The organism is Chryseobacterium pennae (assembly GCF_003385515.1).
GTDB classification, from domain to species: Bacteria; Bacteroidota; Bacteroidia; order Flavobacteriales; family Weeksellaceae; genus Chryseobacterium; species Chryseobacterium pennae.
In genome coordinates, this window is the sequence record NZ_QNVT01000030.1 from 1 (window position 1) to 57671 (window position 57671).

32 protein-coding genes (1 of these 32 running past the window's edge) are annotated in these 57671 nt (G+C 37.6%); 21 read left to right on the forward strand and 11 right to left on the reverse strand.

Annotation, left to right across the window (positions count from 1 at the left end; translation table 11 throughout):
- From DRF65_RS23135 to DRF65_RS23145, 3 genes are all read right to left on the reverse strand, one after another.
- The coding region (locus tag DRF65_RS23135; RefSeq protein ID WP_123947424.1) for a non-ribosomal peptide synthase/polyketide synthase at window positions 1-25719 on the reverse strand (25719 nt) is incomplete at its 3' end.
- A 289-nt stretch (window positions 25720-26008) separates the two neighbouring features.
- Window positions 26009-26575, reverse strand: a complete 567-nt coding sequence (locus tag DRF65_RS23140) for a hypothetical protein (RefSeq protein WP_115973094.1) — start codon at window positions 26573-26575, stop codon at window positions 26009-26011.
- Window positions 26576-26762: 187 nt separating this feature from the next.
- On the reverse strand, window positions 26763-27401 hold the full coding sequence (locus DRF65_RS23145) for a 4'-phosphopantetheinyl transferase family protein (RefSeq protein WP_115973095.1): 639 nt from the start codon (window positions 27399-27401) through the stop codon (window positions 26763-26765).
- A 256-nt stretch (window positions 27402-27657) separates the two neighbouring features.
- Here DRF65_RS23145 and DRF65_RS23150 point away from each other — a divergent pair, with 256 nt between their 5' ends.
- Window positions 27658-28161, forward strand: coding sequence for a superoxide dismutase family protein (locus DRF65_RS23150; protein ID WP_115973096.1), 504 nt, complete (start codon window positions 27658-27660; stop codon window positions 28159-28161).
- A 56-nt stretch (window positions 28162-28217) separates the two neighbouring features.
- On the opposite strand, the gene DRF65_RS23155 is transcribed toward DRF65_RS23150, so the two are convergent.
- A complete protein-coding gene (locus DRF65_RS23155) occupies window positions 28218-30347 on the reverse strand; it encodes a carboxy terminal-processing peptidase (protein WP_115973097.1) in 2130 nt (709 codons plus the stop codon).
- A 644-nt stretch (window positions 30348-30991) separates the two neighbouring features.
- Between DRF65_RS23155 and DRF65_RS23160 the strand changes: the two genes are divergently transcribed.
- The 19 genes from DRF65_RS23160 to surE all read left to right on the forward strand — a co-directional run bounded on the left by DRF65_RS23160 (window position 30992) and on the right by surE (window position 49600).
- Entirely contained in the window at window positions 30992-32560 is a 1569-nt protein-coding gene (locus DRF65_RS23160) for an AMP-binding protein (protein ID WP_115973098.1), read from the forward strand.
- Between the two features lie 22 nt (window positions 32561-32582).
- Complete coding sequence (locus DRF65_RS23165; protein WP_115973099.1) at window positions 32583-33452, forward strand: beta-ketoacyl-[acyl-carrier-protein] synthase family protein; 870 nt, start codon at window positions 32583-32585, stop codon at window positions 33450-33452.
- Window positions 33442-34473, forward strand: coding sequence for a 3-oxoacyl-ACP synthase III family protein (locus DRF65_RS23170; RefSeq protein ID WP_115973100.1), 1032 nt, complete (start codon window positions 33442-33444; stop codon window positions 34471-34473). The genes DRF65_RS23165 and DRF65_RS23170 overlap by 11 nt, the downstream gene beginning before the upstream one ends.
- A gap of 13 nt (window positions 34474-34486) precedes the next feature.
- A complete protein-coding gene (locus DRF65_RS23175; RefSeq protein ID WP_123320262.1) occupies window positions 34487-34732 on the forward strand; it encodes an acyl carrier protein in 246 nt (81 codons plus the stop codon).
- Between the two features lie 192 nt (window positions 34733-34924).
- A complete protein-coding gene (locus tag DRF65_RS23180; RefSeq protein ID WP_115973102.1) occupies window positions 34925-36418 on the forward strand; it encodes a phytoene desaturase family protein in 1494 nt (497 codons plus the stop codon).
- Window positions 36415-37440 carry a diiron oxygenase gene (locus DRF65_RS23185; RefSeq protein ID WP_115973103.1) on the forward strand — a complete coding sequence of 342 codons (1026 nt, stop codon included), beginning with the start codon at window positions 36415-36417 and terminating at the stop codon, window positions 37438-37440. Before DRF65_RS23180 ends, DRF65_RS23185 begins: the two co-directional genes overlap by 4 nt.
- The gene (locus tag DRF65_RS23190; RefSeq protein WP_115973104.1) at window positions 37440-38432 is read left to right on the forward strand and encodes a 3-oxoacyl-ACP synthase III family protein; all 993 of its coding nucleotides are present in this window, start codon (window positions 37440-37442) and stop codon (window positions 38430-38432) included. The genes DRF65_RS23185 and DRF65_RS23190 overlap by 1 nt, the downstream gene beginning before the upstream one ends.
- An 11-nt stretch (window positions 38433-38443) precedes the next feature.
- The gene (locus tag DRF65_RS23195) at window positions 38444-39322 is read left to right on the forward strand and encodes an MBL fold metallo-hydrolase (protein ID WP_115973105.1); all 879 of its coding nucleotides are present in this window, start codon (window positions 38444-38446) and stop codon (window positions 39320-39322) included.
- Window positions 39319-40473, forward strand: a complete 1155-nt coding sequence (locus DRF65_RS23200; protein ID WP_115973106.1) for an FAD-dependent monooxygenase — start codon at window positions 39319-39321, stop codon at window positions 40471-40473. Before DRF65_RS23195 ends, DRF65_RS23200 begins: the two co-directional genes overlap by 4 nt.
- Window positions 40474-40481: 8 nt before the next feature.
- Window positions 40482-41237, forward strand: a complete 756-nt coding sequence (gene fabG / locus DRF65_RS23205; RefSeq protein WP_115973107.1) for a 3-oxoacyl-ACP reductase FabG — start codon at window positions 40482-40484, stop codon at window positions 41235-41237.
- Window positions 41238-41251: 14 nt separating this feature from the next.
- Window positions 41252-42493: a beta-ketoacyl-[acyl-carrier-protein] synthase family protein gene (locus tag DRF65_RS23210; RefSeq protein ID WP_115973108.1), complete on the forward strand. Its 1242-nt coding sequence runs from the start codon at window positions 41252-41254 to the stop codon at window positions 42491-42493.
- A complete protein-coding gene (locus DRF65_RS23215) occupies window positions 42480-43514 on the forward strand; it encodes a beta-ketoacyl synthase N-terminal-like domain-containing protein (RefSeq protein ID WP_115973109.1) in 1035 nt (344 codons plus the stop codon). The genes DRF65_RS23210 and DRF65_RS23215 overlap by 14 nt, the downstream gene beginning before the upstream one ends.
- Window positions 43515-43997, forward strand: a complete 483-nt coding sequence (locus DRF65_RS23220; protein ID WP_115973110.1) for a 3-hydroxyacyl-ACP dehydratase FabZ family protein — start codon at window positions 43515-43517, stop codon at window positions 43995-43997.
- The gene (locus DRF65_RS23225) at window positions 43998-44726 is read left to right on the forward strand and encodes a thioesterase II family protein (RefSeq protein WP_115973111.1); all 729 of its coding nucleotides are present in this window, start codon (window positions 43998-44000) and stop codon (window positions 44724-44726) included.
- Window positions 44727-44730: 4 nt separating this feature from the next.
- Window positions 44731-46146 carry an anthranilate synthase component I family protein gene (locus tag DRF65_RS23230; RefSeq protein ID WP_115973112.1) on the forward strand — a complete coding sequence of 472 codons (1416 nt, stop codon included), beginning with the start codon at window positions 44731-44733 and terminating at the stop codon, window positions 46144-46146.
- Window positions 46143-46712, forward strand: coding sequence for an anthranilate synthase component II (locus DRF65_RS23235; protein ID WP_115973113.1), 570 nt, complete (start codon window positions 46143-46145; stop codon window positions 46710-46712). Before DRF65_RS23230 ends, DRF65_RS23235 begins: the two co-directional genes overlap by 4 nt.
- A 133-nt stretch (window positions 46713-46845) precedes the next feature.
- On the forward strand, window positions 46846-48072 hold the full coding sequence (locus tag DRF65_RS23240) for a cytochrome-c peroxidase (RefSeq protein WP_228438900.1): 1227 nt from the start codon (window positions 46846-46848) through the stop codon (window positions 48070-48072).
- Window positions 48073-48342: 270 nt separating this feature from the next.
- Window positions 48343-48513, forward strand: coding sequence for a lmo0937 family membrane protein (locus DRF65_RS23245; RefSeq protein WP_115973147.1), 171 nt, complete (start codon window positions 48343-48345; stop codon window positions 48511-48513).
- 298 nt (window positions 48514-48811) lie between these two features.
- On the forward strand, window positions 48812-49600 hold the full coding sequence (gene surE / locus DRF65_RS23250; protein ID WP_115973114.1) for a 5'/3'-nucleotidase SurE: 789 nt from the start codon (window positions 48812-48814) through the stop codon (window positions 49598-49600).
- 186 nt (window positions 49601-49786) lie between these two features.
- On the opposite strand, the gene DRF65_RS23255 is transcribed toward surE, so the two are convergent.
- The 3 genes from DRF65_RS23255 to DRF65_RS23265 are packed head-to-tail and all read right to left on the reverse strand — an operon-like array spanning window position 49787 to window position 52188.
- Window positions 49787-51190 (reverse strand): radical SAM protein, encoded by a 1404-nt coding sequence (locus DRF65_RS23255; protein WP_115973115.1) that lies wholly within the window; start codon window positions 51188-51190, stop codon window positions 49787-49789.
- 18 nt (window positions 51191-51208) lie between these two features.
- The gene (locus DRF65_RS23260; RefSeq protein WP_115973116.1) at window positions 51209-51436 is read right to left on the reverse strand and encodes a hypothetical protein; all 228 of its coding nucleotides are present in this window, start codon (window positions 51434-51436) and stop codon (window positions 51209-51211) included.
- Entirely contained in the window at window positions 51433-52188 is a 756-nt protein-coding gene (locus tag DRF65_RS23265) for a prolipoprotein diacylglyceryl transferase (RefSeq protein ID WP_115973117.1), read from the reverse strand. The genes DRF65_RS23260 and DRF65_RS23265 overlap by 4 nt, the downstream gene beginning before the upstream one ends.
- 61 nt (window positions 52189-52249) lie before the next feature.
- On the opposite strand from DRF65_RS23265, the gene DRF65_RS23270 reads away from it, so the two are divergent.
- Entirely contained in the window at window positions 52250-53287 is a 1038-nt protein-coding gene (locus tag DRF65_RS23270) for a GMP reductase (protein WP_115973148.1), read from the forward strand.
- Between the two features lie 91 nt (window positions 53288-53378).
- On the opposite strand, the gene fabG (DRF65_RS23275) is transcribed toward DRF65_RS23270, so the two are convergent.
- The 4 genes from fabG (DRF65_RS23275) to DRF65_RS23290 all read right to left on the reverse strand — a co-directional run.
- Window positions 53379-54122 carry a 3-oxoacyl-[acyl-carrier-protein] reductase gene (gene fabG / locus DRF65_RS23275; RefSeq protein WP_115973118.1) on the reverse strand — a complete coding sequence of 248 codons (744 nt, stop codon included), beginning with the start codon at window positions 54120-54122 and terminating at the stop codon, window positions 53379-53381.
- A 170-nt stretch (window positions 54123-54292) separates the two neighbouring features.
- Window positions 54293-55765 (reverse strand): WG repeat-containing protein, encoded by a 1473-nt coding sequence (locus DRF65_RS23280; RefSeq protein ID WP_115973119.1) that lies wholly within the window; start codon window positions 55763-55765, stop codon window positions 54293-54295.
- Window positions 55766-55811: 46 nt separating this feature from the next.
- Window positions 55812-56486 (reverse strand): 16S rRNA (cytidine(1402)-2'-O)-methyltransferase, encoded by a 675-nt coding sequence (gene rsmI, locus DRF65_RS23285; RefSeq protein ID WP_115973120.1) that lies wholly within the window; start codon window positions 56484-56486, stop codon window positions 55812-55814.
- Window positions 56487-56488: 2 nt separating this feature from the next.
- Window positions 56489-57671: the 3' portion of a ring-infected erythrocyte surface antigen domain-containing protein gene (locus DRF65_RS23290; protein WP_115973121.1), read on the reverse strand. The gene runs 302 nt beyond the window's last position; the window shows 1183 of its 1485 coding nt (coding positions 303-1485); its start codon lies beyond the right edge, outside the window; it ends in the stop codon at window positions 56489-56491.

Sequence of the window (57671 nt, forward strand, 5' to 3'; positions counted from 1 at the left end):
CAGCATATTCTCGGAACGATCTAAACATAATGGAACAAGTTCGTCTGGCTGAAGGTTATAAGCAGCTATTAAATGGTTGGCTAAACGGTTGGATCTTTCATTTAGCTCTTTATAAGAAAGCTTGACATCTTTATAGACTAAAGCTGTATGATCAGGCGTTATTTCAACCTGATTTTCAAACAGCTCATGAATTGTTTTGTCTGACGGATATGCATTCTCCGTGGCATTCCATTCTTTTATAATCTTTTTATTTTCTTCCGGAGATACAAGGTCAAGATTACCCAGCCTGATATTTTCCAGATTAATGACTTTATCAGCACCAAACACCTGATCGAGAAGGTATACATAAGAATTGATCATGCTAGTGATCGTTTCTTTGGAGAAGATTGTTTTTGCATAATTGAAGAAGCCTTTTATGGTTTCCTCTCCATCATCAATCATCGCTGTCAGGTCAAATTTAGCTACCTGATAGTCTGTCTGTCCCTCAAAAGGATGGAATAATTCTTCTCTGTTATCAGAATTTCCTCCAGAGCTCTGCAGTCCGAACATCACCTGGAAAACAGGATGACGGGACATATCTTTTTCCACTCCCAGCTCTTCTACAAGCTTTTCAAACGGAAGATCCTGATGAGACTGTGCTTCTATAACGGAGGTCGATACCTGAATAATAAAATCTTTAAGACTCTGTTCCGGATCTATTTTTTCTCTTAAAGCAAAGGTATTCACAAAGAATCCGATAATATCTTCAAGTCCTTCATGATGACGGTTCGCAATAGGGCTACCTACCAGGATATCATCCTGACCGGAATACGCTGACAGCATCAGGTAATATCCGCTCAGCATTACACTGTAGAGACTTATTCCCAGTTCTTTAGAGGTATTTCTAAGGTTTGCCGCTACTTTAGGGTCGATAATAAAATCAATGGTATCTCCTTCGTAAGAAACCTGAGCAGGTCTTTTATAATCTGTTGGAAGGTTCAGAGTCTGGAAATCATCCAGCTTTCTTTTCCAATATCCAACCTGGTTATCAAGGCGTTCTCCTGAAAGATAGCTTCTCTGCCATAAGGCAAAGTCTTTGTACTGAATTTTTAATTCCGGAAGTTCATAATCCTGACTATTAACCAAAGCATCATAAACTGTTTGCAGCTCTCTCAGGAATATATCGGTAGACCATCCGTCAAATGCAATATGATGAATGACAACGGTGAGATAATGATCACTTTCTAATCTGAAAAGATTGATGGCTATAGGATATTCTTCATCCAGACGGAAAATCTTAGCTGAAGCAATGTTTATTGCCTCATTCAGTTCTTCTCTTGCATAAACGTGGCGGGTATGAATCTCAGGAGCTTTATCCATTACAATCTGATACCCTTTTCCTTCGTCTGTAGAACGGATAATACTTCGTAGCACTTCATGACGCATTACAATCGTCTCAAGCGCTTTGCATAGCTTCGGAATATTGACTTTTGCATCAAGACGGACAGCCATAGGAATATTGTACGCATTGCTTCCGCCTTCGTAGTTTTCAATAAACCACAGCCTTTCCTGAGCAAATGAAAGTCGCTGTTCTTCTGGAGAGGAGACTTTTACAGGAGCTATAACATCCTGTTCGTTAATATTTTCACCTGCCAAAGCTTCAGAAAGAGAAGCAACTGTTTTGTGAGCAAATACAACGGTTACACTTACTCTTATATCCAGCACTCTTTTGATATTGCTGATCAGCTTGATGGCCATGATACTGTTTCCTCCAAGGCGGAAGAAATCATCATAGATACCAATAGCTGAAGTATTTAATCCCAGAACATCTCCATAGATCTGACATAGTTTTTCCTGCAGTTCATTTTCCGGAGCTGTATAGGTTTTTTCGCCTGTGAAATCCGGCTCCGGAAGTGCTCTTCTGTCTAATTTACCGTTGATGGTTACCGGAAGTGATGTTAAATGTACAAAAGCGGCAGGAATCATATATTCAGGCAGAGCCTCAGATAGGAATGCAGTAAACTGATCCGGGTCTATAGCCGTTTCTGAAACATAATAGCCTACCAGGTATTTCATTCCTGTATTATTTTCTCTGGCCAATACTACGGATTGTTTTACACCGGAATATTGCAATAAAGTATTTTCTATTTCGCCAAGCTCTATTCTATAACCGCGGATCTTCACCTGGAAGTCATTTCTTCCAATATATTCCAGCTCTCCGTTGACATGGTAGCGTACCAAATCTCCTGTTTTGTAAAGGATACCATTTTTACCTTTTCCTTTTTGTTCTAAGGTCTGGAAAGGATTGCTGATGAAACGTTCTGCTGTAAGCTCCGGTCTGTTCAGGTATCCTCTGGTCATTCCTTCTCCGCCGATATAAAGCTCTCCGATAGCTCCTGCAGGTACTGGACGAAGATGATTATTCAATACATATACTGTAGTATTGTTCAGTGGTCGGCCAATGTTGGTATTCTTTCCTTCCGGGTTGACAATGGAGGTGATGGTCACTTCTGTAGGCCCATAGGAATTTACCAGCCTAAAGTCTCTTCCGCTTAATTTTTTAAACAAATCTGCCGGCATTGCTTCTCCTCCGGAAATCAGTGTATGCAGGTTCTTAACCTGAGTAAAATCTATGCTCTGTAATACCGTTGGCGTAAGGTGTACATAAGAAACATTATGATTATTAAGGGTTTCTATAAACGTTTCTTCGTTGAGTATCTTTTGGTTTTTAATAAATAATAAGCTGCTTCCTTTCAATATTGCAAGCAACATCTGCTGGATGGATGCATCAAATATGTAATTGGCAAACTGAAGGATCACTTCTGTATTTCCTAACTGATAACGGGAAAACAGATCTTCAATCAGGTTGATCACTCCTTTGTGCTCTACCATTACCCCTTTTGGAAGCCCTGTGGTACCACTGGTATAGATGACATAGGCAAGGTCATTTGATGTGACCTGAGTGACAGGATTTTCAGCCTTTGAATTTTCAAGTATTTCAAGTATTTCTTTACTATCAAGCAGAATTGTTTCTGCCATTTGGGACATTCCCTGTTTTTCTTCTACCTCTTCCTGAGTAAGAATAATTTTTGCTCCGGTATCCTGCAGAATATGTTCAATTCTGTCTATCGGATAAGTTGGATCCATCGGAACATAAGCTGCTCCGGCTTTTAAAACAGCGAGAATAGCGATCAGCATATGCTCTGAACGTTCAATACATAGCGGAACCAGATCATCAGGCTGAAGACCGTAATTTTCAATAAGATAATGAGCCAGACGGTTTGCTCTTTGATTCAGCTCCTGATAGGAAAGCTGTATATCCTCAAATATCAAAGCAATATTATCCGGAGTTTTTTCCACCTGTTCTTCAAACAGCTTATGAATGGTATATTGCTCAGGATAAGCTATTTCTGTAGCATTCCAGTCTATTGTTATCTTCTGATATTGCTCTGAAGTAAGATAGAACAGGTCTTCCGATTTAATATCTGAAGTTTTTAAGAGCTGCTCAAGGACTGTTTCCATTCCCTGAAGCAATTGCTGCATCGTTTCATTTTCAAATAAGAAACTGTCATATTTGATCTTTAACAGTACCTCATCTTCATTTTCATAAGCAACGATTCCTAGTGGATAATCCAGACGTTCTACGGATTCTTTCAATACAAACCCTAATGTTCCCAGCTCGTTATCTTCCTCTCCGTTAGGTACCGGATAGTTTTCATACACAAATAAACTGCTGAAAATTCTTCGTCCATCGTGTTGAAGACTTGCCAGGTTAACACTGCTATGTGTATTCAACTCACTAATTCTGCGCTGAATTTCTGCTATAATATCTACTGCTTTACCATCTTCATGGTTCACAATCAATGGTAATGTATTGATATAAAGTCCCACTGAAGATTCTATTCCATCTACCGGAATGCTTCGCCCGGATACGGTTGTTCCTACAACGGTTGTTGCACTATTGCTATATAAGCTAAGCTGCCTATGCCATAAGAACTGAAGTACAGCATTGACTGTCAGTCCATTATCAGATGTGAATCTTTTCAGTTTCTGATACTGCTCCCCTACAATCAGCATTTTTACTGCCTGATGATCTACAATATGTTTATATTCAGCGAGATCAATATGTTCCTGGGATTCTTTAACCAGGCAATTCAGATTTTCCTGATCTTCAAGAAGCCCCATATAGTTTTTCCAGAAGCTGCCGTTCTTGTTTTTATTTTCCTGAAGGAACTTCTGAGCTTCAGCATACGCTTTATCCGGAGCGGGAGAAAGGGCTTTTCCTTTTATTAGTGCTAGGTATGCTTCATGAATCATGGTCAGGAATACAGGCATACTCCAGCCATCAAGTATAGCGTGGTGGTTGCTGAAAAGGCAAGTATAACGTTGGTCTGCACGTTTGAACAGATAGACTCTGAACAGGCTTCCTTTAGACAGATCATATACTTCAAAACGGTCTTTTTGAGTCGTTTCTGTAATTAAAGATTCCTGATCCTCTTCGGTCATATCCTGAATATCCTGATAACGCCAGTCCAGTATTCCTTTTTTATCAATAACCTGTACAATCTCTTCACTCCATTCAAATCTAAGTCTCAGTGTTGGAAGCTGTTCTTGGGTATATGACCATGCTTTTTTAAGCATTTCAGGGTTGATTTCAGCAAGATAATCCCATATGATCTGTACTCTGTAGGCATCATCTTTATCTCCCTGGCTTAAGGCATGGTAAACAAATCCTTCATGTAAACTGTTGGCCAAATAAACACCTTCAACTTCTCCTGGTTCCTGGATCTGCATCAGTTGCTCTCTTCCAACAATATTTCCTGTATCTGAAGGGGTAAGCCAGTTTCTTTTTTCAGTTATTAACTCATCAACTGTTCGTTGAATATATTCTTTGAATTTTTCTGTCAGAAGATCAACCTTATCCTGTGAAAGATATCCTGAGATTCCGAAGCGAAGCTGCCCGTCTGCAATAGCTCCGTTTACCGTAATAATATCGTTATCACGGTTCTTATCTCCCATAGATTTCCCGCTGTCTTCTCCGGCAATATACCAGGTTTTCTCTCCTGTACTTTCTTCCTGATCAAGCTGTCCGAGATAGTTGAAGCTGATCTTTGGAAGCTCTCTTTCTGTGTAACCAACAAGACTTCCGTAGCCAATTCCGTTATTTGGAATGCTTCTCAGGGATTCTTTGGTCAGAACCACGGTATCTTTTATATCGTTTCCAGCTTTCAGAAGAAGTGGATACATAGAGGTAAACCAACCAACGGTCTCTGTAATATCCATATTTCCAAATACATCTTCACGACCGTGTCCTTCAAGCAGAACAGCATGAGCAGACGCACCCGTAAGGTCTGAAAGTGCAGAAGCCAATGCAGATAACAACAAATCGTTGATCTGAGTATGGTATACATGATGTACTTCTCTTATCAGCTTTTCTGTATATCCTGCTTCCAGCATGAGGTTGGAAGAATGATATTCCGGAGAGGATACTCCTTTCAGTATATCATTGCTCTCTGCTACTGTATCCGTTATTGTATTCCAATAAGCATGCTCTGTTTCTCTTGATTCAGAATCATCGCTCTTATAGGATTTTATAGCATCAATCCATTGACGGTAGCTGCTTCCTTTTACCGGAACCTCAACGGTATTTCCTTTTTCAAGGGTCTGGTATATATTTTTTAAGTCTTCGGTAATAATTCTCCAGCTTACAGCATCGATGCTCAGGTGATGAAGTCCAAAGAAAACCCTTGCGCTTCTATCTTCATAACCTTCCATATATCCAATCTGGAATAGCGGCCCCAATTCAATATCAAACTGCGACTGCCATTCTGTAAGGATACCTGAAAGTGCTTCCGGCTGTGTTTCTGAAACATTCAGATATTTTATTTCCGGTATGGTGTTGATTCCGTATTGCTGGGTATATTTTCCGTTTTCTTTCGGATAATGAATTCTGAAGGCATCATGTTTTTCAATAAGCAGTTTAACACTTTGCTCCAGCAAATCTCTGTTCAGCTCAGGAACTTTAATCAAAAAGGATTGATTCCAGTGATTCAGATCGCCTATATATTCCTCTTCTACCAATTGGAAGAACCATTCCTGGATCGGAAGGAATGATAAAGGTCCTGCAAGCGGCCCCTGCTCTGTCAGAATACGGGTTTGTTCTTCTTTTGCTTTATTTTCGATCAGTTCGGAAATATTTTTTACTGATTTTGAAGCAAATACATCTTTAACGCTTATTCTTGTTTCTAAACGCTGTCTTATTCTGCTGACCAGCTGAATACTGATGATACTGTCACCACCGAGCCTGAAGAAATCATCCTGAATACCTATTCCTGAAGCATCCAGCCCAAGAACTTCACCGTAAATCTGACATAATTTTTTCTGTAGCTCAGTTTGTGGAGCGGTGTATTCTTTTCCGCCTGTAAATTCTGGTTCAGGAAGCTGCCTTCTGTCCAGCTTTCCATTGATCGTTAATGGTAATGAAGTTAAATGAACAAAAGCTGCAAGTACCATATATTCCGGTAGAACTTCGGATAAAAATTCTGTGATCTTCTCAACTTCCAAAGCAGCATCGGAAACGTAATAGCCTACCAGGTATTTCATTCCTGCTTTATTTTCTTTGGCAAGAACTACAGCCTGTCTTATTTCCGGATATTCCAGGAGTCTGTTTTCTATTTCTCCCAATTCGATTCTGTAACCACGGATCTTCACCTGGAAGTCATTTCTTCCGATGTATTCAAGTTCTCCGTCAGGCAGATAGCGAACTAAATCTCCTGTTTTATACAGAATTCCGTTTTTCCCGGATTCTTTTTGTTCTAAAGTCTGGTAAGGGTTCTGTATAAAACGTTCAGCTGTAAGTTCCGGTCTGTTCAGATAACCTCTTGCAATTCCCGCTCCGCCCACATATAATTCTCCTACAGCTCCTACAGGAACGGTACGAAGATGGGCATCAAGGATATACATCGCCTGGTCAGGGATATTTTCTCCAATCAGAGAGGCCTTGTTCAGGTCTTCTACACTTAATTTTTTATAGGTAACATGGACAGTTGTTTCAGTAATTCCGTACATGTTAATCAATTCAGGTTTTGAACGGTAACGTTCATACCATGGTTTTAAAGAGGCAAGGTTTAATGCTTCTCCTCCGAATATCACATAGCGCAGCTCTGTCAGCAGTTCTTCACGCTGAAGGGCTGTATCAATAAACTGATAGAAAGCGGTTGGCGTCTGATTTAATACAGTAAGCCCTTCTTTCAGACACAGGCTGAAGAATAAATTAGTATCCTTTGTCTGTTCTGAAGATGGTACTAAAAGTTTTCCTCCATACAGTAACGCTCCCCAGATCTCCCATACACTGAAATCAAATACATAGGAATGGAATAAACTCCACACATCCTGATCGTTAAACTGATACCAATGATCGGTTGCACTGAAAAGACGTGCTACATTCCGATGTTCCTGCATTACTCCTTTAGGCATTCCTGTTGTTCCACTGGTATAGATCACGTAAGCCATGTGATGTGGTTCTGCCTGAGTTACAGGGTTGGAAATACTGCTGTTTTCAAGAGTTTTCGTTAGTTCATAGCTGTCCAGAATAAGCATAGCGGCCGTTTCACCGCAAGCTTCTTTAACGGTTAGCGCTGAACTGTTGTGGGCCAATACTATTTTTGCACCTGTATCCTCAAGAATATGCTTAATTCTTTCTACCGGATATGAGGTATCCATCGGAACATAGGCTGCTCCGGCTTTTAAAACAGCCAGAATAGCGACAAGCATATCTTCAGAACGTTCAAGGCATAACGGAACCAGATTATCCGGCTGAAGATCATAAGTTGCGATCAGATAGTTTGCCAAACGATTGGAACGTTCATTAAGCTCTTTATAGGATAATCTTATATCCTGATAGACAATAGCTGTGTGATCCGGAGTTTTTTCAACCTGTGCTTCAAATAAACCATGAATGGTATTCTGATCTGAATAATGAGTTTCTGAGGCCCATAATTTTGATACGGATTGTTGTTGTTCCTGAGAAATAAGAGTTAATTGAGATAACTTAAGATCTTTTTGTTCTTTAGTATCCGCTATCTGCTCAAGCATAAACAGATAGGAGTTCATCATGTTATTCACTGTTTCTCTGGAGAATACCAATTGAGCATAGTTGAACATTCCATGAATGCTTTCATCACTATCATCAATCATAGTGGTAATATCAAATTTAGCGACTTCATAATCTACCTTTCCTGCAAACGGATAAAGGATTGACTGATTATCGGAAAGGTTTTCGCCAAAGCTTTGAAGACCAAACATCACCTGGAATACCGGATGACGGGATGTATCTTTCTCCACACCCAATTCTTCCACTAATTTTTCAAACGGAAGGTCCTGATAAGACTGTGCTTCTGTTACTGAATGGGCTACCTGCAGGATAAAATCTTTAGTATTTTGCTCCTGATTAATGGTTTCTCTTAACGCTAAGGTATTGACAAAGAAACCTATGAGGTCTTCCAAACCTGGATGATGACGGTTGGCAATAGGACTTCCTACCACAATATCATCCTGTCCAGAATAAGCAGAAAGCATCAGATAATATCCTCCTAAAAGGATGCTGAATAAGCTTACACCAAGATCTTTTGACAATTCCCGTAATTTTTGGCTCTGCTCTTCATTGATACGGAAATAAATACTGTCTCCGTCATAAGACATCTGAGCCGGTCTCTTGAAGTCTGATGGCAGATCTAGATTCTGGAAACCACCAAGTTTATTTTTCCAGTAATTAACCTGAGTATCCAAGCGTTCACCTGTCAGATAATTTCTCTGCCATAAAGCAAAGTCTTTGTACTGAATTTTTAAATCCGGAAGATCATGAGTTTTTTCTTCTTTAATGGCTTCATAAATATGGATGACTTCTTTCAGGAATACTCCTGCAGACCATCCGTCAAATGCAATATGGTGAATAACCACAGACAGATAATACTCATTTTCAAGTTTGAAAATATGGATATTGACAGGCAGTTCCTGTTCAAGATTGAAGACTTTATTGGCAATAAGGCTTACTTTTTCTTCCAGTTCAGCCATCGTTTTTACTTCCTCCTGATGGATTACCGGAAGATCGTTTATCACAGCCTGCCAGCCTAAACCATCATCTGTCATACGGATCACGGAACGAAGTACTTCATGACGCATTATAACGGCATCCAAAGCTTTACATAATGCCTGCAGATCAGTTTTTTCATCTAAACGGAAAACCATTGGGATGTTATAAGCACTGCTTCCGCCTTCATAATTTTCGATAAACCAAAGCCTTTCCTGAGCAAAGGATAATCTTTGTTCTTCCGGAGAATTTACCGTGACAGGAGTAATAACGATCTGTTCTGCTGCATTATTTTCATCTGCCAACACAAGAGAAAGTGAAGCTATCGTTTTATGACTGAAAACAGTTGCTACAGCAATTTGTGTTCCTAAGACCTGCTTAATCTTACTGATAAGTTTAATAGCCATGATACTGTTTCCCCCCAGTCTGAAGAAGTCATCATGAATGCTGATTGCCTCAGATGGAATTCCCAATACTTCACCATAAACTGTGGATAATTTTCTCTGTAGATCAGTTTCAGGAGCTGTATATTCTTTTCCGCCTGTAAATTCCGGTTCCGGCAACTCTCTCCTATCCAGTTTTCCATTGATTGTTAATGGTAAAGAGGTTAAATGAACAAACACTGCCGGAATCATATACTCTGGTAATGATGCTGATAAATGGTCTGAAATCACATCAGAGTCTATCACATTATCAGACACATAATATCCTGCAAGGTATTTCAGTCCTGCCTGATTTTCTTTAGCTAAAACTACGGTTTGTTTGATTTCAGGATATTGCTGCAGGGTATTTTCAATTTCCCCCAACTCAATTCTGTGCCCTCTTATTTTAACCTGGAAGTCATTTCTTCCGATATATTCCAATTCACCATTTCCTAGCCAACGTACCAAGTCTCCTGTTTTATACAGACGTTCATTTTCTCCTCTTTCTTTCTGTTCCTTGGTCTGGAAAGGATTGGCAATGAAAAGTTCTTCAGTAAGCTCTGGTCTGTTCAGATATCCTCTGGCAATTCCGGCTCCACTGATATACAATTCTCCTATAGCTCCTTCCGGAACAACACGATGGTGCTGATCCAGTACATAAGCGCTCATATTATCGATTGGTCCTCCAATGTTTAATGGATTGTAATCGTCTTTATAATGGTGTAAAGTAGAACAAACAGTTCCTTCTGTCGGGCCATACTCATTAATAAGGATAATATCATCAATATTCTGATCTAAAGACGGGAAGCTTTCTCCTCCTGCAAAAATCAGTTTCAGACTTGTTCCATTTTCAACGATTTCTCTCAACAGAACCGGAGGTATAAATGAAACTTCTATTTTATTTTCATTGATATAGTCATTAAGCTCTCCTACTGAAGTTCTGAGATCATTGCTGTACAACCATAAGGTATTTCCGTTACAAAGCACCGGGAACACTTCATAAACAAAGGCATCAAATACATAATTGGAATAGCATCCTACTTCCTGAAATCCTTCAAGCTGATGGGCTTTTATCATTGATCCAATGAGGTTTATCACTCCACGATGTTCAATCATTACTCCTTTTGGCAATCCTGTTGTTCCACTGGTGTAAATAACATACGCCAGATCTGTAGATTTTGTACTGGTTGCAGGATTATTAGAATCAGCTGTTTCAAGTATTGCTTTAAAACTAACCTCATCCAATGCGATTACATTTGAATGTTCTGTTTTATCAGCCGTTTTTTCTTCTGCCAATATTATTTTTGCCCCTGTATCTTTCAGAATATGATGAATTCTGTCTGATGGATATGAAGGATCCATTGGCACATAAGCCGCACCAGTCTTTAATACGGCAAGAATAGCAATCAGCATATTTTCTGAACGCTCAAGACATAAAGGAATGAGATCACCCGGTTGAAGATGATAAGCTTCAATAAGATGGTTGGCAAGACGGTTAGCTCTTTCGTTTAATTCTTTGTAAGACAGTTTGACATTCTGATATACTATTGCCGTCTGATCCGGAGTTTTTTCAACCTGATTTTCAAACAGCCCATGAATAGTCATTTCTGATGGATATTCCTTACGGGTAGCATTCCAGTTTTCAGTAATATTTTTATAGTTTTCCTGTGGAACAAGCTGTAATCCTGAAAGCTCTGTTTTTTCATATTCATCAGTTTCTGCAATCTGATTAAGCAAAAACAGATAAGAATCGATCATATTTTGAATCGTTTCCCTTGAAAATATTGCTTTAGCATAATTGAACATTCCATGGATGTTTTCTCCATTGTCATCAATCATGGTAGTCAGGTCAAACTTCGCTACCTGATAGCCAAGTTCTCCATCAAATGGATAAAACAGAGCCTCTTCATTCTGAATAAGTTCCGTTTCATTCTGTAATCCGAACATTACCTGGAAGACCGGATGTCTTGAAGTATCCTGTTCGATTCCCAGTTCGTCTACCAGTTTTTCAAATGGAAGATCCTGGTGAGACTGAGCTTCTGTCACGGATTTTGATATCTGAAGAATAAAGTCTTTAAGACTTTGTTTCGGATCTATTTTTTCTCTTAAAGCGAGTGTATTCACAAAAAATCCGATGATATCCTCTAATCCGGCATGGTGACGGTTAGCAATCGGGCTTCCTACTACAATATCATCCTGTCCTGAATAAGCAGAAAGCATAAGGTAATATCCCCCAAGCATTACACTATAAAGACTTACTCCAAGATCTTTGGATAATTTTCTAAGTTTTTCACCCTGTCCTGCAGTCAGATTGAAGTACAGGTTCTCTCCTTCATATGATATTTGTGAAGGTCTTCGGAAGTCTGTCGGAAGATCAAGATTCTGGAAGTCTTCAAGCTGATTTTTCCAATAGCCGATCTGTTGTTCCAGACGGTCTCCTGTAAGGTAATCTCTCTGCCATAAAGCAAAATCCTTATATTGAATTTTCAATGCTGAAAGTTCAGCAACTTCTCCTTTAATCAGGTTATTGTAAATTGTCTGCACTTCGTTCAGGAATATATCGGTAGACCATCCGTCAAAAGCAATGTGGTGGATGACAATGGATATATAAGTCTGATTTTCAAATGTAAATAATTCTATATGTACCGGAATTTCTTCATCAAGGTTAAATACCCTATTGGCGCATTGATTGATACACTGATCGAGATCTTTTCTGGTATGTACTTCTGTTGTTTTAATTTCCGGAAGTAAGTCTGTAACCACCTGATATCCTACTCCTTCTTCAGTCGTTCTAATAACTGAACGAAGTACTTCATGGCGGTTTACAACAGTCTTTAAGGCCATACTTAAAGCATCAATATCTGTTTTTTCATCCAGAACAGCGGCCATCGGAATGTTGTAGGCATTGCTGCCTTTTTCATAAGCTTCTATAAACCAAAGTCTTTCCTGAGCAAAGGATAATCTCTGCTCTTCCGGGGTATTTATTTTAACAGGTTTTAAGCTTACCTGCTCTGTTGGATTATTGTCTTCCATCAGAGCTTTTTCTAAGGTAGCTACTGTTTTATTGCTGAAGATTTTAGCAACATTTACCTGTAATTCTACACTCTGTTTGATCTTGCTGATTAGTTTGATCGCCATGATACTATTCCCTCCTAATCTGAAGAAATCATCATGGATACTAATATTTTCTGCATTCAATCCCAGCACTTCTCCATAAATCTCTACAAGCTTTTTCTGCAGGTCATTTTGAGGTGCTGTGTATTCTTTATTTACGGTAAATTCAGGTTCAGGAAGCTGCTTTCTGTCAAGCTTACCATTGATCGTCAGTGGTAACGTGGTCAGATGCATAAATGCAGCGGGTATCATGTACTCAGGGAGTGTCTCTGACATAAATTCTGAAATCAGACGAGTGTCTATTCCTGTATCAGCAACATAGTAGCCTACAAGATATTTCAGTCCGGCATTGTTCTCTTTCACCAGAACTGTTCCCTGGCGAATTCCCGGATACTGCAGTAATCTGTTTTCTATTTCTCCCAGCTCTATACGGAATCCTCTTATTTTTACCTGGAAATCGTTTCTTCCGATATAATCAATATTTCCGTCCGGAAGCCAGCGTACAAGGTCTCCGGTTTTATAAATCCTGCTGTTTTCACTTTTGATTTTCTGCTCTTCTGTTTGGAAAGGATTATGAACAAATCGTTCTTCGGTAAGATCAGGTCTGTTCAAATATCCACGGGCTACTCCGATTCCTCCAATATAAAGCTCACCTACAGCACCTACCGGAACCGGACGGTAAAACTGATCCAGAACGTATATACTTGTATTATTGAGTGGGCGACCAATACAGTTGATATCACGGTTGGTATTTACAAGGGAAGTAATGGTAACTTCTGTAGGCCCATAAGAATTGACAAACAGGAAGTCTCCTTTTTTCAATTTGTTATACAGATCTGCCGGCAAAGCTTCCCCTCCGGAATCTAATGTTCGTACAGTTTCCACCGTTGTAACATCTATATTTTGTAATACAGATGGTGTAAAAGGCAGATAGGTTACTTTATGCTCTTTTAATTTTCTGATATATTCCTCTTCATTCAGCATTTCCTGATTGTCTATGAACAGTAATTGACAACCATTCAATAATCCTAAGAAAATCTGCTCTACCGAGGCATCAAATACATAGTTGGCAAACTGAAGAATAATTTCGGATTCATTCAGGTTATAGCGGGTATAAAGATCGCTAACCAGGTTTATCACTCCTGTATGCTCAATCATTACTCCTTTAGGCATTCCTGTTGTTCCACTGGTGTAGATCACATAAGCCAGGTCGTCTGCCTGAGTTTGATTAACCGGATTATCAATACTGCTGTTTTTAAGCTTTTCTATCAGTTTTTCATCATCTAACAACAGAATTTCTGCTTTTGCTGACTGAATTTCATTGAATTTTGCCTCAACATTATTCTGGGTGATAACTATTTTTGCCTGTGTATCCTGAAGAATGTGTTCCATTCTGTCTGTTGGATAGGTAGGATCCATCGGAACGTAAGCTGCTCCGGATTTTAATACGGCTAAAATAGCAATCAGCATGTTTTCTGAACGCTCAAGACATAAAGGAACAAGATCATCTGGCTGGAGATCGTAAGTATTGTTCAGATAGTTGGCAAGGTTGTTTGCACGCTCATTAAGCTCTCTATAAGATAAGGTTACATCCTGATATACCAAAGCTATGCGATCCGGTGTTTTAGCTGTCTGCGCTTCAAACATACTTTGGATGGTTTTTCCGGTTGGAAATTCAGTCCAAGTATTGTTCCAGTCCAGGATTATTTTTTTCTCATCTTCGGAAGTGATATAAGACAGATCTTTGGAATTCATTTCAGGATCTTCCAATAGTTGATTCAGAATTGTTTTCATGCCTTTGAGCAGCTGATTCATCATTCCATTATCAAACAGATGTCCTTCATAGCTTATCACCAGTGAAACCCTCTCGTCACGCTCAAAAGCTGTTACTCCCAGCGGATAATCCAGTTTTTCTACTGCATCTCTGAATACAAATCCTAATTCGTTGTTATTTTCTCCCTGAGGAACAGGATAGTTTTCATACACAAATAAGCTGCTGAAAATTCTGCGTCCGTCACGCTGAAGGGCGGCCAGGTTAACATCACTATGACTATTAAGCTCACTGATATTCTCCTGTATTTTTATAATATGATCTTTAACCTTACCTTCTTCATGGGTTACAATAAGTGGTAAAGTATTGATGTAAAGTCCTGCAGAAGATTCTATTCCGTCAACAGGAAGGTTTCTTCCCGATATGGTGGTTCCCACCACAGTAACTTCCGAGTTGCTATAGATCTTCAATTGGTTATGCCACAAATACTGCAGGACAGCATTTACAGTAAAGCCATTTGCCTGGGTAAATTCTTTTAATTGCTGATATTGCTCACCTTCTATCAAAAGTTCTACATCCTGATGGTCTTTAATATGCTTATAAATACCCAGATCTGTATGCCTTTGACTTTCTTTCAACAGATTAGTCAGATCTTCCTGATCTTCAATCTGATCCATATAACTTTTCCAGAAACTGCTGCTGATCTCTTTATTTTGCTGCAGATATTTTTGGGTATCTGTATAGGCTGTATCAGCTACAAGCTCAGGCTGATGATTTTTGTTCAGCTGAAGATAAGATTCATGAACACTGTTCAGAATAACAGGTAAGCTCCATCCATCCAGAATTGCATGATGGTTACTTAGCAAGCAGCTATAATGGTTTTCTCCTCGTTTGAAAAGGTAAACTCTGAAAAGGTTTCCTTTGGATAAATCATAAACCTCAAAACGGTCATTTTGTGTTATTTCTTCAATCAGGCTATTCTGATCCTCTTCATTGATGCTGCTGATATCCTGATACCTCCAATCCAGATTTCCTTTTTTATCGATAACCTGAACGATTTCTCCATTCCAGTTAAATTTTATTCTTAATGCAGGATATCGTTTTTGGGTAAATTCCCACGACTTTTTCAGATTTTCAGGACTGATTTCGGCAAAATAATCCCAAATCAGCTGTACACGATAAGCATCATCTGTTTCGCCTTGATTTAGAGCGTGGTATACAAATCCTTCCTGTAAACTGTTAGCCAGATAAATTCCTTCTATTTCACCTTCTTTCTGAATATCTGCAAGCTGACTTTCTTCAACTATATAATCTACATCGGATGGAGTCAAAAAGCTTCTGTTTGTCTGTGAAAGCCAGTCAATAACTTCCTCTATTTTTGTTTTAAAAGATTCTGAGAACTGACTAATCTGCTTATCCTTCAGATGACCGGAAATTTTAAACTGAAGCTTACCGCCTATGACAGCACCATTGATACTGATATAATAACTGTCTTTATTTTTATTTCCAATGCTCAGCCCAGTGTCTTCAGCAGCAATAAACCAGTTTTTTTCTCCGGTTTCCTGATCCAGTTGTCCCAGATAATTAAAGCTGATTTTAGGCAACTCGTGCTCTGTATAACCCATCAGGCTTCCATAGCCGATTCCGTTGTGAGGAATACTTCTCAGTGATTCTTTAGTTCCAATTACAGTATCTGCCCAATCCTCTCTTTTGGTTAAAAGCATCGGATACATAGAAGTAAACCAACCTACTGTTTCTGTAATATCAAGATGATTGGATATTTCTTCGCGGCCATGGCTTTCCAGAACAACAGAATGATTTTCCTGTCCGGTTAATTCTGAAAGCGCAAGAGATAATGCAGAAAGTAACAGATCATTGATTTGTGTATTGTAAACCTGATGAACTCCTCTGATTAGCTTTTGCGTTGTTTCTTCAGATATCATCAATTGACTCTGCTGGTAATCTTCACCTATGAAAAGTTCCAGATTTCTATTATTCTCTTCAACAGTATCTGCAATGGTATTCCAACGAAAATACTCCTGTTCCTGAGATTCTGATCTGTATGTTTTTACAGCTTCTACCCACTGACGATAGCTGGTTCCTTTGGTATAGAATGTAATTGTTTTTATATCTCCTTTTTCAAGAGACTGATAAATATTTTTTAAATCTTCGGTGATAATTCTCCAACTTACAGCATCAATAATCAGGTGATGGAATGCAAAATAAATCCTTGCACTACCATCCTGATAACCATCAATATATCCAATACTATATAACGGACTGCTTTCAATATCAAAATGAGACTGCCAATCAGTCAAAACCCCTGATATTTCTTCCTGATTCAGGCCTGAAATATTGAGATAATTGATTGAGAGTGTTTTCGCTTCACTATACTGTTGGATATATTTTCCGTTCTTATGCTGATACTGAAGTCTGAGGGCATCATGTCTTTCAATAAGATATTGTACAGACTGTTCCAACAGCTCCTTATCAAGTTTTGGAACATTAATAAGGAAGGCCTGATTCCAGTGGTTGAAATCTTCTAAATATCCTGATTTTATCTGACTGAAGAACCATTCCTGAATCGGTAAAAGTGGAACTTCACCCTGTAATAATCCCTGTTCTGAAACGATGTGGTTTTCCTCTTCTTTCCTTTTATTCTCTATCAGTAATGCCAGAGAAGCTGTAGTACGGGCAGCAAAAACTTCTTTAACACTCAGTCTTATTTCCATCTGCTGACGGATTCTTCCTACCAACTGAATGCTGATAATACTGTCTCCACCCAATCTGAAGAAATCATCATGAATGCCGATACTGCCTGAAGAAAGACCTAAAACCTCACTATAGATCTGACATAATTTCTTCTGCAGCTCTGTTTCCGGAGCTGTATATTCTTTATTTCCGGTAAAATTGGGTTCCGGCAATGCTCTTCTGTCCAGTTTACCATTGATTGTCAATGGAAAAGAGGTTAAGTGAACAAATGCCCCTGGTACCATATATTCCGGTAATGATTGAGATAAATACTCTGAAAGGATTGCTGAATCTATAGGGTTTTCAGAAACATAATACCCTGCAAGATATTTTAAGCCTGCATTATTTTCCTTAGCCAATACTGCTGACTGACGGATTCCCGGATAGGTTAACAGTTTATCCTCAATCTCACCTAATTCGATTCTATAGCCGCGGATCTTTACCTGGAAGTCATTCCTTCCGATATATTCTAGCTCACCATTCGGTAGCCAACGCACAAGGTCGCCTGTTTTATACAGACGTCCATTTTCTCCTTTTGTCTTCTGATCTAAAGTCTGGAAAGGGTTTTTGACAAAACGTTCTTCTGTAAGGTCAGATCTGTTCAGATAGCCTCTTGCGATTCCTGCTCCTCCTACATAGAGCTCTCCCACTCCTCCTACAGGAACAGGTCTTAAGTGTTGGTCTAAAACATAAACTTTTACATTCCCGATCGGACCTCCGATATTTAACGGATTTTCATCCTCGTTATAATGGTGCAAGGTTGCACATACGGTACTTTCTGTTGGCCCATAAGCATTGACCAAATCTACTCCATGTTTTTTATACAGAGCCATGACCTGTGGATTGGTGATATCACCGGCAACCAAAAGCGTTTCTAAAGGAAGGATGTATTCTTTAGTTAATAGAACCGGTGGGATGGTAGCAACTTTAATATCTTTTTCTATTATATATTGTTGTAATCCAACCAGGTCTGTTTGGGTTTCTTTATTCAGAAGATGTACAGACTGTCCATGTACAAGTGCCGGGTATAATTCAGCAACATGGGCATCAAATACATAGTTGGCATACCAAAGACAGTTTTTCTGCAGAACAGGCTGTTCAGAGATAAATCCATATTCTTTAGCATGCTGCTGTATCAAATTGGCTACTCCTTTATGCTCTATCAGTACTCCCTTAGGCATACCTGTTGTTCCACTGGTGTAAATTACATACGCTAAATTATTACTCTTAACGTTGGTAACAGGACTATTAGAATCAAAGGTTTCAAGTATTGCTTTAAAGGTAACCTCATCCAATGCAATGGCATCAACAGTTTGATTTTCCAGCTGTTTCATTGTACTTTCCTGCCCTAAAATAACCCTGGCTTTCGTATCCTGAAGGATATGTTCAATTCTTTCTGACGGATAAGAAGGGTCCATTGGAACATAACCAGCACCAGCTTTCAATACAGCCAGTATGGCCATCAGCATATTCTCGGAACGTTCCAGACATAAAGGAATCAGATCATCCGGCTGAATATCATACGTATTGATCAGATAATTTGCCAGGCGGTTTGATTTCTCATTCAGTTCCTGATAAGACCATTCAATGTCCTGATACACTAAAGCTGTAGCATCAGGTGTTTTTGCCACCTGATCTTCAAACAATTGATGAATTGTTTTATCAGAAGCATAGTCAGAAATTATTTCATTCCAATCTTCTGTGATCTGGCTGTAATTTGAATCTTCCAGAAGACGGAATTCATTGATTTTTATATTTTTATCGCTACTCTCTCCTATTTTAGCTAATTGATCCAGAAGAAGAACGTAAGTATTCTGCATTCTCAGAATCGTTTCTTTTTTGAAAAGAGAAGTCGCATAATTGAATATTCCTCTGATTGTTTCTTCGCCATCATCAATCATCGTTGTCAGATCGAACTTCGCAGCCTGATAATTGATCTCATGATGTAAAGGGGTAAATACAGCTTCACTATCAGGATTCATTCCGAAGCTCTGAACTCCAAACATCACTTGGAAAACAGGATGTTTTGACGTGTCCTGCTCTATATCCAGTTCTTCTACCAGCTTTTCAAATGGCAGTTCCTGATAAGACTGCGCTTCTGTTATTGATTTTGAAATCTGAAGAATAAAGTCTTTAAGTTCCTGCTCTGCATTGATCTTCTCTCTCAACGCCAGCGTATTCACAAAGAAACCGATCATATCTTCAAGACCTTCATGATGACGGTTTGCAATCGGACTTCCCACCACAATATCTTCCTGCCCTGAATAAGCAGAAAGCATCATGTAATATCCACCTAACATCACGCTGTATAAGCTTACTCCCCATTCTCTGGAAATAGCTCTCAATCCTAGACCTACTTCCGGAGAAAGGCTAAAATGAACGCTTGCTCCGTCATAAGAGATATTGGCTGGTCGTTTGAAATCTAAAGGCAAACTAAGTGCCTCAAAGTCTTCAAGATTATTTTTCCAGTAGTTGATCTGTTTCTTCAGTGTCTCTCCTGTAAGATAATTTCTCTGCCATAAGGCAAAGTCTTTATACTGAATATTTAATGCCGGAAGCTGAGGACTTTCTCCTTTAGCAAAAGCATTGTATATAATTTGTACTTCTTTTAAGAACAGATCGGCAGACCATCCGTCAAATGCAATGTGATGAACCACAACAGACAGGTAATGATCTTTCTCCCATCTGAAAATGGTAGTTTCCACCGGAATTTCTTCTTCCAGACGGAATATTTTATGGGCACACTGATCTATGTTGTTCTCCAGTTCTTCTTTGGATTCAACTTCTCTATAATGAAGTTCAGGAACACAATCTGTAACCACCTGATAGCCCACTCCATTTTCCGCAGTACGGATTACGGAACGAAGTACTTCGTGGCGCATTACTACAGTCTCTAATGATCTCTGAAGAATATCCAGTTCTATTCCTTTGCCTAATCTGAAAGCCATTGGAACATTGTAAGCGTTACTTCCGCCTTCAAAGTTTTCTATAAACCATAATCTTTCCTGTGCAAAAGACAGTCTCTGCTCTTCAGGAGAAGAAACCTCTACCGGAACAATAGTTTCCTGAATATCCGTAACAGCATTACTTCCAATAATGTTGGAAAGGGAAGCTACTGTTTTATGAGTAAATACGACTGCTACTCCTATTGATATATCTAACGTTTTTTTGATGCTGCTGATCAATCTTATGGCCATGATACTGTTTCCTCCCAAACGGAAGAAATCTTCATGAATTCCAATGACTGAGGCTTCCAGACCCAAAACGTCTGCATAGATCTGACATAGTCTTTCCTGTAACTTATTCTCAGGAGCTGTATAGCCTCTGCTGATTGTAAATTCTGGTTCCGGTAATTGTTTTCTGTCCAGTTTTCCATTGATCGTTAACGGAAGCTGTTCAAGATATACATACACACTCGGAATCATATATTCTGGTAGAGTTTCTGCCAAAAATTCTGAAATCACATGAGATTCTATCACTGAATCTGATACGTAATATCCGGCAAGATATTTCAATCCTGCTTTATTGGTTTTTGCAAGAACTACTGACTGTCGGATTGCCGGATTTCCCTGTAGCTTGTTTTCAATCTCTCCTAACTCAATCCTATAACCACGGATCTTTACCTGGAAGTCGTTACGTCCGATGTATTCTAACTCTCCATCAGCATGGTATTTTACTAAATCCCCTGTTTTATAAAGTTTTCCGTTTTTACCTTGTTTTTTCTGCTCTTCTGTCTGAAAAGGATTTGAAATAAAGCGTTCCGAAGTCAGCTCCGGCCTGTTCAGATAGCCTCGTGCAATGCCAGCTCCGCCAAGATAAAGTTCTCCAACAGCTCCTAACGGAACCGGACGGTGAAGGGCATCCAATACATACACTGAAGTATTTCCCACAGCATGTCCGATCAAATGCACATCTCCATGTTCTACTTTTTTGTAGGTTGCATAAATTGTAGCTTCTGTTGGTCCGTAAAGGTTATAAAGGGTTGTATATTCTGACCAGTATTTTCCTGTTTCGTAATCACATGGTTCTCCGGCATACAGTAATCCTTTGAGGTTTGGGTATTGTATACGGGGCAATACGGATAACATTACCGGTGGTAAATAGGCATACGCTATCTGATGATCAAGTAAATATCTGCTTATTGAGTCTGCATCTTTTTTAATGGTTTCATCCAATACATGCAGCTCATTTCCATATAATAAAGCATTAAAAAATTCTGATACCGAAACATCAAATACGTAAGATGTATAAGCCGTTATCTTCTCATTTTCACTGAACCCATAAGCATCTCTTATCTGGGTCACTACATTCACCACACTTTTGTGCTCTATCATTACGCCTTTAGGAACACCTGTAGTCCCACTGGTATAAATTACATAAGCAAGATGGTGTGACTTCGTTTCAGTCTCCGGATTTTCAGCATTACTTTTTTCAATAAGTTCTCTGAAAGAGACCTCATCCAAGGCAATAATGCTCTTCGTAAGGTCTATATTCTGGATTTTTTCAGCTATTTTTTCCTGGGTAAGAATGATTTCTGTATCAGTATCATCCAGAATGTGTCTTATTCTGTCTGCCGGATAGGATGGATCCATCGGAACATAAGCTGCCCCGGTTTTCAGGACAGCAAGAATGGCCACAATCATATCTTCTGAGCGTTCCAGAAATAAAGGAATCATATCCTCAGGCTGAGGATTATAGGTTTCAATAAGATAATGGGCAAGTCGGTTCGCTTTGGTATTCAGCTCATGATAAGACAACTGTACATTCTGGTATACCAATGCCGTACGATCCGGAGTTCTTTGTACCTGATCTTCAAATAGCCTGTGAAGGGTATGTGATTCCGGATAGGCTATTTCTATTGTATTCTGATCTTCTATAATCTTTTTATGATCTTTATTAGTCATCAAATGAAGACCACTGATCTTAAAGCTTTCTTCTTTTTGACTTCTAAGGCTCACAAGTTGCTCTAGAAGAATCACATAAGTCTCTTTCATACGCAGAATCGTATCTCTGTTGAAAAGGGATACTGCATAATTGAATATTCCACGTACTGTTTCTCCATTATCATCGATCATCATAGTCAGATCAAACTTCGCTGTCTGATAATCAATATCACCATCAAAAGGAAGCAGTATGGCTTCATCAGCATTGGCTGTATATATTCCGCCATCAAAGCTCTGAAGCCCAAACATTACCTGGAAAATCGGGTGACGGGACATATCCTGATCTATATTCAGCTCTTCTACCAGTTTTTCAAACGGAAGATCCTGATGAGACTGTGCTTCCATTACCGATTGAGAAACCTGTAAAATAAAGTCTTTAATTTCCTGTTCGGGATCTATTTTTTCTCTTAATGCCAGCGTGTTAACAAAGAATCCAATGATATCTTCCAAGCCAGCATGGTGACGATTGGCAACAGGACTTCCCACAATAATATCATTCTGCCCCGAGTAAGCTGACAACATCAGCGAATACCCACTCAGCATCACGCTGTATAAACTTACGCCTAAATCTTTTGAAAGCTCTCTCAGGTCTGTTACAAGATCTGTTGGCAAATTGAAATATTCCGTGGCTCCTTTATAGGAGGTTTGTGTTGGTCTTTTAAGATCCAAGGGAAGATCCAGAGTCTGAAATCCTTCAAGTTTATCCTTCCAGTAATGTATCTGCTGATCGAGAGTTTCTCCTGCAAGATAATTTCTCTGCCATAAAGCAAAGTCTCTGTATTGAATAGGTAAAGCCTTAAGTTGTGGTGTTTTTCCTTCTGCAAGACTATGATAAATACTGTTAAATTCTTTGATGAAAATATCCGTAGACCAGCCATCAAAAGCAATATGATGTACTACAACGGATAAGTATTTCTGATCTTTCAGAGTGAAAAGGGAGACATTTAATGGGAGTTCTTCTTCTAACCGGAAGATGGTATTATTAGCTATATTGATCTTCTCATCCAATTCCTCTTTTGTCTGAACATCCTGTATAGAAAGCTGAATATTTTGCTCAGTAACCATCTGATATCCTATTCCATCTTCTGTGGATCGGATTATACTGCGCAATACTTCATGACGCTGAATCAATAGTTCAAAAGACTGTTGAAGAAGTTTTGCCTGCACATGATTTCCAAGCTGAAATACCATCGGAATATTGTAAGCATTACTTCCTTCCTCATATTTTTCAATAAACCAAAGTCTTTCCTGGGCAAAAGATAAACGCTGTTCTTCCACGGAACCCACCAGTACAGGTGTAATTTTTTCCTGTTGAGCAATATTATTTTCTCCACTTAATACTTCAGCAAGGGAAACAACTGTTTTATGGCTGAAAACCATGGCCACATTAGACTGTAGTTTCAATTCATACTGTATTTTACTGATGAGCTTTATTGCCATGATACTGTTTCCTCCCAGACGGAAGAAATCATCATAAATACTGATGGTTTCACTATTCAATCCAAGTATTTCACCATAGATCCGGCAAAGCCTATCCTGTAATTCATTCTGTGGGGCAGTATATTCTCTGTTCCCTGTAAATTCAGGCTCCGGAAGCTGCTTTCTGTCCAGTTTTCCGTTTACAGTAAGCGGAAGCTCCGTAAGATGTACAAAAGCTCCGGGAATCATATATTCCGGAAGAACCCCGGAAAGAAATACTGCAAGATCTTCAGTATTCAATTCATTATCAGAAACATAATATCCGGCAAGATATTTCATTCCTGTTTTGTTTTCTTTCACCAGAACCACCGATTGTTTTACTCCCGGAAACTGATGAAGTTTATTTTCTATTTCTTCCAGCTCAATTCTGTATCCTCTGATTTTTACCTGGAAATCATTACGCCCGATATATTCGATATTTCCATCAGGAAGCCAGCGTACAAGGTCACCGGTTTTATAAAGCTTGTCCTCTTCATCCTGAAGAGGATTTTCTATAAAACGTTCTGCAGTCAGATCTGGTCTGTTAAGATACCCCCTTGTAATACCTGCTCCGCCAAGATAAAGCTCTCCAACAGCTCCTACAGGCACTGGCTGAAGATATTTGTCCAAAACATAAGTAGTTGTATTTCCTACCGGTCGCCCGATAAGATGCACATCTCCATGGTGTACCTTTTTATAAACAGCATAAATAGTAGCTTCGGTAGGACCATAAAGATTATATAGACTGGTATATTCTGACCAGTATTTTCCTGTTTCATAATCACAGGGTTCACCCGCATACAGCAACCCTTTTAAAGATGGATATTCCACTCGTGTTAATACGGAAAGCATTACCGGAGGCAGATAAGCATATGTTATTTCATTGAAGAGTAAATATCTGCTGATAGAATCTGCATCTTTCTTGATATCTTCCCCTAATATGTGCAGTTCATTTCCATAGAATAAAGCATTGAAAAATTCGGAGACGGATACATCAAATACATAAGAAGTATAGGCTGTTATCTTTTCTCCTTTACTGTAACCATAAGCCTCCTGTACCTGATCTACCAGATTAACTACATTTTTATGCTCTACCATTACTCCTTTAGGAACTCCTGTGGTTCCGCTGGTGTAGATCACATAGGCCATATTATCCGGACTTACATCCATAGAAAGATTATCGAAATTCATTTCCGCCATTACATTTTGGAAGGTAGAATCATCCAATATAACAACATCAACCTCAGCTGGTTGAACCTTTTCTTGTGTTGAATATTGGGCCAATACTATTTTAGCTTCGGTATCACTAAGAATATGCTCAACTCTGTCTGAAGGATATGACGGATCCATCGGAACATAGGCTGCTCCAGCCTTTAAAACGGCAAGAATAGCAACCAGCATATTTTCTGAACGTTCCAGGCATAAAGGAATCAAATCTTCAGACTTAAGATCATAAGTCTTAACAAGGTAATTTGCCAGCCGGTTTGCCCTTTCATTCAGATCTTTGTAAGTAAGCCTAGTTTGATGGAATACAAGTGCGGTGTTATCCGGCGTTCTGGCTGCCTGCTCTTCAAATAATTGATGAATTGTCCCCCTTACAACGTGATCAGAACCTGTGTTATTCCAGTCTTTGATTACTGCCTGGAATGCTTCATCTTTTAAAAGCTGATAATGGGTTATTAAACTTTCTGTTTTTCCTTCCAGTAACTCTTCAAGGATATCGATAAACAGCTTTTGATAAATTTCAGTAAAATTAAATACCAGCTCCTGGCTGAGTACCTGATTAGCATACCGGACTTTATAGTTGAGTTGCCCGTTTCTTACCTCCTGTTCGAATGACAGCTTTCCTACAAGATCCACATTCAGATCGCTATTAATAATGACATCATTTGCGCCCTCATAATGAATCACCACATCTTTAAGACTGGTTTGTACAAATCCATATTCTAGAATATCAGAAGTAGGTGCATAGCTGATTAAATCTTCAACCGGAAAGTATCGGGCTTTGCTTATTTTTAACTGATTGGTATATTCTATATTCTGATCAATAAGATCCTGAAGTGAAGTATCTTTATTGAATCTATACCCTTTTAAAACCGTATTGATATGGGCTCCAAAGATAAAATCCTGGCCTTCCGTAATCCCAACCGGATAGTTAATCACGAGATTATCTACTCCTGAAATTTTGTGCAATAAGACAGCTAACACCAATTGTCCATACGTATAAGGTGTAAGTTTATATTTTGATGTTAATTGTCTTACTTTTGAAAAAGTAGATTCGGGAAAGCTGAAGCGAAGTTCACTTATCGGGTTCTTGGGATATTCTGAATTGTTTTCTGAGATTGACTCTGAAGATAATAATTGTTTATAAGCATTTTAATTACTGATCAACAAACGATTATCATTTCTGCATCTTGTGAACTGCAGAAATTACTTAGATACATGATAATGATCCGGAACTGTTTACTGAAATACAATTACATTATTTTAAAGCAACGGAGCAGGTATTTCCTGCAACATTTACATTCAATGTAATATTGCCGGTCCGATCCGGAGTTCCTGTGATAGAATACTGTAAACGTCCATTCCCAATAGCAAATTGTCCGGCAGGTAAAGCAGCAGTTAATCCATTTGTTTGAATGGATACTGCATCATAAACACCACCATTTCCTCCTGTATAGGGAACCGTCAACACACCTTTATAAGCCTGTCCTGCAATAGGACTGGGAGAAACGGTAGCTGAAGTACATGACAAGGAAACGGGATTCATCAATGCTTTTTTTCCAATCAGTCCTTTTCCAAGACATTTAGACCATTTATCTGCCTGAAATGCTTTTACGCATTCTTCGGATATGTCATAGATCATCATGCCATTAACTGGATTTGCGACTGCAGCAGTGTTGGGAACTCTGTTTAGAAGTAACGTTTTGTTGTTAGACCCCAGTTCAAGATCTGAACTGAGATTGGGATTTTCTTGCTTGATACCTACCTGTGCGAAGGAAAGCACACTGAAACTGAAGGTAATCAGCAGTAATACACTTTTTTTCATTTGTATAAGGTCTTAGTGTTTAAATAATTTTTTTTCTCTCAGTAAAAATATATGTTAAAAATGAATTTGCAAAAAAAAAACGTTAAAATTTGGAAATTTTATCCCTTAGCAATGATTTTCTATTTCAATTTAAATAATTGAAATTCACCAAAATATAAGGGTTAAAAGGATGTAAAAAATGATTAACTCAAATTTCAGAGGCTATAAAAAAAGGTACCACATTTTTAAGATTTTTATTGTCTGAAGCTATGCAACTCTGATAACTTTCATCAATAGAAATATTCTTGGTAAAGAATTTTTTACTCTCAATTACGCATTCATCATTTACAATTTCAAAGGAATCCAAAGGAATCATCATTCCTCCTCCATGCGCTTTCATTACTGATTCTTTTCGGGTCCAGTATGAAAAGAAATCCCCAATTTGATCTTCAGAACGATCAATTTTAAGAAATTCCTGTTCTGTCATCTGAAACTGAAAGTCCAGATAATTGATTTTAGGGTCTATAAATTCAACATCAATTCCAATAGGAAATTCTGCAATTGCGCAAACAACAAGTTCTTTGGAATGAGAAATATTGAAATGAAGAGGCTGCCCTTTCAGGTAAGGTTTATTATCTGGAGTACGCTCAATATATACCTCATCAACATGATACCGGGACTTTAATCCCTGGTACAAAAGCACTCTCCCTAACAGGGAAAGCTGAGCATCCTGCCATCTTCTGTATTTCAGAATATCCTGCTTAAAATCTTCCGGAAAAGAGTTTAAATACCGGTCTAAAAAATACCGATGCTTTTCTTCACTGATAAATGTATATAGAATAACCATTGCTGATGCGCTTCAAATGTGTTATAATGATTTTTTAAATATAAAAGGGTTAGCCGTCAAAAAGTTAAAAATAACATTTTTAACTGTATTTTCTTACGCAATGATACCCAAGGTTAAACTTACACATTCTGAGACTAAAACAACATAGATTAAAGCCTCGTATCAGATATTCTTTCAGAAAAAAAGACTGGGATCATAAAGCGCTTTGAAAAATCTTTTTTAAATTTAGCATAAAATCACTTTAAATCATTTAAAAATGAAAGTACAAACACTATCATTATTGGCAGGGTGTGCATTGTTGGCTGTTTCATGCGGAACTACAAAAACGTACGCTGTAAATGCCAAAAGCGGAACGCAGACCGGCGGAACGGCTAAGTTTACCCAACAGGGGAATGAAGTCATTATGAACCTGAATGTAACGAACCTTACTCCCGGAATTCATGCAGTACATATTCATGAAAAAGGAGACTGTTCTGCGGCGGACGGAACTTCTACAGGCGGACACTGGAATCCTTCCAAGAACGATCACGGAAAATGGGGTGCTGAGCATTTCCACATGGGAGATATTGGAAATCTGGTAGCTGATCAGAGCGGAGTTGCAGTTTTAACCTTCAAGACAGATAAATGGTGTCTTGGATGTACAGATGAATCTAAAAACATCATTGGAAAAGGTCTTATTGTACACGCTGCAGCAGATGATTTCCATACTCAGCCTACCGGAAATGCCGGCGGACGAGTGGGATGTGTAGAGATTAAGTAATCATTTATTTTACACAATAAAAAACCCGATAATTTTCATTATCGGGTTTTTTATGTTTATGATTTTACTCCCATATCGGATACAATATTCATTGCTTCCTGCAGGTAAAGATCTTTTTTCAGATTCTTGATCCACATTTCAGACTTCTTTTTGAAAGCTTCGTCTTTTTTCTCTCTTTCAATCTCACTAGGATACATGATGAACTGTAGGCCGTTCTCAAATTTAGTAAGTACTTTGAATTTTTCAATCTGAGATTTTCTGTGCTTCATCACTTCATTGAATTTATTGATGTTCAATGTAATGTTTTCCTCTTTATCCAGTTTTTCTCTCCATTGTGCGGATTCTAACAGTAGCTGATAGTTTTTATTCTTAGCCATTCTGTCTGCACTTGCTTTTTCAAGAGCCTGGATATTGAAAAAGTTCAGTTTCTGGAACTTTGTAGCCGGAATTTTATCCCAAGCCAAAGCAAAGTCATCATAACGCTCTCCTACTTCTGCATAGGTAAAGAAATCTTTCATCTGAATATCAGAAACAATTCCTTTTCTCTGTGTAGACTCTCCTGTAATTCTGTAGAATTTCTGAATCGTCAGTTTTAAAGATCCGAAATCATCTTCTGTATTCAGGAATCTGTTCAGATCAACAAAAGTCTGAACGGTTCCTTTTCCAAAAGATTGCGGAGATCCAACAACCATAGCTCTTCCGTAATCCTGCATTACACCTGCTAAAATCTCAGAAGCTGAAGCCGAAAGTTCGTTTTGCATAATAACAAGCGGACCGGTCCAGATCGGAGCTTCATTTTTATTCTTTAGAGTCTGTATTTTCCCGTTTCCATCTTTCACCTGAACATATGGTCCGGCATCCATGAAAAGCCCCATAATATCGCCTACTTCCGTCAGTGATCCACCACCGTTGTTTCTAAGGTCAAGGATAATTCCTTCAATATTCTGAGATTTAAGCTTAACAATCTCATTTTTGATATCATCAGAAGCATTTCTTCCTTTTGAATTTTCAAAATCTGCGTTAAAGCTCGGAAGGTTGATAAACCCATATTTCTTACCGTTAGGAGTATTCACTACAATACTTCTTGCGAAAGTATCTTCAATAGCCACCTCTTCACGGATCATTGTTACATCTTTAATAGTCCCGTCTTTTTTCTGAACGGTTAAGGTAACAGGTGTTCCCTTTTCTCCTCTGATCAGCCTTACAGCTTCGTCGGAAAGCATTCCTACCACATTTACAGCATCATCTTTTGGTTTTGATTTTACTTTCAGGATCTTATCTCCTTCTGAAAGCTGCTTGGATTTCCATGCCGGAGCACCAATGGTAAGAGCACCCAGATAAAGATTTCCTTTTTTCTCCTGGATCAATGCTCCGATACCAATTACTTTACCGGTAAACTGAGTATCAAAATCTTCTTTATCTTTTGGAGAATAGTAGTTGGTATGCGGATCGAATACTTCAGTATAAGCATTCATATATACCGTAAACCAATCCATTTTCTTTCTCTTTTTGAATCTTGTGAAGGTATCTTTTACAAGGTCTTTTACTTCATCCGTTGCTTTTTTGATCTTTTCATCCTGAGTAAGAACCTTAAACTTGATCGTATCATTTAATTTATACTTCTGAACAGAATCTTTCTTCTCTTTCTGAGCTTCTTCTTTACTGTTCATCGATTCAATTTCCTGAAGAATATTATACTTGATGAATTTTTTCCATTCGTTGTACTGTTCCTGCTTATTGGCCGGTACTTTTTTAAGCTTTGGCTCCAGGGTAAGTGTTTCATCTTCCTGAAGGTTAATGGGCTTACTAAAAATATCCTGAGTAATCTTATCGATCTCATCTACTCTTTGGTACAATCTGTCGATTGTAAGTTTATAGAAACTCAAATCTCCCTGGTTGATATAATCATCAAGCTTTGTTTCATGCTTGCTGAATTCATCCATGTCAGACTGCAGGAAATATCTTTTAGCAGGATCCACCAATTCGAAATAATGCTTATAAACATCCTTTGAATAAGCATCATTGATAGGCTTCGGACTATAATGCAGGTAAGAAAGAGTGTTTTTTACGCTCACCATTATTGTCTGCATCTTTTCATCATCGTTTTTCGGCGAATTGAAGCAAAACATTAGACTGGTTAATGGAATCAGTAGTAAAAATTTATTCAGTTTGAAATTTTTCCACATAAACTGTCTTTATTTATTAATTTTTGAAAAATAAGTATTGTAATAAGTAGCAATAATTTGCGGACTGTTACAAACGATCAAATTTAATACCTTATTTACAAATATCGTATAGTTTTGAAGATTTTTATTAAAAGAGACCTGTGGTGCATTTAAGCAATTTGAGTTTTTAAGTTGTTAATATTTCTATTGTTTAATTTATTAATCCATTGTATAACAGCCAGTGCCATTATTTTAGATAATATTTGAGCTGTTATAGCCTATGTATATTATTTGAAACATAATAAATGTTAAAAAAAACTTTCTTTTTAATATCCATTATATGTTTAATATTTATGAACAAATAATCATGCTTATAAACTTTATTCAAATTCATAATATTTTATTTTTACTAATAAAAAAAAATCAACGTCTATTACATTTACAAAATATATCACAAACATGTGATAATATAAAAAAATAATACTACTTTTGAAAAACACACGAATTTTGAAAAAACACACGAATATGAAAAAACTTTTGTATAATCCCGCTCTCCTATTTCTGTATTCATATAATAATCTTTTCTGATAGATTAATAGAAATTAGCCTTTTCGATATCATCTGACATTATTAGTAAGTGTCAGAAGCGCTAAAATATATACCTTATGAATTTATCAGAAAATATCATTAGAAATCTATTGTTATCAGACAATGGAAACCAAATACTTTATAATCTGAATAGCTTATCTGGAAAAGAAATAGCTGAAAAAACATTAACCCTAGCCGTTAATTTAAAATCCACAGGAAAACTCAGCTGTGGAGATAGAGTCATCTTGAGCATGAATGATTCCCCAGAATTTATTTATTCATTCTTATCTTTAATATCTATAGGATGCATTCCAGTTCCTGTAAATCCGATGATTCAGGATTCTGAATTAGAATATATTCTACAAGATTCTAAAGCACGGGGGATCATTATAGACAGTCAACAATACCTCCGTTTACATAAGGTTGTACATAATTCAATTTACATTGTAAATGAATGTATTATCGTGAACACTCCTTTAAAAGACGAATATCATTCGGATAATTATCTGCATAAGTATATGGTACTAAAGACTCATAATAGCTTTTCTGATATGGATTTTGCATATGAACAAAATAACCCGATTGCCTTTTGGCAATATACTTCAGGAACCACAGGAAAACCCAAAGCGGTTCAGCACACTCATGCCACCATGCTTTTAAATACGAATCTGTTTGCACAAAAGACATTGGGAATTTGTAAAGAAGATATTATTATGTCTGTCTCTAAAATGTTCTTTGGATACGGATTGGGAAACAGCTTATTTTTTCCATTAATTATAGGTTCATCTGTAGTAATTGATGAAAAATGGTTTTCTATTGATCAATTGAAAAAAAATATCCGGCTCTACAAACCTTCTGTTTTCTTTGGTACTCCAAAAGTATACTTAGATATACTGCATCACTACAAAAGTTTTTCGCAAAACGATTTCAACAGTATAAGATTATTTGTGTCAGCAGGCTCTTCACTTCCTGAATCTATTGCCAGAGAATGGGACTCAAAATTTGAGAAAACAATTATTAATGGGATAGGCTCAACAGAAATAGGTCATATTTTCATGTGTAACCGTCATTTAAAAAAACAAAATAAGAATTCATCTTTGGGAATTCCTGTTTCCGGCTATCAGATAAAAATATGCAAAATAGATAACCCTGACGTAAGCATAAAAAACCATAACGAAATAGGAGAATTATGTGTCTCCCCTCCTGAAAGTACACTCAGCTCATATTGGGAAAAAGAAGAAGCCAATAAAGTAAAGTATAAAGAGGGCTGGTACTTTTCAGGGGATCTATGTTCCCAAGCAGAAGATGGCACTTATACTTATCATGGAAGAAAAGATGATTTATTTAAAGTAAACGGACGCTGGGTAAACCCTTTGGAAATAGAAAATATCATATTACGGAGTTTCCAGGAAGTGGATGAATGTGCAGTAACCTATTATTTAGATGATGACGCCCTGATCAAGCCAGTACTGTATGTCGTGGGAAAAGAGGACTGCAATATGGTTTTTCTTTCTGATGAAATTCAAAAGAAGTTATCAGAAATTTTTCCCTCCTATAAGCGTCCTTCCAAAATTCATTTTATAAAAGAATTACCAAGAAACAGTAATGGAAAAATATACAGGAAGGGGTTGGTAAATCACTGTTAAAAAAAATAATTATGAATATATTATGCAGATAATAGATGCAATTAGCCAGATCCCGGGGTTAAATATCTCTGGTAATCGCGGGAAAATGGAGAAAGGTTTTCAATGTCAGATATACGAAGTTGAAAAAGAAAAATCTTTATCCACTTGGTCTGTGGATACATGCAGGCAGTTATTAGATCAAAATGGTATTATGCCTCATGAATTAGGTATAATTATTAATGCTTCTATTTCATTATATGATACAACCTCTCTGAGAAATACTTCAGCTCCCGGAGTAGGCCACGAAGTACAAAAACATTTAGAAGCAAAAAACGCATTCGTATTTGAAATGTTTCATAGTGACCTAGGAAATATGATCAAAATCGCATCTTCTTTTTTATTGACTTCAGAGTCCAAATATGCATTGGTGATTCAGTCAAATAAATTTTCTGCCTTTCTTAAGGATAATGAGAATGGGTTTTGTATTCCTGATGGAGTTAATGCATTATTACTTAAGGCCAGCAACAACAAAATAGAATTAGAAAACATCCATATCTCTTCTCCTGAAGCACCAAAAGCAAGCCTAAGTTTCAATGAAGGAAATGAAGAAGCTCTGATAGAAGAAAACATTTTTAGACTCAACTGGAATTATAGTCCCTCTTTTGTAAAAACTATAAATTCTGAATTTGAAAATATATTATTAAAGCTGGAAGAGCAACAGACTCCGATTATTACAGAAAAATGGTTTTCAGAACATCTGTCACCCCAAGAAACAGAAGATACATTGGCAATGAACAGTATTCCTTGGTATTTACAAGAAAACACAGAAATGAAGAAACAGCCGTTAACAATGATAGCGTATAACCCATTCCTTTCACATTATTCGGTTTTAAAAATTACAAATGAGATATAATTCCTCTATAAAAAGCGTGGCAGTGGGATTTCCAGAGAAATATTACACCAATGATATGCCTCCATTTTCCAGCATTCCCAATCTTCCTAAAAACTGGTGGAGAAACTGGGGAATGGAAGGGAGATATATGGTAGACAAAGAGAAAGGCGAATCTTGTTCCCAGCTTGCTAAGAAAGCATCTTTGGGAGCAATAAAAAAAGCCGGTATTTTAGCGCATGACATAGACCTTATCATAGGAACAACATGCACCATTACAGGTTGGTCTGATAAAGAAAATGACAGGATCTTTCCCGGAATTTCAGAATATTTAAAAACCGAGTTGCAATGTAAACATTCAGCGATGACTATAGAAGTCAATCAGGCATGCATCTCTTTTCTGGTAGCACTACAAATGGCCTCTGATTACATAAAAACAGGCAAGTACAAAAACGTATTGATCTGCTCAGCAGAAACTTTTACACAAATTGCTGATTTTTCCTTACCCTCTTCTACCCTTTTTGGAGACGGCGCTGCAGCGGTAGTCGTAGGAAGATCAGAAAAAGAAGGAAAATTAGTTTCTTCTCATTATAAAAGCGTTCCCATCTATAATGATATTGCAACATTGCAATGGAAATCTCCTCCAGATAAGCCCGGGAAAGAATTTACCCGTCCTTATTTTACGTTAGGACAAGATGCACCCACTCAAATGCAGACATTCGTCCCTCACAATGTCCCTGAGGTTACCTTTAAAGCCTTAGAAAAAGCAAATGCCACGCTTGAGGACATCCACCACTTTGTCTTTCATCAGCCCTCAAAAATGCTCATCAGAATGTGGGCAATGGGAATAGGAATAAAGAAAGATAAATATACAACTACCGTAGAAAAATACAGTTGTCTCAGCTCTGCCTCAATTCCGGTGACCCTATACTTTGCATTAAAAGATGAAAAAATAAAACCCAATAATAAAATTGTTTTCGCCGGTGCAGGAATCGGATGGGGGTTTGGAGCACAGGTATGGAATACAGAAAATATTAACTATTAAAAAATACAACAGAATGGAAAATCAAGAATTATTTAACAAAGTATACGCAGTTTTAGCAGATATTGCAGAATGCGAAATTAATATTATTAAGCCTGACACAGACTTATTAAATGAAATAGGAGTCACTTCTCTTATGGGATTAGAAGTTTTAGTGGAATTGGAAAGAGAATTCAATATCAGTTTAGACGAAGGAATTCTTATCAAAATGAAAACACCAAAAGACATCGTAGAAGTTCTGGAAGAAGAACTGGCCATTTAAAGTCTAAAAGCAAAGTCTTTGGAGGTTACAAAAGAGTTGGGAACCCAAGACTTTAATAGATTTTGACTTTCCACCGATATTAACAAAGCCTGTTAATATTGGTTTATAACAGACATCCGTAATTAAAAATACTTGCTTTCAAAAAAGTGAGGGTGATCTCTTTTTTTAAAAAACAAATAAAATAATCCAGTAATGATTGAAAATTTAGAAGTCGACGAATTAGTAATAGGAGCAGGACTTTGTGGGCTTATGTATGGACTTTCAGCGGTTTCCGAAGGAAGCTCAGTTGCCATCAGCGAAGCCCATCATAAAGTAGGAGGTTATGCTACCAATTTTTACCGGAATAAAAGAAAATTTGTTTTTGATTGTAGCCAGCATAAAGTGAGCGGGCTCAAAGAAAATGTTGGAAACCTTTGGATTTCCCTTAAAAGATTAGGCCTGCAATCATTGCTGGATGAATTTGAGCTGCATGAAGAAATAGGGACCGTAGTTTATAAAAACCAATTCATCAAACTCCCATCTGAGCCGGAAGACATTAAAGAAACCCTTATTAATTACTTTCCTGATGAAATAATAGGGATAGAAAAGCTTTTCCATGATATAGAATCTCATGGGTATCAGCATTATATGTTTTTCAGAAAGCTAATGAATGAATACACCATCAACAGGGATATCTTGAAAGAAAGCAGAAGCCTGTCCAAAATAACTGCCCGTGAATATTTCAATACCCTTTTCAAAGGACAGGATATCATAGAAGTACTCAGCCCTATTGCTATTTATTCAGGTTCCATTTCCAATGAAGTGAATGCTTTTTATTTTCTTCATTGCCTTTATGCTATGTTTTATGGTGGTCCTGCATTTATGAAAGGAACCGGACAACGTATTTCGGACTTATTATTAAAAGAATTTGTAGATCGTGGCGGAATACTGCTAAAGAAAAATAAGGTATATGAAATGGAAGATATAGGAGATCATATGCTTGTAACCACTCGAAAAAATATAGTAAAAACAAAAAGAGTCATTGCAACCTGTCCTCCTGAAGACGTAGTAAAAATGCTGAAATCAGATGAAAAGTCACAGAAATTTAAGCAAGTCCTTAACAACTTCACCGTAGGATGGGGCCATTTTTGTGTATTCGTTGTGCTTTCTGTACCACCTGAAGAATTGGGAATAACTTCTCCTGAATATCTTTTAGTATCTGATACAGGGGACAACTTTACAGAAGATGATTTTGAAAAGGATAGATATTATGACCTTTTTACATTGAGTGTCAGTAACTATCATCGTGTAGACCCGGAAGGAGGCTATATTCTTCAATTCATTATTTTGGATCATGGAGACCGTTGGTTCTCCCTTTCCGAAGACCAATACAATCAAAGAAAAGAAAAAATTCAGGGAAAACTGATCAAAAGAGTCCTTAACACTTTTCCTCAGATAGAAGATAAATTGGTTTATACAGAATCTTCAACTCCAAAGACTAATTACAAATTTACACTGGCTACTAAAGGTTCGGCTTTCGCCTACAAAATGCTTCCAAAAACCAATTTAGGACTATTGAGCAACTTCCCAAATGACAAAGTAAAACTGGTAAGCACATGGTCCGGAGGTCCCGGTTATGAAACCGCAATGTGTTTCGGATTTACACAAGGAAAATTATTAAATATGAAAAAAACACAGAATACATGAGCAATCTAAAGAAAAAAACACTAAGCCCGAAGTTTACCCTCTTATTAGAAAAGCTGAATAAAGCTTCCGAAAAAAAACAGATGAGCCTCCTTCTGGATCATCCTTGGGACGAACCTGTAGAAAACGCCTGGCTGAAAAAAAGAGAAAATATTGCGATCTACGGAACACCTTATTATGATCTTGCTACAGAAGAAGAAAGAAGACTTTTATCCGTCTATGAAACAGGTTCATGGTGGTATACTTTCATTGTATTCGAAAACCTCGTGTCAGAATACTATATGAAAATCGTCAATCATGGCTCCCTTAAAAAATTTCCCGAAGTCGTAAAATACATACACCATTTCTGCAAAGAAGAAATAGTGCATGCAATGGTCTTCAAAAAGGCAATGGCCCATTTTCAGATTACCCCCTTCCCCAGCCCTTTAAACCTTAGAGAAATATACAGCCACAATGCGGCAATGTCCGAATTTCCCCTAAAGGCCATCTACCTTACCATTCTTATTGAATGGCTGGCAGAAAACAATGCAATGGAAGACTGCAACAGCAAGGAAATTTCCCCCTTATCAAGAGCAGTAGCCGTAGAACATCATAAAGAAGAAGCAAGACATATAGAATGGGGTAAAAATATGATCCGTGAGTTTATAGATATGGTTCCTGAATTTTTGAAAGAAGCACAGGAAAGCACAGCACCAATGCTCAGAAGCATGCTTGATATGTCGGTCTGCAGTATTGTAGTGTATTCCCGTGTCGGTTTTCAGAATCCCGCATTCAGAGATTATAAAAAACTGATTCCTGCCGTGTTGGAAAGTGAAAACCGTCAAAAAATCAATTCCAGAATTATGGCTCCTCTGATGAGATACTTTCTGGAACTTGGAATCTGTGATCCTAATGATGATGAAAACATGAAAGTATGGAGAGACAACAGATTTGAAAAAGATGTGAAAGATGCTGTAGAATATTTCAGAAAAAAATCTGCCGGAACAGAGGATATAGATAATGTAATGAACAAAAACTACGACTAATGAATACTGTCATATCCGGATTTGGTCATGCTCTGCCTTCTTCAACTATAGACAACAAAACAATTGTTAAATGGATGAATACCACGGAAGAATTCATAGAAACCCGTACAGGCGTGCTTACCAGACAACATATTTCTGAAAATGAAAGCACAGGCGTATTAATGGTAGAAGCCTCCAAAAAAGCAATTGAAAAAGCCAATCTCTTACCGGAAGATATCGATATGCTGATTGTAAATACTTTGAGTCCGGATTACCATGATCCATCTCAGGCCTGCCTTATTCAGCCAATGCTTTCTCTGAAAAATACAATTCCCGTATTTGATATCCGAGCACAGTGCAGCGGGCTTATTTATGGAATGGACATCGCAAAACAATTTATAGCCACCGGAACACATCAGAATATATTAGTCTGCTGCGGAGAAGCTTTATCAAAAAGAATGGATTATTCTGATGACGGCAGAAACCTCTCCATATTACTTGGTGATGGCGCCGGAGCTGTTGTGCTAAGTGCTTCAGAGGATCAGAACAAAGGAATTCTGGATGCTGCAATACACGCTGATGGAAGTTATTTTGAACTGCTTTGGACAGAAAGTCCGGGTACATCAGGCAAAACCTTCAGCGGAGATGAAAGCAAATGTTCCTATTTCCGAATGAATGGCAAAGACATGTTTAAACATGCGGTAGAAAAATTCACAGAAGTAACAGTACAGACATTGAAAAAGCACAATCTTTCCATGGAAGATATAGATGTTATTATTCCCCACCAGCCCAATATGAGAATTTTGGATGCGGTGATAAATACTCTGGGAATTCCAAGAAATAAGGTACAGATCAATGTACATAAATATGGAAATATTGCTTCCGGTTCTTTACCCATCACTCTGAGTGAATATATGGAGAATACTCCTCCGGAAGAAAGAGAAGGAAAGCTTGGACTTATAGTGGGATACGGCTCCGGAGCAACATGGGGAAGTGTTTTATATAAATTCTAATCTATAACACCATGTGGATCAATAAAACAGGAAATATAAGCAGCTCTTTGGCCATCTTGGGAACAATCTCCAACCCGGTTTATCTGGTAAAAGAAGATCAGGAATACATCCTGATAGAAGGAGGGTTAACCCGGGATGCCAAAGCGCTACTGGCACAATTGAAAGAACATGTTTCTGATCTCTCATTAGTCAGACACTGGTTTATTACACACTCCCATTATGATCATTGCGGAGCTATAGAATCTCTTTATCCTTATCTGAAGCATATAAAACTATATGCCTCGGAACATGCGGTGAAAAACTTTCGTAATGAAAAATATGTAAAAAGGATTCGTCAGCTGAATGCCTTGATATCAGATAAAGAGATTAAAAAATTTCCTGCGGACTTACAACAGATTCCTTTCATCATTCTGAAAGATAGGGAACAAATAAAAACGGAATCTGGAATCTGGGAAATAATCTATACTCCGGGCCATAGTCTATGCTCTGTGAGTATTCATTATAAAGAAAAAGACATTTTGTTTGTATCGGATGCTTTAGGGGAAATTATCAATACAAAAAAATGGTTTCCGTTGGCTTTTGATCATGTAAAACAATTTATAAACAGTATCAATAGATTGGGAGATCTGCGTGCTGAGACCATTGCTTTAGGACACAATGGTATTCTTACAAGTGTGGAGGCCCTATCTGCACCAGCCTGCAGCCTTCTTGGGTGTAACGACTTGATAGAGTTTGTGGCCGTTCGTAAAGACTATTTATCAGAAGAAGAACTGGTGGATCACGTATGTAAAAAATATAAAGTGATGGATCATTCCTTCATTCCGGATAAAGTATACAGAAAAAGTATAGAACTATTAATCTCTCATTTAAAAACAGAATCATTCGTATGAATCAAAATCCAAAATATAAAGAATATGACGCTTGCATTGTAGGAGCAGGAATTGCCGGTATTTTCCTGGCCTGGCTGCTGGGTTCACAAGGTAAAAAAATCCTGATTTTAGAAAAAAATGCTAAAGTCAATATGAATGGTGCCGATATTTTGAAGCCTTCCGGTATCAATGTCCTTGAAAAACACGGAATGCTACAGGAACTTATGAATAAGGAATGCAGAGTGAGAAATCACCTCAGCGTTTTTCATGACGGTATTCAGGTCGATCACATCAATTATAAAGCAGAAAACGAAAGAGGATATTTCATGGTTTGTCCATACAGTGTTTTACTGGAAACTATTTATGATAAAATTCAGGCCATCGAAACCGTAGAACTATTGGTCAATCAATCCGTTTCAAAAATTAATGAAGTGGAAAATGGGGTCTATGTAACCCTTAATTCAGAAGAGGAGATTTTTAGCAATATCCTTATCGGAGCGGACGGAACCAAATCCATTGTAAGAGAATATGCTGGAATAAAAGCCCATTTCGACTATTACGATCATGTGATGTATTTCAACAAATACCCTATTACATCAAGTGTAGAAGAGCTCAACCGATTGTATGTAGACAAAAACGGAGGGCTCGCCTATTTCTACCCAATCAACAATACAGAAGCCCGATGTATTTTAGGGTTTAATATGGAAGAAGGGAAAAACCTGAAAGAATCCGGAAACAAAGAAACTTTGATCAAACGACTGAAAACATTTGTTACCCAAAGTGATGACATGTTAAACCAGATCAATTCACTGGACAATTTCCTCACTTTTCCCTTATGCAGAATGCATTCTGAACAATACTTTAAAGGAAGGATACTTCTTTTGGGAAATGCGGCCCATTCCATCCATCCCATTACGGGACAGGGAATGAACCTGGCTATTGAAGATACAGGAGAACTGTTCATCTGGCTTTCAAAATATTTTAACAGTGAAATTTCTTTGGAAGAAGCACTGGCAGACTATCAGGAGCAGCGTTTTGAACTTAACAGTAAAGTTCTTGCTTATGGTCACCGTCTGGCAGGCAGTTTCGGAAGCGCAGAAGACTTTATGAACAGCCTTAATTCCAAAATACAGACCAGCAGCAGAGACCTTTCCATACTCAATAAGATTTAAAAATAATTATGCAAATAGATTTATCAGACAAACATTTTTTAGTGACAGGAGGCGGAAGAGGAATCGGCAGAGCCATTGTTCAGCAGCTGCTTTCATCGGGAGCATCCGTATCATTTACCTATAATCATGGGAAAGAAACAGCAGAAGCTTTTTTGGACAAACTTTCAGCTGAATTTCCGGGTAAGACGATGCTTTATCAGGCTGACATAAAAGATGAAGAACAATCAAAATCTCTAATCGCCGAAATTGAAAAATCTGCATTAGGTCCGCTATACGGCTTGGTAAACAATGCAGGAATCACAATGGACGCCCCTTTTTTCAGCATGACCACCGATATGTGGACCAATGTATTGGAAACCAACCTGAATGGGACCTATTACCTCACAAAAGCAGTGATAAGATCTTTCGTCCGAAAGAAAAATTCAAAAATCATCAATATATCATCTGTTTCAGGAGTAAGAGGAGCAGTGGGACAGGCCAATTACGGAGCAACTAAAGCAGCTGTTATCTCTTTAACCAAAACACTGGCTCTGGAATTTGCAAAATTTAACTTACAGGTAAATGCTGTTGCCCCGGGATTTATTGATACCGAAATGGTAGCCAAAATGAATGAACAGGACAAAAAGAAAATAGATCAGATGATCCCCATGAAAAGGATGGGAAAAACGGAAGAAGTTGCTGAGCTGGTAACCTTTCTGTGCTCGGACAAAAGCAGCTATATCACCGGGCAGACATTCATCATCGATGGAGGATTAACTTTATAAAAAACACAACACATATGAAAAGAATTGTAATTACAGGAATGGGTGTAGTAAGCCCTTTAGCCTGTGAAAAAGAAGCCTTTTGGAAAAAAATCCTGAATGGAGAATCAGGAGTCGGAGACCTTACAAAACTGGAGCCCTCCAACTATAAAGGAGTTACCCGCGCTGCTGAAGTAGACTTGGAAAAAGATTATAAGAATACTGAATTGCTGGAGCATTTTAAGCCTTATGGCAAAGCCGTTACTTATGCCGCCGCCGCGATAGACATGGGTCTGAAAGATGCCGGTTTTGAAAAATTCACCAAAAAAAATAATTACGGAGTTATTCTGGGTACTACAAACGGCAACCAGGATATTGTAGAAAGAATTGTAGATCAGTGGAATCTGGAAATGAAACATGAAGACCTTTCCTCTGAAGCAGCAAAGACACTTACTTATTTCAGACCAGTTGAATTAAGTGCCAGTATAGCAAAATATTACAATCTCGGCGGAACCAATATGGTAATTCCTACAGCCTGTGCAGCAGGAAATTATGCTATTGGCACCGCCTACTCTATGATTCGCGAAGGCAGATCTTCCCTCATTATTGCAGGAGGAGCTGACCCTTTTACACGGTCCTGCTACACCGTTTTTTACAGATTGGGAGCCATGTCAAAAGACAACTGTAAACCTTTTGATCAGAACAGGAACGGGATGATTGTAGGGGAAGGAGCAGCTGTTTTAGTATTGGAAGAACTGGAACATGCACTGGCAAGAGGAGCTAAAATCTATGGCGAAATCAAAGGATATGGCTTAGCCTGTGATGCCTATGATCCTACAGCCCCTGATCCGGAAGGTTCCGGTGCTACCCTGTCTATGAACAATGCAATAAAATCAAGCAATATTGATAGAGAGAACATCACTTATGTAAGCGCCCACGGAACAGGAACAAAAGCCAATGATTCCCATGAGGTAAATGCGATGCGCAATGTTTTTGGAGAAGAAATAGATTCTTTATATGTCAATGGAATCAAATCCATGTTAGGACACTGTATGGGAGCAGCCAGTGCATTGGAAGCAGTAACTGCTACTCTTTCCCTACATCATCAAAAAGTTCCCATAAACCGCAATACAGAAAAAATTGATGAAGCCTTCAATACTCATTTTCATATCCAGCCATCCTCAGAAATCGAAAATAAAGTAGATCATGTTCTTAGTAATTCTTTCGCTTTTGGCGGGAATATATGCAGTGTAATATTCAGTAAATATGACAGCAAATAACGATATAGTAATTTCCGTAATAGGCTTCAATAGTCCATACGGAACGGAGATTGACAATTATTTCTTCCGAAAAGAATCGGAAACAAAAGCTTTAATCATTGAAGATCATGATCCCCAGAAGTTTTTAAAACCAAAAGGACAGAGATTTCTTAACAAAGCAACATTGTTGTACTGTAATGCAGCATTTCATGCCATACATAACAGAAGTTTAAGTTCGATAATCAATGAAGCTCCTGAAAGAATCGGGCTTTATGACGGCACTGAACTTTCCAACCTTGAAGACTGTTTTATCTTTGATTTAACTGCAAAAAATCAAGGCCCGGACCGTGTAAGCCCAATGAAAGCTCCAAGCACCATTGCCAATGCAGCAGCCAGTCAGATGGCCATTCAGGCAGGAATAAAAGGGCCCAATTTCAGTGTATGTGCAGGGATGGCAGGAAGCCTTCAGGCTTTAGATATTGCTTCCCTCCATCTAAAACAGGGAATCACAGATTACGGAGTCATTGCCTCTACAGAAGTCCGAAATGAATATCAGGGGTCTATTCGCAGAGGAAATGAAGCCCTGCATAGACCAGCCTCCACCGAACTGGGAATAGCCATGGTTTTAGAACGCAGGGAAACTTTATCTGAAGCAGGCAGAAAACCTTTAGCCACTATAAAAAAGATACATTCTGAAACCCATACAGAGGATCTGCCGACAGAAGCATTTCTGTATCAGAATATTTCAGGTATGGCAGCACTATTCAGTTTTGATACCATTATTTTTTCCGGAGGCACTTCGGTAATTGATGAAACTATTTTTGAAGAAATGTTAAGAAAGAATGGGCTGAGCACATCCGTCATTTATCCTGAAAACCTTTTTGGAGATAATGACAACGCCGGAGGTATGCTGGGAATAGCCTATGCTGTTTCGGTATTCGAAGGAAAAAGCATTCACAAAACAGATCAGGAAAACATTCTGGTTCTTTCAGCAGACAAGGCAGGAACTGTAATTCTCACCATAATAGAAAAAACAAAATAAATGGAAGCATTGTTAGAATCCTATCAGATCACTCAAATTTTAAAATACAGATATCCGTTTCTTCTGATAGATAAAGTGACGGGTTATATTCCCGGAAAAGAACTTACTGCTGTAAAAGCCGTCTCTATGGGTGAGCCCTATTTCGCAGGTCATTTTCCCGATTTCCCCATTATGCCTGGAGTTCTTATTACGGAAGCTTTAGCACAGGCTTCATCGCTCATGCTGGCTTTAGATGATCTGGAATGGAAAAAAGGAGGACCTCTTCCTTTGACAGAAAGACCCATAATAGGGGTTTTAGGAAATGTCCAGATTAATTTTCTAAAGTCGGTATTACCAGGATGCTTGCTGCAGCTGGAGGTAAGTATAGACTGGAGAAAAGGGCCTGCCTGCTCTATTCATGTAAAAGCATCGGCAGAAGGTTCTGTCTGTGCAAAAGGAAAAGTAACCGTAATGTTTATAGATAAAAATAAATTATCTGTTTAGATGGAATACAAAACACTATTGTTCTGTATTCCTTATGCAGGCGGCTCATCTTCCTCAATGTCTAATGTATCCAATGTACTGAATACGGAAGATGTGGAGGTACATTATTTAGAACTGCCGGGAAGGGGAATGAGAAGTACGGAACCTTTTCATTCAACATTAGAAGAAACTATAGAAGATATTTCAGATAAAATCAGAAGCAGACTGCTAAGTAAAGACCAGCCTTTTATATTGTGGGGACACAGTATGGGAGCTGTTTTGGGCCTTCTTGTTTTATTTAATCTACAGAACGATTATATGCCAAAAGGATTGATCGTTTCAGGGATGCAGGCACCCCTGTTTCAGCCTGCAGAACTGCCGATGCCGAGAAAAAAGCGAAATGCCCTGCTGCTTGATATTCTTCCAACGAAATATGAAAGAAGCAAAAATGCCCCGATTTTTCAGAGAGTACAGCAGAAACGGATAGAGATTATGGAAAAAGATACAGCACTTTTAGAAGAAAACCCCGTTGAAGACTGGCCGTCCATTATTATCGAAACTCCTTTGGCAGTAATCATAGCAGAAAATGATGAGCTGTATAATAATAAAGACTGCTATAAAGATTGGAACCGTCATACGTCCAATACTACAAGCTATTTTCCTGTAGATGGAGGACATTTTTTTATGTTCCAGTATCCGAAGCAGACCTCTGCCCTGCTAAGTAAAATAATAAATGATTTAACACACTAAATCTATGAAAGAAACTAAGATATTTTCTTCTCATATAAGTTCAGATTACCCCGAAAACTTTGATATGAAGAGTTTTTATAACTCCCTGAGGCAGGCAGCCACAAGTTCTATTTGGTTTGAAGTTTCTGAAACCGTAAACAATGACAACCACAGGCTGGTTTTTATTGCGGCAGAATCTATTGCCTCATTACAGTCAAATAATGTGAATAAGCTTCAATACAGATCAGGAGAAAAGACAGAAACAATAGAAACTGACGAGCTTAATTTTTGGGATAAAACAGCTGAATGGCAGAAAAAAAACATCCCTGAAAATAATTCTCATCCATATAATGGTCTTTTAGGTTTCAGCAGCTATGATTCTATACAGCTTATAGAAAATATTTCTCTGAAAAAATACGCTGAAGAAAGAGAAAGCAGCCAGTTGCCACTCTTCAAATTTTCTCTATACCGATATATTTATGTTTTCAATATCACCCTCTCACAAGTTGTCTGCATCAATAACTATTATGATGGAGAAAGTGAAGAGATGACGGAAATGAAAGAACAGCTGAAAAACACCTTAAATACAGGACTAAATGGATTTCTAGTATCTGACGCAGAAGAAAAAGATTGCACGGAGGAAGAATTTTTAGAAAAAGTGAACAAAGCAAAACATCACTGCCAGATAGGGAATGTATTCCAGCTGGTCGTTTCCCGAAGATTTTCCAGAAACTATACAGGCGATCCGTGGACATTTTTTGTGAAGCTGAAAAACAACAGTGCCCAGTATTATTTCTTTCTGGAAGAAGAAAACTATACAATAGCAGGAGCATCACCAGAGACACATTTCAGTTCGTCAGATGGTTTGGCAATAGTAAAACCCATCGCAGGAACCTACAAAAAAACAATGCATAAAGAAAAGGATGCATTGCTGGAAAAAGAACTGCTGGCAGACCCTAAAGAAAATGCAGAGCACAATATGCTTGTTGATTTGGCAAGGAATGATCTCAGCAGATATGCAAAAGATGTATACATCAGTAAACTGAAGACCATAGAACATTATAATAATGTTATCCATATGGTAAGCCAGGTACAAGGCCAACTAAATACAGAGCTTAATACGGTCCGTCTGATCAAAGAATTTTTACCCGCAGGGACATTAAGTGGAGCGCCTAAATACAAGGCAGTACAGCTTATTGATGATATAGAAAGCAGCAGTCGTTCATATTATGGAGGACTACTTGGCTGGATAGGATTTAATAATGATATCAATACCTGCATTCTTATAAGAAGTACCTTATTTGAAAACGGAATGATGACTTACCGTGCCGGAGCCGGCGTTGTCATATCTTCTGATCCTCAAAAAGAGCTGGAAGAAGTAAACAATAAGATCACCTTAATTCTAAACACGTTAAAAGAATTTAGATCGTATACATTATGAAAAAAATACTGCTTGTAGACAATTACGATTCATTTACCTACAATCTCAAACAGCTCATTTCCGAATGTGGTGACTATAAGATTGATGTTTATAGGAATGATGCCTTTCAGCTGGAACTAGCACAGGATTATGATGCTATTGTTCTCTCTCCGGGCCCCGGAATACCACAGGATGCCGGGCTATGCATTCCTTTGATAAAGACTTATAAGCATTCAAAAAAAATATTGGGTATCTGTTTAGGACATCAGGCCATAGGAATCGCTTTTGGAGCTCACCTTATCAATACTTCTCAAGTTTATCACGGAGTCAGTTCCATAATTTCACTTAACAAAAATGAAAAAATCTATACAGAATTGCCTGACCATATAGAAGTCGCAAGATATCACAGCTGGGTGGTGGAAAATCGTAATCTGCCTCAAAACTTGGTCATAACATCTACTGATGATCAAGAGACAATCATGTCTCTGAGGCATGAAAAATATGATATTACGGGACTGCAATATCATCCTGAGAGTTTTCTTACTCCAAAGGGGAAAAAGATTGTACAAAATTGGCTGAAATTTTAAAACCCCAAGAATCATCAAATGAATATTATGGAGTCTCTTTACTTTTATCCACCCACGCGTTCCCTATATTGCCATTGAAGTAATAGAGGGATTATAATCCTCAACAAAGTACACAATTTAAAATACTTTAAAAATGAAAAATAAAAAATTATTTCTTTTACCCTTAATTATGTTGGGTATCGTTTCCTGTCAAAATGATAATATGTTAGAGCCAATCTCCGGGGAGAATCCTGAAGTTTCAGCTTTATCCAAGGCTAGACTGTCTAATACTTTGGCTGCTTTTTTTGGAAATAATATTGATTTGAATAATCTTGCCAATTACTCAAATCAGGAGATTCCATCCCACATTATTAGAGGCAATTCCACTTATATGAACCCTGTAACAGATGCAGGAGCAACGCTAGGAAGAGTTTTGTTTTATGATAAGAACCTTTCTTCAAACAACACTGTTTCATGTGCAAGTTGCCATAAACAAGAATTAGCTTTTGGTGATGATAATATTGCAAGCCAGGGAGTAAACGGACAAACAGAGAGACATTCAATGAGATTGATCAATACCAGGTTTTCTGATGAGTCTCGCTTTTTCTGGGATAAAAGAGCATCTTCTTTGAAAGAGCAAACCTCTATCCCTATTAAAGACCACATAGAAATGGGCTTCAGTGGTACAAATGGAGATCCTTCATTTAATGATCTCATTATTAAATTGGCCGCTTTACCCTATTATCAAGAATTATTCACCAAAGCTTATGGTAATTCTGAAATTAATGAAGATAAAATTCAAAGCGCATTGTCCCAATTTGTATTAAGTATTACATCTTTTGACTCTAAATACGATCAGGGTAGAGCTCAGGCTCTTTCAGATTTTTCACCATTAAATAATTTTACAGAAGAAGAAAACCTGGGTAAAAATCTTTTTATGAAAATACCTGTGTTAAGTTTTTTAGTTACCGGTAACCGTATATCTGGTGGGCTTGGTTGTGCTGCTTGTCATCAAATTCCTGAACTCAGCATGGAACCTAATTCCGGGAATAATGGAATAATCAATAAGATCAACGGGAATGGTATTGATATTAGCGTTACAAGAGCACCTTCCTTAAGAGACCTTGTCAATAGTAATGGAAGATCTAATGGACCAATGATGCACTCAGCAGTTATTACCACCCTGGAAGGAGTTGTAGATCACTATAATAATGTACCCAAGAACACTCAAAATACTAACCTGGATACCCGTTTAGCTGGAGTCAAAAGCTTACGAGTTACAGAAAAGGAGAAAAAAGCAATTGTAGCATTTCTTAAAACTCTTTCTGGAAAAAATGTATATGTAGACAAAAAATGGTCAAATCCTTTTATTAATCAATAACAAACACCTTTTCTCATAAATTAATTTTGGTAAATAAGACATTTATAATTTCGTAAGTGTCTTATTTTTTTATAAGAATTAAATAAAATGTTAAGTGAATTTTAGATCCAAAAGGCAAAAGAATTATTTTCTCACCAAATTAGGATGGTCACTATATTGAAAATTATCAAAGGAGAAAAATACACCATCCGATACCACAAAAATAAAATTTAACCTATAAAGGCATAAAATATGCTGATATTTAAACAGATAACTTTAAAATGTAATGTCATGAGAAGTTTATTATGGTTAATTGCAGTGATCTGCATTGTTGTATGGCTATTAGGAATACTGGGAATTGTCCCCGGAATCAGTACAGGATATTTGATTCATATTTTGCTGGTTATAGCTATAGTTGTTGTTCTTTATAATATTATTACAGGGAGAAAACCGTTGGATTGATTATAAATAAAACCGTATTCTGTCTTCTCCATTCAATGTTAAGTCATATTGGGAGGATGATAAATTTATGCTAAAATTCAACGGTAACTTAAGCTGGAGGATTTTTCTATTTTAGCATTCACGGCCCTTTCCCTATTAAAATACAGGGTATTTATTACTGAAATTAAATCAGTGAATGGCTAACCTGCTGTTTTATCACGTCTTATTTTTAACTACATTTGATGTGTTGAAATTCTTTTTGTTCAATTCTCAAAATGAACAGATTGTACTGCATTTGTATAAAAAATTAAGATAATATATGGAAAGACCGCTTATTCTGGTTACTAATGATGATGGAATTACAGCTCCTGGTATCAGAAATTTGATCAGTTTTATGAACGAAATCGGAGAAGTAGTGGTAGTAGCCCCTAACTCTCCCCAAAGTGGAAAAGGCCACGCTATTACCATTAACTCTACGCTAAGCTACGAAGAGGTTACCCTTGATGGCCCGCAAACAGATTATTCCTGCAGCGGAACTCCTGTAGACTGCGTAAAAATGGCTCTTGATAAAATTATGACAAGAAGACCTGATATTGTAGTTTCAGGGATTAATCATGGGGCCAATTCATCTATTAATGTAATCTATTCAGGAACAATGTCTGCCGCTGTGGAAGCTGGTGTGGAAGGAATTCCTGCCATCGGATTCTCATTACTGGATTTCAGCTGGGAAGCAGATTTTACTCAGGCTAAAGAATTTATTCAGAATATTGTAAGAAAAACTCTTGAAAACCCGATGCCAAAAGGAATTGTTCTGAATGTGAACATCCCGAAACTTCCTGCCTCAGAAATAAAGGGAGTGAAAGTTTGTAAGCAGGCTCATGCTAAATGGGAAGAAAGCTTTGATGAAAGGGTAAATCCACACGGGAAAAAGTATTACTGGTTAACAGGTTACTTCAACAATATGGATGATTCTGAAGATGCTGATGAAACAGCTCTGGCTAACGGATACATTTCTATCGTACCTGTGAAGTTTGACCTTACTGCATATGAGTATATGAAAACCCTAGAAGAAGTAATGGTTTTTGATACCGTAAAGGAAGTTAAATAATACTGTTATTAAGATATAGAAAAAGCGTGAAATTTGATTTTCACGCTTTTTATTTTTACTCTCGCTGATTGAGTAGATACCGCAGATTTTTGTTACAAATTATCAATTATACGCAATCATCTGTGAAAATCCGTATCCATCTGTGGTAGAATCTATTAGCTACAGATCGGGAACAGATGATTATGCTTAAAATAATACTTTGTCTTCTTTTCTCAATTCCTCAAGATAACTTTTCTTATCATCTCTATAGAAAAGGTTCATGGTTTCAAACGGAATTAATTTCAGATCTTTATTCACAATGTGAACACAGGACTTCTTCACTGCTCTTACATCAAAATCATGAGCATCCATAAAGTTCATAATAATAATCCTGAACAGATTATCATAATCCAGATCCGGAGCACATACTTCAGGAAGGCAACAAAGCAGCTGATTAACCTTAGGCTTTACTTTATCGACAGAAATACCGGTACTGAAGATATCCAGCAACTGCATATGAAGCCCAGCATCCTGTTCATAAACAATGGTATTTTTGGATTCGTTGTTCAGAAGATCAGCAGGATTGATATAGCGGGTTAGGGGAATGATTTCTCCCTGAAGTTTTAAAATATATCCCATGGCTAAGGCATCCGGATTACACGGAACGGGAATAATATCATCAGAATTTAACAGTGGAAACTGATTCAGAATTTCCTGTCTTACTTCCGTTAAAGTGATTTTCTCATGCGCAGAATCTTCCCTGTTTCTCCCTGCAATTTCTACCGGCTGGAAGGTAATTCCTCTTACACACTTCTGTTTTAAAGCAAATTCAATGATCTTTCCGATCTCATCAATATTTTTATCTTTCTGAAGGACAATAACCAAGGTGGTGGAAAGGTTTAGCTCATTCAGTTTCTCCAAAGCTTTCATCCTTACGGAAGTAAGATCTTTTCCTCTGAAATCTTCCAACACTTCAGGTTTAAAAGAATCAAACTGAAGATACACTTCAAATTCAGGAGCATAGGTGGCCAGCTTTTCAGCAAAACCAGGATCATTGGCAATTCTTATCCCATTGGTATTCAACATTAAATGTTTAATGGGTTTTGACTTGGCAATATCCATAATTTTGAAAAACTCCGGATGAATAGTAGGCTCTCCGCCACTGATCTGAACAACATCCGGTTCGCCTTCATTTTTAACAATGATATCAAACATGGCCTCAATTTCCTCAAGGCTTCTGTGGCTTCCATAATGTGGGGAAGACATGGCATAACAGGTTGGGCAGGTCAGATTACAGCGATCCGTAACTTCTACAATCGAAAGACAGCTATGCTGCTCATGATCCACACAAAGCCCACAGTCATAGGGACATCCGTATTCTACATCTGTTCCGAAATGAACCGGCATTTCTGAAGCTTTGTTATAGTTCCTTATATTTTTGTAATACTGAACATCGGAAGCAATTTTCGTTTTGAAAAAGCCATGATCAGGACATCTTTTGGTCATGAAAACAGCTTCATCTTCTATGATGATCTTCGCTCCTACCCTTTTCAGGCATTCCGGGCAAAGACTAATGGTATAATCGTAATAGGTATAGTTTCTTACTGGCATAATTAATTTTTAAAATATTTATCCACAGATATATCCGCTGATCAGGCCACAGACCAATAAACAGATAATAAAAGTCATTATAAACTGTTTTCTGCTGAATTTTCTGTTATCCTTACTTTCATAGATTAGTTTCACAATAAAAGTAACAATAATAGAAAAAAACAGAGCGCCTATAATTATCATCCCAACGATCATAAAAAAAACACCTGCAAGGCTCCCGCCATCTAAAAATGTTAAGAGTTTCATCTTGAATATTTTAAATAAGTGGTTTGAATATTTTTAATAGTATAAATGTAGTAAATAATTACACAAATACATACAAGTTGAATTGTTCCAAGGTTTCCTGCAATTTCAACTCTTGGCTTAATGAAATCTAATAAAAGTCTAAAGGTAAAATAGCTCAGCATAAAGATCTGGAAAAGGAACCCTGACGGATATGTCTTCTGTTTCCGAATATATTTAAGAATGACCCAAAGGCTGATAAGAAACCCTATTTCGTATAAGGCAACAGGATGTCTAAGATACTGATCCCCCAGGTTCATTCCAAAAATAGAATCTGTAGGAATACCATAGGTTTCCTCGTGAACTCCTGTAAGAAAGCAGCCAATCCTTCCAATAATGATCGCCAACATTAAGGGAAAAACAATGAGATCACCCGTGCTTTCTTTGTGTCTGACTATTTTTTTGGCCAGCTCTACTCCCAATAAACCAAAGGCTAACCCTCCCACAATGGTATTGCTGGACCAGAACTTCTGAAAACTAAAGTTTTCAAACATGGTGTAAGGATTTTCCAGATTTCCGATGAGCTTGGATCCCAATAGCGCTCCTGCTGTTGCGCCTATCAGAACTGCAGCAGAAGTATTGAACGAGAGCTTCTCGGATGATTTTCTTTTAAGATAAAAATAATATCTCATCCCCAGAAACATACCAACGGCTTCAAAAAGAGGATGCGCAAGAATTGTATGACCGAAAATATGAAAGGTTACAGGAAAATCCATGGCTTCAAAAATAATCCATTTCAGATTATTTACTACCTTTATTCTGAGAAATAATTACAAAATGCGTATAGAATATGACATAAAACTAGGGTTTAAGGATGTAATGTTCCGCCCTAAGCGTTCCACCTTGAAGTCCCGTTCAGAAGTAGAGCTGGAAAGGGAATTTATTTTTAAACATACCAAAAAAAAATGGAGTGGAGTTCCTGTTATCGCTGCTAATATGGATACTGTAGGGACTTTTGAAATGGCTGTAGAACTCGCTAAAGACAAGATCATCACGGCAATACATAAACATTATACTCCTGAAGAGTGGGATCAGTTCCTGCAAAGCCAGCCTGAAAGCATTCATCAATATATTGCTTTAAGCACGGGAACAGGAAAAGCAGATGAAGAGAAAATCAGGCTCATTCTTGAAAAGCACCCAAAAATCGAGTTTCTCTGTATAGATGTTGCCAATGGTTATTCTGAGCATTTCGTTCAGTTTGTGAAGACGGCAAGGGCTAATTTTCCTGACAAGGTTATTATTGCCGGGAATGTAGTAACCGGAGAAATGGTTGAAGAGCTTCTTTTGGTAGGAGCAGATATCATTAAAGTGGGTATCGGACCTGGTTCTGTATGTACCACCCGTGTAAAGACAGGAGTTGGCTATCCACAATTGTCTGCTATTATTGAATGTGCTGATGCAGCTCATGGATTAGGAGGCCACATCATTGCAGACGGAGGCTGTAAAGTCCCGGGAGATGTTGCCAAGGCTTTTGGTGGTGGTGCCGATTTTGTGATGCTGGGCGGAATGTTTGCCGGCCACGATGAAAGTGGGGGTGAAATGGTGGAAGAAAATGGTAAAAAATACCGTTTATTCTACGGAATGAGTTCAAAAACAGCTATGGATAAACACTCAGGAGGGGTTGCTGAATACCGTGCTTCAGAAGGGAAAACTGTAAAAGTAGCCTATAAGGGTCCAGTTTCTGAAACCGTGAAGGATATTTTAGGAGGAGTGCGTTCTACCTGTACTTATGTGGGTGCATCCAAACTTAAGGAACTTTCTAAAAGAACTACATTTATCAGAGTTCAGGAGCAGGAAAATCAGGTTTTTAACTGATAATTAATTTTCTCTCACAGATAATGCCGATTTAAAAAGTCTGCACCAAATAAAAAAAGAGGCTACACATTTTGTATAGCCTCTTTATATTTTAAGTTAACATTCCACCGTCAACGTTCAGTGTCTGTCCGGTAATGTATGATGCCATTTCGCTTCCTAAGAAAACACAGGCATTCGCTACATCAGCAGGCTGCCCTCCTTTTTTCATTGGAATTCCGTCTCTCCATTCCTGAACTATTTTTTCATCCAGAATAGCAGTCATTTCTGTTTCGATGAATCCTGGAGCAATAGCGTTACATCTGATATTTCTTGATCCTAATTCTAATGCCACAGATTTTGTAAACCCAATAACACCAGCTTTAGAAGCTGCATAGTTCGCCTGTCCTGCATGCCCCTGAATTCCTACTACAGAAGTCATATTAATGATAGATCCTGATCTTGCCTTCATCATCGGCTTGATAACCGCTTTTGTAAGGTTGAAAACTGAATCTAAGTTTACTTTGATTACCTGATCCCAATCTTCTTTAGACATTCTCAATAACAGGTTATCTTTTGTAATCCCTGCATTGTTTACCAAAATATCAATCTGTCCAAACTCTGCCATTACTTCCTCTACCAATGTTTGAGCGGCATCATAATCTGATGCGTCAGACTGATATCCTTTAATTTGGGTTACAGAACTTAAAGCTGCTTCTAATTCTTTAGCTTTGTCTACAGAACCGGCATAAGTAAATGCTACTTTTGCTCCCTGTTGAGCAAACATTTCAGCAATCCCTTTCCCGATTCCTCTTGTAGCTCCGGTAATTAGTGCTACCTTTCCTTCTAATAATTTCATATCTCTTGACGATTATTTTTTTATAACTCATTCAGCCAGTGAAAGCTGACTCATTTAGTAGAATAATTCTTTTTCAGAATTAAACGGTTTGCAAAGATATTATAAATTGTTATTCAACACATTGAAAACATCAAAATACTGAACTTTTTTGTTAAATTTCTCTGATTTTGCTATAGTTCCGTCATATCATTTCTAAATCTGGTGAAATAAATTAAGTCAGTTTTCTTATCTCTATTCAGTTTCAAGACTTCCTTCATCCAGGTATATTTATCATAAATAACCTCTGTTAAAGGCTCATTCTGAAAATTTAAAACTCCATACTTCCCTTGTTTCCTGACAACGATTTCATTTTCAAAATTGTCAAAGGCAATAATATCTTCGTAAGCAAAAGGAACAATTTCCGTACCCTTCGCATCCAGAATACCATAAAGATTACTATTATTCATACAAACCAATGGTTTTGAATACTCATTCAGAATATTAAAGTATTCAACATCCTGATTCTTTATCTGCTTTATATCCTTAATTACAACTGCAGACCTGTTCGTTACCGAAAATCGATAATACTGATCTTGTCTTTTAATTATCATATTCTCAGGATAAAAACCTACAATCTGATCGCCTTCATTCAGGATATTTTTGAGCTCCTTATCCAAAAGCTTTTCCTCATTCCCTTTTTTAAGATAAATAAAATCCTTTCCGGAGACTGTAAAATTTTTAATAAAGTCATACTCCTGAGGAATAACTGTATTACCCTGCAGATCTACAATACCGGATTGATCTGACCTGTCACTATAAACCCTGAAAAGATGGTTAGATAATGGATATAAATATTTAAAATTATTAGGATAAAGCTTTTGATCTTCCTTGTAAAAGACTGTCGTTTTATTACTTTTTCTGAGATAAATATATTCTTTCTTTCCAAAGTATTCCGGGGTGATATCACTGTAGATCTCATCCACTAATGTGTTGTTCTCAGCATCAATCAACCCGTATTTTCCGGTTGCTTTATTTTGGGTAATCAGATAGGGGTAAGCATTGATATCTACTACATTCTTCGAAAGTTTATGTAAAGTCTGACCGTTTTTTCCAATGATTTCACTTTGATGATCTTCATTGATAATAAGAGCTTTTCCATTTTCAAAACTGTAATCGTCCTTAAATTCCCTGTCACTTATCTGCTTCCCATTAAAGTCATACAGGAACCATTTTTTATCCTTTAAAACAAAGAACGCATCCTTTTCTGCAAAGCGAATCTTGTCTGAATCCGGAATGATTAATTTTCCATTGTAATCATAAACAGCTTCTTTTCCTTGTCTGGAAGCAATAATACGTTCTTTACTCCACCAGGATGTATTGAAATCCTGATCTTCAAGAGGAAGCAGTTCATTTCCTTTTTCGTCAATAATCGCTGATTTTCTTCTGTTTCCTTCCTCAGAATAAAGAATAAATCTGTTTTTAAAAATATGGGAAATTCCACCTTTATAAGAGGATTCAAAGGTTATATTTCCTTTAGCATCTACAATACCCTGCTTTTTGGAAACAGGGTCGTAGACAATTCCAAAGCCTTCAGAATATGAGCTTACCTCCTTCCCTGTCTTTTTGGAAAGAAGAACTTTAGTGTATTGGTTAGTTTGCGCCATACAAACTGTAGAACACAATACAAAAACTAGTTTTTTCAATTAAAAATTAAATAGAATTATTGACAATAAGAACAATCTCTCCTTTTAAAGTTTTACTCTTGGAAAATTCAATTAATTCATTGATTGTTCCCCGTTTAGTCTCTTCAAATTTCTTAGAGATCTCACGGCTTAAACTTGCCTTGGTGTTTTCACCAAAGAATTCTTTGATCTGTTCTAATGTTGTATTGATTTTATGCGGACTTTCGTACAATACAATGGTTTTCTTTTCCTCGGCAAGCTGCTTTAATTTGGTTTGTCTTCCTTTCTTTTGCGGTAAAAATCCTGCAAATAAAAATTCGTTATTCGGAAGCCCTGAAACCACTAAAGCGGGAATCAAAGCTGTTGCTCCGGGAAGACAGATCATTTCGATATCGTTATCTGCTCCTGCTTTTGCCAGTAAATACCCCGGATCTGAAATTCCGGGAGTTCCCGCATCGGTAATGATGGCAATATTCTGACCGTTTTTAAGGTCTGTAATTACTTTCTCTGTTGCCTGATGTTCATTGTGTAAATGATAAGATTTTAAAGGCTTGGAGATTTCAAAATGTTTTAAAAGTATTCCGGAAGTTCTCGTGTCTTCACATAAAATATAATCAACTTCTTTCAGAACATTCACTGCTCTGAAGGTCATATCTTCCAGGTTCCCAACGGGTGTGGGAACAAAATATAGGATTCCGCTCAAAATTATAAGAATTTATTTTCCACCAATATCCAAAGTCGCTGTGCATATTCGTCCACTTTACTCCATTTTCTTTCGTAATAAAGGTCGCTCAGGTATTCTTTCGCTTCCTCCAGTGTTCTGAAATGGTTAAGCTGTGCTACTGTATCATTAAGATCTGTCTGGCTTCCTTCAAATAACATTTTTGAGAAAGCAATTCTGTCATTCAAATCCAATCTTAACTCTGGTTTTGGCTTTTCAGCTTCCATAAAGTTGGTAGGAATATTGGATTTCAGAATACTTCCGGCATCTTCTTCTACAGTTTCCGACTGGTTTTCCTTTGGAAAATCTCTTTCCAGAGGATCATCGTCAAACAGGGATTGAACAGCTTTCAACCCTTTGATATTGGCTAGTTTTATTTTTTTCTCCTGCTGATATTCGTCTAAATTTTCAAAACTCTCATCAGAAGGATGTCTTTCTGTTTCTTCGGGAACAGGTTTATTTATTTCAACAATTGTTCTTCTGTCATACACTTCAGCGAGAACGCGTTCATCCTGTTTTTCTTCCCCAGAATGGTCATTTTTGATCTCATTCAGGATATTTTCAACATTCGAAGTTTCTGAAACCAGTTCTCCCTGCTCTAAAGCTACATTGGAAGCTACAAATTGCTCCTCGTTCTCTTCGATCAGTATTTCGTCATCAAGCATTTCAGTATCGAAAATACTTGGAATGGTTTCTCTGACTTTATTTTCAGAAGTATCACTTACTGCTGCATAATCTACTTCATTTTCTTTTTCAGCTTCCTCATCGGTATCTATTTCATTCAGCTGATTATTAAAAATGGCCTCCTCCTCTGTTACTTCTTCATTAAACATATCTTCGTTGATATCTTCATCAGAATCAGGGCGAGCATCAGCTAAAATTTTCTCTTCATCCACAAAGCTTAAAACAGCTTCATGACTAATAAAATGTTCATTTTCATCAATTTCATTCAATTGGTTATTGAAAACTGCTTCTTCTTCCGTTATATCTTCAGAAGCAACAGGAGTCTGAACATTTTCAATAGCCCTTTCTTCATTATTTTCTGCTACGGAACTTATAATGTTTTCATAGAACTCATTTTCAACGATCTCATTCAGCTGGTTGTTAAAAGCAGCTTCCTCTTCATCTGATCCGATGATAAAATGGTCATTTTCATGCTCATCAATC

Coding starts and splice junctions, on each gene's coding strand:
- DRF65_RS23140 (WP_115973094.1), bottom strand. CDS start 26,575: ATGAAAAAAAGTGTATTACTGCTGATTACCTTCAGTTTCAGTGTGCTT.
- DRF65_RS23145 (WP_115973095.1), bottom strand. CDS start 27,401: ATGGTTATTCTATATACATTTATCAGTGAAGAAAAGCATCGGTATTTT.
- DRF65_RS23150 (WP_115973096.1), top strand. CDS start 27,658: ATGAAAGTACAAACACTATCATTATTGGCAGGGTGTGCATTGTTGGCT.
- DRF65_RS23155 (WP_115973097.1), bottom strand. CDS start 30,347: ATGTGGAAAAATTTCAAACTGAATAAATTTTTACTACTGATTCCATTA.
- DRF65_RS23160 (WP_115973098.1), top strand. CDS start 30,992: ATGAATTTATCAGAAAATATCATTAGAAATCTATTGTTATCAGACAAT.
- DRF65_RS23165 (WP_115973099.1), top strand. CDS start 32,583: ATGCAGATAATAGATGCAATTAGCCAGATCCCGGGGTTAAATATCTCT.
- DRF65_RS23170 (WP_115973100.1), top strand. CDS start 33,442: ATGAGATATAATTCCTCTATAAAAAGCGTGGCAGTGGGATTTCCAGAG.
- DRF65_RS23175 (WP_123320262.1), top strand. CDS start 34,487: ATGGAAAATCAAGAATTATTTAACAAAGTATACGCAGTTTTAGCAGAT.
- DRF65_RS23180 (WP_115973102.1), top strand. CDS start 34,925: ATGATTGAAAATTTAGAAGTCGACGAATTAGTAATAGGAGCAGGACTT.
- DRF65_RS23185 (WP_115973103.1), top strand. CDS start 36,415: ATGAGCAATCTAAAGAAAAAAACACTAAGCCCGAAGTTTACCCTCTTA.
- DRF65_RS23190 (WP_115973104.1), top strand. CDS start 37,440: ATGAATACTGTCATATCCGGATTTGGTCATGCTCTGCCTTCTTCAACT.
- DRF65_RS23195 (WP_115973105.1), top strand. CDS start 38,444: ATGTGGATCAATAAAACAGGAAATATAAGCAGCTCTTTGGCCATCTTG.
- DRF65_RS23200 (WP_115973106.1), top strand. CDS start 39,319: ATGAATCAAAATCCAAAATATAAAGAATATGACGCTTGCATTGTAGGA.
- fabG (WP_115973107.1), top strand. CDS start 40,482: ATGCAAATAGATTTATCAGACAAACATTTTTTAGTGACAGGAGGCGGA.
- DRF65_RS23210 (WP_115973108.1), top strand. CDS start 41,252: ATGAAAAGAATTGTAATTACAGGAATGGGTGTAGTAAGCCCTTTAGCC.
- DRF65_RS23215 (WP_115973109.1), top strand. CDS start 42,480: ATGACAGCAAATAACGATATAGTAATTTCCGTAATAGGCTTCAATAGT.
- DRF65_RS23220 (WP_115973110.1), top strand. CDS start 43,515: ATGGAAGCATTGTTAGAATCCTATCAGATCACTCAAATTTTAAAATAC.
- DRF65_RS23225 (WP_115973111.1), top strand. CDS start 43,998: ATGGAATACAAAACACTATTGTTCTGTATTCCTTATGCAGGCGGCTCA.
- DRF65_RS23230 (WP_115973112.1), top strand. CDS start 44,731: ATGAAAGAAACTAAGATATTTTCTTCTCATATAAGTTCAGATTACCCC.
- DRF65_RS23235 (WP_115973113.1), top strand. CDS start 46,143: ATGAAAAAAATACTGCTTGTAGACAATTACGATTCATTTACCTACAAT.
- DRF65_RS23240 (WP_228438900.1), top strand. CDS start 46,846: ATGAAAAATAAAAAATTATTTCTTTTACCCTTAATTATGTTGGGTATC.
- DRF65_RS23245 (WP_115973147.1), top strand. CDS start 48,343: ATGAGAAGTTTATTATGGTTAATTGCAGTGATCTGCATTGTTGTATGG.
- surE (WP_115973114.1), top strand. CDS start 48,812: ATGGAAAGACCGCTTATTCTGGTTACTAATGATGATGGAATTACAGCT.
- DRF65_RS23255 (WP_115973115.1), bottom strand. CDS start 51,190: ATGCCAGTAAGAAACTATACCTATTACGATTATACCATTAGTCTTTGC.
- DRF65_RS23260 (WP_115973116.1), bottom strand. CDS start 51,436: ATGAAACTCTTAACATTTTTAGATGGCGGGAGCCTTGCAGGTGTTTTT.
- DRF65_RS23265 (WP_115973117.1), bottom strand. CDS start 52,188: ATGGATTTTCCTGTAACCTTTCATATTTTCGGTCATACAATTCTTGCG.
- DRF65_RS23270 (WP_115973148.1), top strand. CDS start 52,250: ATGCGTATAGAATATGACATAAAACTAGGGTTTAAGGATGTAATGTTC.
- fabG (WP_115973118.1), bottom strand. CDS start 54,122: ATGAAATTATTAGAAGGAAAGGTAGCACTAATTACCGGAGCTACAAGA.
- DRF65_RS23280 (WP_115973119.1), bottom strand. CDS start 55,765: ATGGCGCAAACTAACCAATACACTAAAGTTCTTCTTTCCAAAAAGACA.